This window comes from Isoptericola sp. NPDC056134 (assembly GCF_042264825.1).
Classification (GTDB): domain Bacteria; phylum Actinomycetota; class Actinomycetes; order Actinomycetales; family Cellulomonadaceae; genus Isoptericola; species Isoptericola nanjingensis.
Genome location: NZ_JBHJVM010000005.1, coordinates 155,937 through 211,311 on the forward strand (window position 1 = coordinate 155,937; position 55,375 = coordinate 211,311).

A 55,375-nucleotide genomic window follows, 5' to 3' on the forward strand; every position below is an offset into this window, starting at 1 on the left:
AGGTCCCCTCTCCCCCCCCGACCACCCCCCGACGTGGGAGGGGGGGTTGGCCCCCCGTCTCTTGGGGAGACCCCCCCCCCCCCCCCCCCCACAGCGCTGTCTGCTGGTACAGCACGAGCCGGGGCTCGCCGTCGACGACGACGTAGGTGCTCGCCATGAGCGCGACGAACGGCGGGTCGTCGCCGCGCAGAGCCCGCGCGCGGTAGACGAGCGCGGCGGCGCCGTCCAGGAGACCGACGCGGCGCGCGTCGCGCAGGTCGTAGGAGTCCCACGGCGGCGCACCGTCCAGCGAGGCGACGACGGCGTCGCGGTCGAGCACCGAGCCGTCGACGAGCACCATGAGCGCGGCGGGCGTCATGAGGTCGCCGTAGAACGCGCCCCCGGTGCTCCGGCACAGCGCGTCCCACCCCTGGCGCTCCAGGTCCAGCAGCCGGTCGAGCGTGAGGTCTGCCATCGCGCCAGGCTACGGACCGCGGCGGGCCCACGCACGGACGGCCCCGGATTCATCGGAGGAATCGGTGCACCCGTGCGGGAACTGGGCCATAATCCAGGGCATGTCCCGCACCGATGAGGTCGTCGACGGCGTCCGCCGCATGATCACCGGCGGCGAGCTCGGCCCCGGCGACCGGCTCCCCGTGGAGAAGGATCTCGCCGACCGGCTCGGCGTCTCCCGCGGCTCCCTGCGTGAGGGGGTGCGCGCCCTCACCGTGCTCGGCGTCCTCGACACCCGCCAGGGCGACGGCACGTACGTCACCAGCCTCGACCCCGCACGGCTCATGTCCTCGCTGCAGTTCGTCGTGGACCTGCACGGCGACACCAGCGCGCGCCCTTTCCACGCCGTCCGGCGGGTGCTCGAGACCGAGGCCGCCGGCCTGGCCGCCCACCGCATCACCCCGGCGGCGCTGGAGGAGGCCCGCGTCGTGCTCGAGCAAGCGGCGAGCACCCTCGCGCAGGACGAGATCGACCACGCCGCCTTCATCGAGGCCGACACCGCGTTCCACCGGATCGTCGCCGACCAGGGCGGCAACCCCGTGATCACCGCCCTCGTCGAGGCCATCGCCGGCCGCACCGCTCGGGAGCGGCTCTGGCGGGGGCTGCACGAGGAGGGTGCCGAGGCCCGCACCCAGCGCGACCACGAGGCCGTCTGGCGCGCCCTGGCCGCCGGCGACGCCGAGGCCGCGCGCGTGCGCATGGCCGCGCACCTCCTCGACGTCGAGGAGACCCTCCCCGGCCCGGAGGCCACCGAGGACTGACCCCGCGGGTCAGCCTCCGGTGGCCGCACCTAGACTGGGCGTCGCCTGCGATCAAGCCACCGGTCACCAGCAGGAGACGCGCGCGAGAGGAACGGATCATGGCCACCCACGGTGGTATCAACCTGAGCGACGACGGACTCCGGTGGGAGATGTGGGGCGAGATCGACGTCGCCGTCGCCCACGAGGTCTACGCCACGCTGGAGGCAGCGGGCGAGGGCCGCAAGACCCTCGACATGCGCAGGGTCACGTTCATCGACTCCTCCGGCGTGCGCCTCGTGGTCCTCGCGTGCGAGAACGGCCCGCACCCGCGGGTGGTCGGCGCTCCGCAGCTGGTCCGCGACATCTTCGAGATGATGAGCTTCGACATGCTGGTCGACTTCGTCGACGCCGACCCGGCGGAGCCCCTCGACGACGCTACGTCGCGGGGGGACGAACGCCGATCGTGAGCAGCAGGTTGGCGTAGACGCGCTGGTCGCCCGTGGCGACCAGCAGGGCGACGTCGTCGGACCGGGCGGCGTCGTAGAACGCGAAGCGGTCCAGCTCGTCCCAGCCGACCTCGGCCCCGAGCATCGCCCGGTAACCGGTGTGCGCGGGGATCTCCTCCCCCGCGGCGACGACGTCGCCCGCCACACCGCCGGGCACCATGACGGCAGCGGACTCGACGGGCACGGCGTCGAGCAGCACCTCGAGCACCTGGTCCACGGTCAGCAGGCCGGGCCGCAGGTTGAGGTGCACGCGCGCGGCGCCCGGCCGGGCGCCCGTGGAGTGCGGGTAGTTCGCGTCGGCGAGCAGCACCCGCGACCCGTGCCCCGCCGCGGCGAGCGCCGCGACGAGGCCCGGGTGCAACAACTCGTAGCGGAGCACGTCAGCCCCGCGTGGCCGCGGCCGGGACGCGCGCGTCGGCGAACGCGTGCCGCTGGCGGCCGAGGCCGTCGATCTCGACCTCGACGACGTCGCCGTCGGCCAGGTACGGGAACCGGCCGGACAGCGCGACACCCTCGGGGGTGCCGGTGCAGATCAGGTCGCCCGGCTCGAGCGTCATGTACTGCGACAGGTGGTGCACGATCTCGGCGACGCCGAAGATCATGTCCGTCGTCGACGAGTCCTGGCGAGGCTCGCCGTTGACGGACGAGCGCAGGCGCAGGTCGCTCGTGTCCACCTCGTCGGCGGGCACCAGCGCGGGGCCCGTCGGCAGGAACGCCGGGCCGCACTTGCCCTTCGACCACTGGCCGAGGGAGTCGTCGAGCTGCCAGGCCCGCTCGCTCACGTCGTCCACCACGGTGTACCCGGCGACGTGCGCCAGCGCGGCCTCGGGCGACGGCAGGTAGCTCGCCTGCTTCCCGACGACGATCGCGAGCTCGACCTCCCAGTCGACCTTCTCCGAGCCGGGCGGGATCGGCACCGTGTCGTCCGGGCCGACCACCGTGTTCGGGTGCTTGAAGAAGATGATCGGCAGGCGCGGCGGCTCCGCGCCCGACTCCCGCGCGTGCGCGGCGTAGTTCTGGCCCACGCACACGACGGCGGTGGGCCGCGCGATCGGGGCACCGCGGCGCAGGCCGTCCGCGCCGTCGAGCACGGGCAGCTCGCCGGCGGCGAGGGCGGCGCGCGTGCGCGCGATGCCGTCGGCGGCGAGGAAGCCGCCGTCGACGTCGCCGGTCAGCGGTCGCAGGTCGTAGGTGGCGCCGTCGGTGGTGACGGCGGGGATCTCCTGGCCCACCGGGCCCAGGCGGAGCAGCTGCATCGATGTCCTCTGTTCTCTCTGGGGGGCGCCTCGATCATGCGCCCGGGTCGCGTCCCGGTCACATCCGTCCCGCCATGCGGGCGGCGGGACGGACGGGACGTCACGCGAAGGCGTCGGGGTGGGCCTCGGGGGCGAGGAGCCCCCGGCCCACCAGGTGGGTCCACAGGTCGGCGGGGACGACGGCGGCGTGCCGGTCCACGGCCTGCCGCACCTGGTCGGCGGTGCGCAGCCCGACCACGGTGCTCGTCACCGCGGGGTGGGTGCGGACGTAGGCGAGCGCGGCATGCGGCAGCGTGACGCCGTGCTCGGCGCACGCGGCGGCGATGCGGCGCGTGCGGTCGAGCAGGGCCGCGGGCGCCGGGGCGTAGTCGTAGGTCGCGTCGTCGGGCACGACGTCGCGGGCCAGCAGCCCGGAGTTGTACACGCCGGCCACGACGACGGAGGCGCCGCGCGCGGCGGCCGCCGGCAGCAGGTCGGCCAGCGCGGGCTGCTCCAGCAGCGTGAACCGGCCCGCGCACATCACCACGTCCACGTCCGCCTCGGTGACGAGCCGCGCGAGCATCGCGGACTGGTTCATCCCGGCGCCGATCGCGCCGACGACGCCCTGGTCGCGAAGCTCCACCAGCGCCGGGACGGCCTCGGTGAACGCCTGCTCCTCGTGGTCGTCCGGGTCGTGCAGGTACACGACGTCGACCCGGTCCAGGCCGGTGCGCTCCAGGCTCGCCTCCAGCGACCGCAGCACGCCGTCGCGGGAGAAGTCCCACACCCGCCGCGTCGCGGCGGGCACGTCGAACATGTCCGGGTCCTTCGCGTGCGCCGTCTCCGGGGAGGGCACCAGCAGGCGCCCCACCTTCGTCGACACGACGTACTCGTCCCGCGGGCGGCCGGCCAGGCTCGCGCCGAGCCGCCGCTCCGACAGACCCAGCCCGTAGTGCGGCGCCGTGTCGAAGTAGCGGACGCCCGCGTCCCACGCGGCGTCGACCGCCTCCTGGGTCTCCGCGTCCGTCGTCGCCCGGTAGAGGTTGCCGGCCTGCGCCGCCCCGTAGCCGAGGCCGGTCAGCCGGACCCCGGTCGCCCGGACCTCCCGGGAGGGCAGCGCGCTCACGCCTGCTCCGGCGGGCGCACGCGCAGCTCGTGCATGCCGCCGTCGACGGCGAGCGCGGTGCCGGTGGTGGCGGTCGCGAGCGGGCTCGCGAGGTAGCAGACCGCGTGCGCGACGGCCTCCGGGCTCACCAGCCTCCCGGTGGGCTGGCGGGCCGCGAGCGCGGCGCGCTCGGCGGCCGGGTCGGGGGCGGCATCGAGCAGCCGCCCCACCCACGGCGTGTCCACGGTGCCGGGGTTCACGCAGGTCACGCGGACGCCCTCGCGCACGTGGTCGGCCGCCATCGCGAGGGTGAGCGCCTGCACGGCACCCTTGCTCGCGGAGTACAGGGCGCGCTGCGGCAGCCCGGACCACGACGCGATCGAGGCGGTGTTCACGACGGCGGCGTGCTCCGACGCGCGCAGGTGCGGCAGCGCCGCCCGCGTCACGCGGACGATGCCGAGCACGTTGACGTCGAGCACCCGCAGCCACTCGGCGTCGTCGTTGTCCGCGACCGTGCCCTGCGCGCCGATCCCGGCGTTGTTCACGACGACGTCGATGCCGCCCATCTCGGCGGCCGCGCCCTCGACGGCGGCGCGCACCGCGGCGTCGTCGGTGACGTCGGCGACCTGGGCGCCGGCGCCGTCGGGCACGCCGTCCCGCGTGCGGTCGATCGCGACCACCTGGGCGCCGCGGGCGAGCAGGGCGCGCACGACGGACGCGCCGATGCCGGACGCGCCCCCGGTCACGATCGCGCGGATGCCGGCGAACTCCGGCGGGTTCTCGAGGGGGGCGGTGCTCACGGGTGCTCCTTCGTGCGGGTGGTGAGGTGGTCGACCGCGAGGCCGTAGGTGGCGACGGCGGTGCCGCCGCGCACGGCGGCGCGCTCGTCGTCGGACAGGGACTCCAGCAGCTCGTCGGCGGCGGCCCACCAGCGCCCGTAGCCGGAGGCGAGGAGGCAGACGGGCCAGTCGCTGCCGAGCAGGAGGCGGTCGGGACCGAAGACCTCGAGCGCGTGGTCGGCGGCGGGGCGCAGGTCCGCCGTGGTCCAGGAGTCCCAGCGCGCCTCCGTGACCAGCCCGGACAGCTTCGCGACGACGTTCGGGCGGGCCGCGAGCGCCGCCAGGTCGGCGCGCCAGGCGTCCAGGGCGGCCGGAACGTCGGGCAGCGCCGCGAGCGGCGGCTTGGCGAGGTGGTCGAGCACGAACCGGGTGTCGGGCAGGGCGGCGGCGAGTCGGCCGCACGACGCGAGCTGGTCGGCGCGGACCACGAGGTCGAACGGCAGGCCTGCCGCGCCGACGGCCGCGATGCCGGCGTGCACGTCGGGGCGGTCGAGGTAGCCCGGGTCGGGCTCGGCCTGCACCATCGTGCGGATCCCGACGAGGCGGTCGCCGACCGGGCCCTCGCGCAGCGCGGCGAGGCGGTCCTCGAGCGCAGGATCGAAGAGGTCTGCCCAGCCCACGACGCCGGCGATGCGCGCCGCGCGCCCTTCGGGCGAGGCGGCGACGTCGAGCAGGTCGTCGGTCTCTGCCCAGGTGCTCACGCTCTGCACGACGACGGTCGCGTCGACGTCGTGCGACGCGGCGGGCAGGTCGGCGGCGGTGAAGTCGGCGTCGATCGCCGCCATCGTCGTGGGGTCGATCCAGTCCTGCGGGTGCCGCGCGCGGACCCACAGGTGGTGGTGCGCGTCGACGACGACGTCGGACATCCGGACTCCCTCGGCCTGCGGACTGATTCATCCAATGTATAGGCGCACCATCCGCTTGCGCCAGCCCCGTCGGCCCCGAGTATCCTCAGATCGCACGCGAAGACGTCATATCTCTGTGTGCACGACTCGACCGGCTTCCGAGCCGGCCCCGCCCGCTCGACGAGGAGTGATCCGCATGACCACGGCCGCCCCGCCCCTGCGCCCCGAGCAGGCGTGGTTCACCGAGGCCCGCTTCGGCCTCTTCGTGCACTTCGGCCTCTACTCCGCGGCCGCCCGGCACGAGTGGGTGATGAGCTTCGAGAAGCAGACCGTCGAGCAGTACGCACGCTACGCCGAGGTGTTCGACCCGGACCTGTTCGACGCGCGGGCCCTCGTGCGCGCCGCCAAGGACGCCGGGATGAGGTACGTCGTGCTGACCACCAAGCACCACGACGGCTTCGCCCTGTGGGACTCCGCCGTCAGCGACTACAGCATCGCCCGCACCCGCGGGCGCGACCTCGTGGCGGAGCTGGCCGAGGCCGTCCGTGCCGAGGGCCTGCGGCTGGGGCTCTACCACTCGCTCCTCGACTGGCACCACCCCGACTACACGGTCGACGCCGACCACCCCCGCCGGGACGACCCCGACGCCCACGCCCTCAACGACGGCCGCGACATGGCCCGCTACCGCGAGTACCTGCACGCCCAGGTGCGCGAGCTGCTCACCGGGTACGGGCCGGTCGACTACGTCTTCTTCGACTTCACCGACACCCGCGACCGGCGCGGCTGGCCCGGCAAGCGCCCCGAGGACTGGGACGCCGAGGGCCTGCTCGCCATGGTCCGCGAGCTGCAGCCCCAGGCCGTGGTCAACGACCGCCTCGGCATCCCCGGCGACCTCGTCACCCCCGAGCAGTACCAGCCGGACGCCCCGATGCGCGACGCCGCGGGCGAGCTCGTCGTCTGGGAGGCCTGCCAGACCCTCAACGGCAGCTGGGGGTACGACCGCGACAACACGAGGTTCAAGGACCCGGACCTCCTGGTGCGCATGCTCGTCGACACCGTGTCCAAGGGCGGCAACCTGCTCCTGAACGTCGGTCCCGACGGCCGGGGCGCGGTGCCTGCCCGCGACGCCGCCACGCTCGCCGCGCTCGGGGCGTGGACCCGCCTGCACGGGCGCTCGATCCGGGGCGCCGGCCCGGCCGACCCCGACCTGGCTGCCGCCGTCGCCCCCGGCCTGCCGCCCGGCGCCGTGCTCACGCAGCGCGACGACCGCCTCTACGTCCACCTGTTCGCGTGGCCCTTCGGGCACGTCCACCTGCGCGGGCTCGCCGACCGGGTGCGCTACGCCCAGCTGCTGCACGACGGCTCCGAGCTGCGCACGTCGGTGTCCGACCCGGACCAGAAGGCGTGGAACACCAACCCGGGCGGGCAGCCGCCCGGCACGCTCACGCTGCACCTGCCCACGGCACGGCCCGACGTCGCAGTGCCGGTGATCGAGCTGTTCCTCGACCGGTAGCCGTCAGGCGCCCGCGACCTCCGCCAGGCGTCGCACGTCGGCGGCCCAGCCGTCGGCGCCGCCGACGGCGTCCCGCATCCCCTTCCAGCCGTCCCCGTGCCGTCCGAGGTGGCGGTGCTCGAGGACGACGCGGGTGCGGCGTTCGTCGACCGCGACGAACGAGACGTGCACCTCGCTGCAGCGCGCGGGGTCGGTCTCGACCTCCCAGCGCGGTGACACGTCCCAGGTGAAGGCGAACCGCGCGGGGCGCTCGACGACGAGCACGCGGCCGATCGTGCAGCGGTTCCCCGCGGCGTCGACCTCGGTGATCGAGCCGCCGGCCCGGAGGTCGACCTCCATGTCGACGGTGTCGTCGAGGAGGTGGTGGTCCGGGTCCCACCAGGTCGACGTCTGCCGCGTGAACACGTCGAAGACGTGCGCGCGCGGGGCGGCGACGTCCACCGCCACGGACACGGCGTGGTGGCCGGCGTCCGTCTCAGGTCGGGTCGGGGTGGTCATGGAAGGTCTCCTCTGCGACGGAGGCGAAGCTGTCGAGCGAACGGCGCCAGAACAGGTCCAGGTACTCGCGGAGCATCGCGAGCCCCTCGGGGTCGGCGCGGTAGACGCGGCGGGTGCCGACGGCCTCGTCGGCGACCAGCCGGGCGTCCTTGAGCACGCGCAGGTGCTGCGAGACGGCCGGGCGGCTCACGGGCAACCCGGCGGCGAGCTCCCCGACCGACGACGGCCGGGCCGCGACGCGCTCGTAGATCTCGCGCCGTGTGGGGTCCGCCAGGGCGGCGAATCCCGATATGTCAGTAGCCACTTACGGTAAGTTACGCCTGACGGTACGCCCCCACAAGACCCCGTCGAAGATCGCGCCCGGCCGGTGGATATACTCGCGGCGTCGAGGCGGACCCGCGCCGCCTTGCGCTCGAAAAAGGGGCGCACGGCAGCCCGGTCACCGGCAGTCACGCTGCACAGCCAGCACGTCGGACCCGGCGTCGGGACCGCACGGGACACATACGGACCGCACCACTCATCCGTCACTGTCCCCCTGGAGGCCCCGTGCCCACCGTGTCCGCGCATGTCGCCCGCACCCTCGCCCAGCACGTCGACCACGTCTTCGGCGTCATGGGCAACGGCAACGCCTGGTTCCTCGACGACGTCGAGCGCACCGCGGCCGCCCGGTTCACCGCCGTCCGGCACGAGGCCGGCGGCGTCGTCGCCGCCGACGCCTACTTCCGCGCCTCCGGCCGCATCGCCGCCGCGACCGTCACCTACGGCGCCGGCTTCACCAACACGTTGACGGCGCTCGCCGAGGCCGCGCAGGCCCGCGTGCCGCTCGTGCTCCTCGCGGGCGACGAGCCGACGTCGGGCCCCCGCCCGTGGGACGTGGACCAGATCGCGCTGGCCGCCGCCGTCGGCGCGCGCACCTATACCGTCGGCCGCGCGGACGCCGCGGCGACCACCGTGATCGCCGTCGAGCACTCGCTCACCTACCGCGTACCCGTCGTGCTGGCCATCCCCTACGACGTCGCCGCGCTCGAGGCCGGCCCGGTGCCCGAGGCGCCCGAGCCCGCCCTCCCCGGGCCCCTCGCGCCCGCCGGCCCGTTCGACGCCGCCGCGATCACCGAGCTCGCGCACGCCCTCGCCGGGGCCGAGCGCCCCCTGCTCCTCGCGGGCCGCGGCGCCTGGCTGGCCGGCGCGAGCACGGCGCTGGGCGAGCTCGCGGACGCCACCGGCGCGCTCACGACGACGACGGCGCTGGGCCGCGGCGTCTTCCCCGACGGCCGGTACGACCTCGGCGTCGCCGGCGGGTTCGGCGCCGACGGCGCGATGGCGCTGGTGCGCGAGGCGGACGTCGCCGTCGTCGTGGGCGCGTCGCTCAACCAGTTCACGATGCGGTTCGGCGAGCTCTTCTCCCCCGGCACCCGCGTGGTCCAGGTGGACGTCGCGCAGGCCGCGACGCACCGCCACGTGGGCTCGTTCGTCCGCGGCGACGCCGCGCTCGTCACCGGCGCCCTGCTCGACGAGCTGCGCGCCCTCGGCGCCGCGCCGTCGGGCTGGCGCGACTCCGTGGACGTCGCCGCCGCCCGCACCTACGACACGGGGCCCGCCGACGGCCTCGCCGCCGACGGGCGCCTCGACCCGCGCGGCGTCGCGAGCCGCATCGGCGCGCTGCTCCCCGCCGACCGGGTGGTCGTGTCCGACGGCGGCCACTTCATCGGCTGGGCCAACATGTACTGGCCCGTGGCGTCGCCCGACCGGATGATGATGGTCGGCACCGCCTTCCAGTCCATCGGGCTCGGCTTCCCCAGCGTCGCCGGCGCGGCCGCGGCCCGGCCGGACGCCACCGTCGTGCTCACCACCGGTGACGGCGGCGGGCTCATGGCCCTGGCCGACCTCGAGACCGCCGTGCGCACCGCGGGCGGCCGCGGCGTCGCCGTCGTGTGGAACGACGCCGTCTACGGCGCCGAGGTGCACGTCTACGGGCGCCAGGGCCTCGCCGAGGAGCCCATGCGTATCCCCGAGACCGACTTCGCCGCGCTCGCCGCCGCCGTCGGCGCGGAGGGCGTCGTCGTGCGCAGCCTCGCCGACCTCGACCGCCTCGGCACCTGGGCGCGCGAGCCCGTCGACCGGCGCCGCTTCCTCATGCTCGACTGCCGCGTGTCCCCCACCGTCGTCGCCCCGTACCAGGAGGAGATCCTGCGCGTGAACCGGACCCGCTGACCCACTCGCCGGCATCTAGCCCGGCCCCATGCCGACGATGCGGATCGAGCTGGAGGTCGCCGACCGCGCCGAGGCGCAGCGGATCGTCCACGCCTCCGGGGCGGCTGGCACCGGCCCGAGCGACGACGCTGTGCTGGCCGAGGTCGAGCGGCGCGGCCGGACGGCGTCGGGCGGGCCCGAGTGCGCGGGGATGACGAACGGACGGCCCGTCCTCCTCAAGTTCGACGTCGAGGTATATCCCGAGACCTGACCGCCGGCATGCCAGCCGTCCTCCACAGACTTTCCCGCAGGTCGAACGCCTGTTCGAACGAGTGTCGGTGGCGGCTGGTTGACTTGCTCCATGACGACAGGCCAGGGCATCGCCGCCTCGCGGCTGGACGGTGCCCTGGACGAGGCCGCGGACGCGCAGGTGGTGGCGAACGCGGCGGCTGGACGGCGCACGGCGGCGTTGGCCGAGGTCCTTGCCTCGACGGACGAGGTGGCGATGCTGGACCTCGAGGTGTCGCGGGTGATGGCCGCGCCGACAGGGCGCCGCGGCTCGGTCGCGCACCGCGCGCTGGTGGCGGAGGTGGCGTGCGCGCTCGGGGTGAGCGAGCACGTCGCGCAGGGGTGGCTCGCGGACGCGGATGTCCTGACCTCGAAGGCGACCGCGACGCTAGACGCGCTGTGCGCGGGGGCCATCTCCTATCAGCACGCGTCGAAGCTTGCGGACGCCGTCGCCGACCTGCCTGCCGCGGTGGCCGCGCAGGTCGAGCGGGCGGTCCTGGATCGGGCTCCCGCCCTGACGGCGGCGCGGTTCGGGGCACTGGCCCGCGCGGCCCGGGACCGGCTGCACCCGGTGCCCGCGGAAGTCCGCTACGAGGCCGCGGCCCTGCGCGCGGACGCGTGGGTCGACGACGGCGCCGACGGGATGTCCTGGCTGACCGCGCACCTGCCCACCCCGGTCGCCCACGCGATCCACGACCGGTTGACCCGCACCGCCGCGCGCGCCAAGGACGCCGGGGATCCACGCGGGGTGGGGCAGCTGCGCGCCGCCACGCTGACCGCCCTCCTGCTCGGCGACGAGGGGCGCGGCCCCGCAGGCCGGGCGCCCGATCGGCTCCCTCCAGACCTGCTCCCACCCGAACCACCCCCACCCGGCCCTCCACCGGACCTGCCGCCGGACCCGTTGGCCACGCTGGCGCGCGCGATCCGTCCCGTGGTGCACGTGACGGTGCCGGTCACCACGCTGGCCGGCACCGGCGAGGGATCCGGGTTGCTGGACGGCACGACACCGATCGACGCGGAGACCGCCCGACACCTGGTCGCGCGCGCCCCCACGCTCCGGCGCGTACTGACCGACCCCGTCATGGGCGCCATGCTCACCGTGGACCGGCGCAGCTACGTCGTGCCCGCCGACCTGCGCGCCTTCCTCACCCAGCGCGACCTGACGTGCCGGTTCCCCGGCTGCCGCGTGCCCGCACGCCGCTGCGACGTCGACCACACCACCGCCTGGGCCGACGGCGGCGCCACCGACGCGGGCAACCTCGCCTCGCTGTGCCGCAAGCACCACACGCTCAAGCACGAGTCGCGCTGGCAGGTCGAACAGCTCGACCACGGCGTCCTGGCCTGGACCTCACCCCGCGGCCGCACCTACCTCACCAGCCCCGGCACCGCCGACCACACCCTCGACCACCTGGACGAGTGGGCCACCGCAGCCGAGCATCTCGCACGCGAGTCCGCGACCGAGGCGCCGGTGTCCGACGGGGCGGGGTACTTCCCTCCCTCAGCACCACTGGCACCCGAACCTGGGCTGCCACCCTTCTGACGGTCGGCTCAGTCCGCGCCGGGCGGCCCGTCCAGCACGGTCGGGGCGTACTCGAGCAGCGCGAGGCGGCCGTCGAGGGTCCGGCTGTCGAGGAGCTCGAGGCGGACGTCCGGCCAGCCGTCGTAGAGCCGGTCGTGGCCGGTCGCACCGTTGACGACGGGGAAGACGACGACCCGCACGCGGTCGACGAGTCCCGCCCGCAGCAGGGAACGGCACAGGCTGGGGCTGCCGATGGTCCGGAGCGGGACGTCGGCGTGCTTCATCGCACGCACGGCCTCGACGGCGTCACCCGCGACGAGGGTGGTGTTCGCCCACCCCAGCGGCTCGGTGAGCGTACGGGAGAACACGATCTTGGGACGGGCGGTGACCTCGGCCATCTCCTCCTCGCCGGTCTCCGCGAACTCGGCGAACATCCGGTAGGTCGTGGCGCCCAGCAGGGTCGTGTAATCCTGCCGGCCCTCCTCCTCGAGGAACGCGAAGTAGTCCGGCCCGCCCATCCCCCACAGGCCGGGCCACCCGTCGGCGGATCCGAACCCGTCGAGCGAGGTGATGTAGTCGATCATCAGGTCGGCCATCGTCGGGCCCTCCTCGGCCGCTGGGCACTCCTGGTCGCCCCCCAGTATCGGCGCGACGGCTGGTCGTCGCGCGCCGCCTGACCGGTCAGCCCGGCAACGACGCGCGGAGCGCCGCCATGAACGCGTCGTAGTGGCTGTACCAGACGGAGTGCGCCGCCCCCGGCACGTCGCGCACCACGACCCCGTCCCGCGCCAGGGCCGCCGCGTCCTCGTCGGCGACGAACGCGCTCGGCGACGCCCGGATCACGACGGCACCGTCCGGGAGCGGCCACGCACCGTCGGCGGAGGAGGCGACGGCCGCCCCGGTCTCCGGGTCGAACGCGTCCGCCGCCGCGGCCTCGACGCGCACGTCCTCGTCGCCGTAGTGCGGCCGGGTGCGACGCAGCTCGTCCGCGGTGCGGGCGCGCCGGTCGCGGGCGTAGCCGGCGAGCAGCGCCGCCCGGGCACCACCACCGTGGAACCGGGGCACGGCGTCCACCAGCACGGTCCGCGCGGGCCGCAGCTCCTCGCGCGCGGCGGCCAGCACCACCCCGCCGAAGGAGTGGCCGACGGCGAGCCCGGGGGCGACGACGGTCCTCGCGCGGAGCGTCGCGACGACGGCACGCGCCGCCCGCGGCACGGTGAGCCGCGGGTCGCGCGGGGACCGGCCGTGCCCGGGCAGGTCGGGCGCGAGGACCCGCCAGCCGGCCTCCGCGAGCGCAGGTCCGACCCGCCACCAGGAGTCCGCGGACCCCATGAAGCCGTGCAGCAGCACCGCGGTGCGGTCCCCCTCGCCCCACTCACGCACGCGCAGGAGGTCGGTCATCCGGCCGCGGCGATCCAGTAGCGCCGCTTCGTCTGGTCGCCGCGCGTGCGCACGTCCTCCAGCACGCCGCCGCACGCCTCGATGACGGCGGCGGAGCCGACGTTGTCGACGTCGCAGGTGACGAGAACCCGTTCGACGCCGCCCTCGGCGAGGAGCTCGACGGACTGCCGCAGCATCGCCGTCGCGTACCCCCGACGGCGGTGCTCCGGCGCGACCGCGTACCCGACGTGCCCGCCGATCTCGCGCAGGTAGTCGGTGAGCTCGTGCCGCACGGACACCCGGCCCACGGGGACGCCGTCGACCTCGGCGACGAGGAAGTCGCACCGCACCCGCCCCGGGGCGAGGCCCTCCCCGAGCGACTCGCGACGCACGGCCGCGATCACCTGCTCCCACGTCCCGCCGTGCTGGAGGAACGTGAACCCGTCCGGCGCGAGCTGGTCGTGCATGCGCCGCAGCGCGGCCTCGTCGTCGAGCCGTGGAGGGCGGAGCGTCAGCGTCATGCGGACGATGATCGCCCACGCGTCACCCCGGCAGCACCTCGTCGTCGCGGTGCGCACCATAGAGGTCCGACTGGCGGCGCATCAGCTCGCGCATCGGCACGTCGCGCCCCACGCCGTAGACCGTGCCGGGGAAGTCGAGCTCGCGCTGCACCGCCCAGATGTCGTCGTGCCGGTCGGGCGGCAGGATCTGCGCGGGGTCGCCCACCGCGACCCAGCCGATCGGCACGAGCGCCCCGGGCGGGAGCACGGTGTTGACCTGCACCACCCCGTGGATGCGCACCTCGGCCCCGGTGCCGATCCGGCTGCCGGGGAACAGCGCGGCCCCGGTCGCGACGAACACCTCGTCTTCGACCGCGCTGCCGTTGACGTGGGCGTGCGGGCCCACCAGGACGGCGGCACCGATCCGCGCGTCGTGGCCGGCCCGCCCGCGGACGAGAGCGTGCTCCATGACCACGCTGTCCTCGCCCACGACGACGGCGCCGTCCTCGGCGCTCAGGACGGCGCCGTGCAGCACGCGGGCCCCGGCCGCGACGGTCACGTCCCCGACGAGCACGGCGGTCGGGGCGACCCACGCGGTCGGGTGGACGGACGGGGCGACCCCCCGGTGGCGGACGAGCACGGCCTGCTCCCCTCGATCGCGGTCAGCGTCCTGGGGACGATAGCTCAGCGGCCGACGAACACCCCGGCGAAGAACTCGGCGAGCTCGTCGGTGGCGTCGAGCGGCAGCACGTGCGCCACGTACTGGTCGGGGCGCACGACGACGACCACGCCGTCGCGGGACAGCTCGCGCTCCGCGAAGATGTCGCCCGAGGTCCACACGGTGGGCCCGGCGGCGTACACCTTCTCCCAGTCGGTGAGCCCCAGCGGGCCGGTCCGGGGGCGGAACACGTCGGGCACGGCCGCGAGGTCGACGTCCTGGAAGGCCTGCTGGTAGACGACCTTCACGTCGAGGACGGCGTCGACGTCGGACCCCTCGGGGGTGAACCGGGCCAGGGGCGACCCGGGCGAGGCGAGCCAGGCCGCCCAGGCGTCCAGGGCGGAGCCCTCGCCCGGCGCGGCGGCGTCGGCGAACGCGTAGACCCGCCACCGGCCGTCGGCCTTGGCGTGGTGCCCCAGGTGCACGGCGTTGCCGTCGCAGACGCGCGTCACCTCGGCGGACTTGAACCGCTTGCCGAGCGGGAACCCCGCGGCCAGCTCCTGCCGGGCGGAGCCTCCCACGATCGCCGACGGCTCGTACCGCGTCATGAACCCGGACGGGAACTCGGACGTCGCGAGGTAGTAGTGGGCCAGCTCCTGCGGGTCGGAGATCTCCTCAGGCTTGCGGGCCATGAGGCTGGACCACTCGCGGTCGAAGTCGATGAGCTGCTGCGCCACGGGCTGCCGCTCGGCGGAGTACGTGGCCAGGAGCGACTCGGGGCTGAGGCCCGTGAGCACGGACCCGAGCTTCCAGCCCAGGTTGAACCCGTCCTGCATGGACACGTTCATCCCCTGCCCGGCCTTGGCGCTGTGCGTGTGGCAGGCGTCGCCGGTGAGGAAGACGCGCGGGGTGCGGTGCTCCTCGCCGTCGGGCACGTCGTCGAACTTGTCGGTGACGCGGTGGCCGACCTCGTACACGCTGTGCCAGGCCACCTCCTTCACGTCGAGGGCGTAGGGCGTGAGGATCTCGTTGGCCCGCCCCACGATCTCCTCGATCGGCGTGCTGCGCACCCGGTGGTGGTCGTCCGCGGCGACCTCGCCGAGGTCCACGTAGACACGGCAGAGATACCCGCCCTCGCGGGGGATGAGCAGGATGTTCCCGGCCTCGGAGTTGATCGCGCACTTGGTGCGCCAGTCGGGGAAGTCGGTGTTGACGAGCACGTCCATCACGCCCCAGGCGTGCGCCGCGAGCTCGCCGACGTGCTTGCGCCCGATCGCCTCGCGCACCGCGCTGCGGGCGCCGTCGCACCCGGCGACGTACCTGGCCCGGACGGTCCGCTCCTCCCCCGCGCGAACGCCGCCCACGTACCGGACGCGCACCTCGACGGGGTGCTCGTCCCCCTCGTGCACGGTGAGGCCGAGGAACTCCACGCCGTAGTCGGGCACGATGCGGGCGGGGCCCAGCGCGGCGGCCTCGGCGAAGTAGTCGAGCACGCGGGCCTGGTTGACGATGAGGTGCGGGTACTCGCTGATCTTGAGGCCGTAGTCCTCGGTGCGCGAGGTGCGCACGATGTGCTTCGGGTTCTCGGGGTCGGGGCCCCAGAAGTTCATCCAGCCGATGTTGTAGGCCTCGGCGATGATCCGCTCCGCGAAGCCGAAGGCGTCGAAGGTCTCGACGCTGCGCGGCTGGATGCCGTCGGCCTGGCCGAGCACCAGCCGGCCCTCGCGCCTCTCGATGAGGCGGGTCGTGACGCCGGGGTACCGCGACATCTGCGCGGCGAGCAGCATGCCCGCCGGGCCCGAGCCGACGACGAGCACGTCGACCTCGTCGGGCAGCTCGTCGGGCCGGTCCACGCCGGTGCCTGCGGGCGGCAGCACCCGCGGGTCGCCGGAGACGTAACCGTGGTGGTGGAACTGCACGAGCTCTCCTCATCGTCGTCGATGCGCGACCCGACCTCCGTGTCGGGCGTGGCGTTCGCTGCGATCGCGTTCTATATTCGAACACGACGTTCTACTATTGAATCCAGCGTAACCCACCGGAAGGACGACGATGCCCGACGCCGGCCCACCCCCGTCGCAGACCCTCAGCCGCGGCATCCGCATCCTGGAGGTCCTCGCCGACGCCCGCGCGCCCCTGACCATCGACGACGTCGCCGGGCTGCTCGGGGTGCACCGCTCCATCGCCTACCGGCTGCTGCGCACGCTGGAGCACCACGGGCTCGTGGTGCGCGACGCGAACGGCGGCGTCGCGCTCGGCGCCCGCATGGCGGCGCTCGCCGCGGGCGTGGCCCACGACCTGCAGGCCGAGGCGCTCCCCGAGCTCACCGCCGTCGCGAACGAGCTGGGGATGACCTGCTTCCTCGCCGTCCTCGACCACGACGAGTGCGTGACCCTCGTCAGCGTCGAGCCGCGGCACGCCGTCGCGCCCGTGGCGCAGCGGCCCGGCACCCGGCACCCGGTCACGGTCGGCGCGCCCGGCAAGGCGATCCTCACGCTGCTCCCCCGTGCGCAGTGGCCGGCGGACGCGCCCGAGGGGCTGATCGCCACCGTCGCCCAGGCCGCGGAGCGCGGCTTCGCCACCAGCCACGACGAGGTCATCCCCAGCCTCGAGTCGGTCGCGGTGCCGCTGGCGCTGCGCGGGCGCGGGCCGGCGGCCGTCGCGGTGGTGCACGTCGCCAGCCCGATCGACCACGAGCAGATCGCCGCGCGCCTCACCGCGTCGGCGAGCGCCGTGCGGGAGGCCCTCGGCGGCTGAGGGCCGGACACCGTCGCCTGGCAGAACCGACGCCGGCCATGCATGGTGGCTCAGGGCGACCATGCACCGCGGAGCCCGCCGTCCCACCGAGGAGCGAGGTGTCCATGAGTGCTCGTCCCCCCGTCCACGCCCGGCCCCGCCGGATCCTCGCGGCCGCCGGAGTCTGCGCCGTCCTGCTCGCCCCGGTCGGCGCGGCGCCCGTGGTCGCCGCTCCGCAGGCGCCCGAGCGCTCGGAAGCGGCCGCACGGCCCGCCGAGGGACCGCTGGCCCTGGGCATCGGCCGCCAGAAGAGCTCGTCCACGACGCTCCGGCACTACCTGAGCTGGGCACGGGCCTACGGGTTCCGGGTCTCCGAGCACCCGTTGTACGGCGGCGTGACGCGCGGGGCGCACTCGAAGAGCTCCTGGCACTACGACGGCCTGGCGGCGGACCTCAACTACGGCTCCGCCGGGGCGCCCTCCTCGGAGCGCTCCCGGGCGCGGACCGCGATCAAGGTGGCGGACTCGATGGGCCTGGGCGTGATCTACGCGCGGGACGGGACGGTCGGGTCGGCCGCCAGCCACCGCAACCACGTGCACGTCGACGTCGGCACGACGTCGAACTACGGCCGCGGCACCGTGCTCGCGCCGGCCGGCTCGCGCACCACGCAGCGGCTGCAGGAGGTGGCCCACTTCCCCCTGGCCCAGCGCGACAACCTGTGGGGCGCGAACACCGACCAGCGCCTGCAGGCGATCCGCGCCGCCTCCCGCATGCACGGCACGAAGTTCCCCTACGGCGTGAAGACGGCGCAGCGCGCCGTGGGTGTCACCGCGGACGGCAAGTGGGGCCCGAAGTCCCGTGCCGCGCACGACAAGGCCGTCGCCGCGCTGCAGCGGGTGCTGTCCGTGTCCGCGACCGGGACGTGGGGCCCGGCCACCGAGAGCAAGTACCTGAGCGTGCGCAAGAACCTGCGGTGACCGGGCCGGTCCGGCGGCGCCGGCGTCAGGCCCTCGAGATTCCGTAGACCGGGCTGGCGGCCTGCTCGTCCTCGTGCTCCGGGCCGAGGGGGATGCCGGTGCGGTCGCGCAGCAGCAGCGTGGCGGCGAACGCCACCACCATGACGCCGGCGACGTAGAAGGCGACGGACGTCGCGGTGCCCGTCGTCTGCACGAGCCAGGCCGCGATGGTGGGCGCGAAGGCGCCGCCCAGGATGGCGCCGATCGCGTACGTGATGGACACGCCGGAGTAGCGGATCGACGCGGGGAAGAGCTCCGCGAAGTATGCGGCCTGCTGGCCGTAGGTGAACCCGTTGCCGACGGCGAACAGCGACACACCGAGGAACAGCAGCCAGGGGTTGCCGGTGTCGACCAGCGGGAACAGCAGGAACACGGTGGCGAGGAACGCCAGCCAGCCGATGATGTACGTGTTCCGGCGCCCGATCCGGTCGGAGACCGCGCCGGCGGCGAAGGTGCACGCGAGCCACACGACGGACGCGCCCGCGACGGCGAGGAGCACCGGCGTGCGGTCCATGCCGACCAGGCCGCCCTCGGCGAGCGGCGTCGTCGCGTAGTTCTGCAGGTAGCCGCCGGTGGTCATGTAGCCGGCGGCGTTGTTGCCGGCGAACGTCAGCGCGGCGAGCAGCACGAGCAGCCAGTGCTTGCGGAACAGGGTGAGGATCGGCGTCTTGGCGGCGGCCTTCTTCTCGGCGATCTCGAGGAAGACGGGGCTCTCCTCGACGGACCGCCGCACGACGATCCCGACGACGATGAGCACCACGCTCAGCAGGAACGGGATGCGCCAGCCCCACTCGACGAACGCGTCCCCCGGGGAGATCACGCCGGTCATGAGGGCGAGCATGCCGGAGGCCAGCAGCAGGCCGATGGGCACGCCGATCTGCGGGAACGCGCCCATGCGGCCCCGCCGGCCGTCGGGGGCGTGCTCGACGGCCATGAGGACCGCGCCGCCCCACTCGCCGCCGGTCGACAGCCCCTGCACGATGCGCAGGAGCACGAGCATCGCGGGCGCCGCGATGCCGATGGACTCGTACGTGGGCAGGACGCCGATGAGCGTCGTCGCGCCGCCCATGAGCATGAGCGTGACGACGAGCATCGCCTTGCGACCGATCTTGTCGCCGAAGTGGCCCGCGAGGAACGCGCCGAGGGGTCGGAACAGGAAGCTGATCCCCACGGTCGCGAACGACAGCAGGGTGGCCGCGCCGGGACCGGCGGGCTCGAAGAACAGCGTGCCGAACACGAGGCCGGCGGCGCTGGCGTAGAGGAAGAAGTCGTACCACTCGATGGTGGTGCCGATGACGGTCGCGAAGGCGACGCGTCGGAGCTCGCGACGTGCGGTGTCGCTGGGGACGGCTGCGGTGCCGGTGGTCATGTCCGGAAGACCTCTCTGTCAGTCCGCGGGGGTGGTGCAGTTCGCGAGATCGTATATCATCCGAGATACGACATGACAGCCTCGACCGACAGTGGGGTGCCCGTGGTCACCGACGACCAGCCCAGACCCGGCAAGATCATCGCCGTCCACCTGAACTACCCGTCCCGCGCAGCGCAGCGGGGCCGGACGCCGAGCCAGCCGTCCTACTTCCTCAAGCCCGGCTCGTCGCTCGCCGCGACGGGGGACACGATCGAACGGCCGCTCGGCACGGAGCTCCTCGCCTTCGAGGGCGAGGTCGCGATCCGCATCGGCACCGCCGCGCGCTGGGTCTCCCCCGCCGACGGCTGGTCCCACGTCGACGCCGTCACCGCGGCCAACGACTTCGGCCTCTACGACCTGCGCGCCGCCGACAAGGGCTCCAACCTGCGCAACAAGGGCGGCGACGGCTACACGCCGCTCGGCCCGCGCTGGATCCCCGCGTCCGACGTCGACCCCGCAGGCCTGCGCGTGCGCACCTGGGTGGACGGCGAGCTCGTCCAGGACGACTCCACCGGCACGCTGCTGTTCGACCTCGGCCGCCTCGTCGCGGACCTCTCCCAGCACCTCACCCTGGAGCCCGGCGACGTGATCCTCACCGGCACGCCGGCGGGGTCGTCGGTCGTCGGGCCGGGGCAGGTCGTCGAGGTCGAGGTGGACGCCCCGGAGGCGCCCGGCGCCCCGACCAGCGGCCGCCTCGTCACGACGGTCACCGCCGGCACACGCACGTTCGGCGACTTCGGGTCGAAGCCGGCGGTGGACGACACGCAGCGGGCCGAAGCCTGGGGCACGCCGGCCCCCGCGCCCGAGCCGGCCTTCACGCTCACGGACGCGATGCGCGAGCGGTTCGCCGGCGTCGCCGTGGCCACCCTGTCGGCGGCGCTGCGCAAGCGCGGCTACACCGACGTCTTCGTCGAGGGCGTCTTCGGCAACCACCCCGGCGACCGGTTCGTCGGCACGGCCCGCACGCTGCGGCTGATCCCGTTCCGCCCCGACCTGTTCGCCTCCCACGGCGGCGGCTTCAACGCCCAGAAGCGCGCGTTCGACGCCGTCGGGCCCGGCGAGGTCATCGTCGTCGAGGCCCGCGGCGAGCGCGGCACCGGCACCGTGGGCGACGTGCTCGCGCTGCGAGCCCACGTCCGCGGTGCGGCCGCGATCGTCACCGACGGCGGCGTGCGCGACGCCGACGCCGTGGCCGAGATCGGCATCCCCGTCTTCTCCCAGGGCCCGCACCCGTCCGTCCTCGGCCGCAGGCACGTGCCGTGGGAGACCGACGTGACCGTCGCGTGCGGCGGCGCCGCGGTGCAGCCGGGCGACGTCGTCGTGGGCGACGGCGACGGCGTCCTCGTCATCCCGCCGGCACTCGTCGAGGAGGTGCTCGCCGAGGCCGAGGCCCAGGAGGCCGCCGACGCCTGGGTCGCACAGCAGGTCGCCGCCGGCGCGCCCGTCGACGGGCTGTTCCCGATGAACGCCGAGTGGCGCGCCCGCTACGAGCGCGAGACGGCCGGGGGTGCCGGATGAGCACCCCGGCCACGGTCTCCGTGAGCAAGTCCCAGCGGGCGTACGCCTACCTGCGCGAGCGGATCGAGGACGGGCGCTTCGTGCCCGGCTACCGGCTGGTGCTGGCGCAGCTCGCGGGCGAGCTCGACATGTCCGTCGTCCCGGTGCGCGAGGCGATCCGCCGCCTCGAGGCGGAGGGCCTGGTGACGTTCGAGCGCAACGTCGGCGCGCAGGTCGCCCTCCTCCAGGAGACCGAGTACCAGCACACCATGGAGACGCTCGCGCTGGTCGAGGGCTTCGCCACCGCGCTGTCCGCGCCGCACCTGTCCGCCGCGCAGCTCGACGCCGCGCGCGCGGTCAACGAGCGGATGCGCCGCTGCCTCGCCGACTTCGACCCGCACCGGTTCACCGAGCTCAACCTCGAGTTCCACGCGGTGCTGTTCGAGCCCTGCCCCAACCCGCACGTCCTCGACCTCGTGCACCGAGGCTGGCGGCGCATGACCGTGCTGCGCGACTCGTCGTTCTCGTTCGTGCCCGGCCGCGCGCGCGAGTCGGTCGCCGAGCACGACGGGATCCTCGACCTGATCGGCGGGCTCCGCGAGGGCCGCACGACCGCGCTCGACGTCGAGCTCGCCGCCCGCCACCACCGCACCAACACCCTCGACGCCGTGCTCGCCCGCCAGGCGTCCCACCGGCACGACCCTTCGGAGAAGTGATGACCGAGCAGACCACGCAGCAGACACACCGTCCCGCAGACCTGCCCACCGCGATCCGGCACTACATCGACGGCCGCTTCGTCGACTCCCTCGACGGCGCCACGTTCGACGTCCTGGACCCAGTCTCGAACGAGACGTACCTCCGGGGCGCCGCGGGCAAGAAGGCCGACGTCGACGCCGCCGTCGTCGCCGCCCGACGCGCGTTCACCGAGGGCCCGTGGCCGAAGATGCTCCCCCGGGAGCGCTCGCGGGTGCTGCACAGGATCGCCGACCTCGTGGAGTCGCGCGACGCACGCCTCGCCGAGCTGGAGTCCTTCGACTCCGGCCTGCCGATCACGCAGGCGCTGGGCCAGGCCCGCCGCGCGGCCGAGAACTTCCGCTTCTTCGCGGACCTGATCGTGGCGCAGGCCGACGACACCTACAAGGTGCCCGGCCGCCAGATCAACTACGTCAACCGCAAGCCGATCGGCGTGGCCGGGCTCATCACGCCGTGGAACACGCCGTTCATGCTCGAGTCGTGGAAGCTCGCGCCCGCGCTCGCCACCGGCAACACCGTGGTGCTGAAGCCCGCGGAGTTCACGCCGCTGTCGGCGTCCCTGTGGGCGGGGATCTTCGAGGAGGCCGGGCTGCCCCAGGGCGTGTTCAACCTGGTCAACGGCCTGGGCGAGGAGGCCGGCGACGCGCTGGTCAAGCACCCCGACGTGCCGCTCATCTCCTTCACCGGCGAGAGCAGCACCGGCCGGCTGATCTTCGGCAACGCCGCCCCGTACCTCAAGGGCCTGTCGATGGAGCTCGGCGGCAAGTCCCCCGCCGTCGTCTTCGCCGACGCCGACCTCGACGCCGCGATCGACGCGACGATCTTCGGCGTCTTCTCCCTCAACGGCGAGCGCTGCACGGCCGGCTCGCGCATCCTCGTGGAGCGCGCCGTCTACGACGAGTTCGTCGAGCGGTACGCCGCCCAGGCGAAGCGCGTGCGCGTCGGGTACCCGCACGAGAAGGACACCGAGGTGGGCGCCCTCGTGCACCCGGAGCACTTCGACAAGGTCATGAGCTACGTCGAGCTCGGCAAGACCGAGGGCCGGCTCGTCGCGGGCGGCGGCCGACCAGACGGCTTCGAGACGGGCAACTTCGTGGCCCCCACGGTCTTCGCGGACGTGAAGCCCGACGCCCGGATCTTCCAGGAGGAGATCTTCGGCCCGGTCGTCGCCATCACGCCGTTCGACACGGACGCCGAGGCGCTCGAGCTGGCCAACGACACGAAGTACGGCCTGGCCGCCTACGTCTGGACCGACGACCTCAAGCGGGCCCACAACTTCTCCCAGGCCGTCGAGGCCGGGATGGTCTGGCTGAACTCGAACAACGTGCGCGACCTGCGCACCCCGTTCGGCGGCGTCAAGGCGTCCGGCCTGGGCCACGAGGGCGGCTACCGCTCCATCGACTTCTACACCGACCAGCAGGCCGTGCACATCACGCTCGGCAAGGTCCACAACCCGACCTTCGGCAAGCACTGACCGCCCGAGACGACCAGCAAGAGACCAGCAAGGACGCTGCCATGACGCACCTGAACGACCGCACCCTCACCTCCTCGGGCTTCTACGTGAGCCAGGAGGCGCCGATCACCTGCGACAACCCGACCCCGACGCCGGCGAGCCCCGCGCCCGACATCCTGCGCTGCGCGTACATGGAGCTCGTCGTCACCGACCTCGCCGCGTCGCGCGAGTTCTACGTCGACGTGCTGGGCCTGTACGTCACGGAGGAGGACGAGCAGAGCATCTACCTGCGCTCCACCGAGGAGTTCATCCACCACAACCTGGTGCTGCGCCAGGGCGAGGTCGCCGCCGTCGCCGCGTTCTCCTACCGCGTGCGCACGCCGGAGGACCTCGACAAGGCCATCGCCTTCTACGCCGAGCTCGGCTGCGAGGTGCGCCGCGAGCCGGGCGGCTTCACGAAGGGCATCGGGGAGTCGGTGCGCGTCGTCGACCCGCTCGGCTTCCCGTACGAGTTCTTCTTCCAGACCGAGCACGTCGAGCGGCTGTCGTGGCGCTACGACCTGCACACCCCCGGCGAGCTCGTGCGTCTGGACCACTTCAACCAGGTGACCCCGGACGTGCCGCGGGCCGTGAAGTTCATGCAGGACCTGGGCTTCCGCGTCACCGAGGACATCCAGGACGACGAGGGCACCGTCTACGCCGCGTGGATGCGCCGCAAGCCGACCGTGCACGACACCGCCATGACGGGCGGCGACGGCCCGCGCATGCACCACGTGGCGTTCGCGACGCACGAGAAGCACAACATCCTCGCCATCTGCGACAAGCTCGGGGCGCTGCGCCGCTCCGACGCGATCGAGCGCGGCCCGGGCCGGCACGGCGTCTCGAACGCCTTCTACCTGTACCTGCGCGACCCCGACGGGCACCGCGTCGAGATCTACACGCAGGACTACTACACGGGCGACCCGGACAACCCGGTCGTCACGTGGGACGTGCACGACAACCAGCGCCGCGACTGGTGGGGCAACCCCGTCGTGCCGAGCTGGTACACCGAGGCGTCCCTCGTGCTGGACCTCGACGGCACCCCGCAGCCCGTCGTCGCGCGCACCGACGACTCCGAGATGGAGGTGACCGTCGGCGCCGACGGGTTCTCCTACACCCGCAAGGGGGACACGGAGCAGGGCTTCAAGCTGGGGGCCACGCTGTGACGGGGGCTGTGACGGGGGGCGACGGCGAGCGCACCCTCGACGACGACGCCGTCGTCGCCGTCGCCGACGAGCTCGCGGAGGCGGACCGCACCCGCACCCCCGTGCCGCTGCTCACCGCGCGGCACGAGGGCATGACGGTGGCCGACGCGTACGCCGTGCAGCGCACCTGGCGCGAGCGCGGCGAGGCGCGCGGCCGCCGCGTCGTCGGGCACAAGATCGGCCTGACGTCGAAGGCCATGCAGGCCGCGACCGGCATCACCGAGCCGGACTACGGCGTCATCTTCGACGACATGGTGCTGGAGTCCGGCAGCGTCGTGGAGCACGCCCGGTACTCGAACGTGCGCGTCGAGGTGGAGCTCGCGTTCGTGCTCGCGTCGCCGCTCGAGGGCCCCGGGATCACCGTGACCGACGTGCTGCGCGCCACCGACCGCGTCGTGCCCGCGCTGGAGATCCTCGACGCCCGCGTCGAGATGCCGGGCCGGACCATCGTCGACACCATCAGCGACAACGCCGCGATGGGTGCCATGGTGGTGGGCGGGCGGCCCGTGCGGGTCGACGACGTCGACCTGCGCTGGGTGTCCGCCCTGCTGTACCGCAACGAGACCATCGAGGAGACGGGCGTCGCCGCGGGCGTGCTGGGGCACCCGGCCGCCGGCGTCGCCTGGCTCGCGAACAAGCTGGCGGCGCACGGCGACTCGCTCGCCGCCGGCGAGACCGTCCTGGCCGGGTCGTTCACCCGCCCCACGTGGGTGCACCCCGGCGACACCGTGCACGCCGACTACGGAACCCTGGGGGCCGTGACATGCCGCTTCGTCTGACCACCGACCGCTCGCTCGCCGCGATGCTCGCCGAGGCCGGGGACGAGGGGCGTCCCCTCGTCGGTGCCTGGTCGTCGATGGGCAGCCCCGTGGCGGCGGAGCTCCTCGCCGGCAGCGGGCTGGACGTCGTGCTGGTCGACGGCGAGCACGGGCCGAACGACCTCACGACCGTGCTCGCGCAGCTCCAGGCCACCGCCGTGTACCCGGTCGCGACGCTCGTGCGCGTGCCGTCCGGCGACCCGGTGGGCCTCAAGCGGGTGCTCGACCTCGGCGCCACGAACGTCCTGGTGCCCATGGTCGACTCCGCCGCCGAGGCGGAGGCCGCGGTGCGCGCCGTCCGGTACCCGCCGGCCGGGGTGCGCGGCGTCGGCAGCGCGCTCGCCCGCTCGTCGCGGTGGGCCCGCGTGCCCGGCTACCTCGGCGGGGCGGACGACGGCATCACGCTCGTCGTCCAGCTCGAGACCCGCGCCGCGATCGACGACGCCGCGGCCATCGCCGGCACGGACGGCGTCGGCGCCGTCCTGATCGGCCCCGCGGACCTCGCCGCGTCGCTCGGCCACCTCGGGCAGCAGGACCACCCCGAGGTCGTCGACGCCGTGCTCCGCGCGATCGCCGCGTGCCGCGCGGCGGGCACGCCCGTCGGCGTCAACGCCTTCGACCCGGCCATGGCCGACCGCTACCTCGACTCCGGGGCGGCCTACGTCGTCGTCGGCGCCGACGTCACCCTGATCGCGCGCGGCTCCGAGCAGCTCGCCGCGCGCGTCGCCTCCCGCACCACGACCGCGCACACCAAGGACGGTGGAACCCGATGACGACGACCAGCCCGATGACGACGGTCCCGGCCGGCTCGACCAGCGTGGAGGCCCCGACCGGCCTCCTGATCGGCGGGGCGTGGCGCGACGCGTCCGACGGCGGGTCGTTCGCCGTCGAGAACCCGGCCACGGGCGAGACGCTGACGCACGTCGCGTCCGCGACGAGCGACGACGCCCGCGCCGCCCTGGACGCCGCCGCGGGCGCGCAGGCCTCGTGGGGCGCGACCCCCGCCCGCGAGCGGGCCGAGATCCTGCGGCGCGGGTTCGCCCTCGTGCAGGAGCGCCGCGAGGACCTGGCGCTGCTCATGACGCTCGAGATGGGCAAGCCGCTCGCGGAGGCGCGCGGCGAGGTGACGTACGGCGGCGAATTCCTGCGCTGGTTCGCCGAGCAGGCCACGCACGACGACAGCCGGTACGCGCACACCCCGGAGAACACGCTGCGGATGCTGGTGCAGCGCCGCCCCGTGGGCCCGTGCCTGCTCATCACGCCCTGGAACTTCCCGCTCGCGATGGCCACCCGCAAGGTGGCACCCGCCGTCGCCGCCGGCTGCACCATGGTGCTCAAGCCGGCCCGCCTGACGCCGCTGACGTCGCTGCTGTTCGCGCAGCTCATGGTCGAGGCCGGTCTGCCGGACGGCGTGCTCAACGTGGTGCCGTCGGCGTCCGCGTCGTCGGTCAGCGAGCCGCTGATGGCGGACCCGCGGCTGCGCAAGGTGTCGTTCACCGGCTCCACGCCGGTCGGTCAGAACCTGCTGCGCGCCGCCGCCGGCACCGTGCTGCGGACGTCGATGGAGCTGGGCGGCAACGCCCCGCTCGTCGTCTTCGAGGACGCCGACCTGGACGCCGCCGTCGACGGCGCGATGGCCGCCAAGCTGCGCAACGGCGGCGAGGCCTGCACCGCCGCCAACCGGTTCTACGTGCACGAGTCCGTCGCCGACGAGTTCGTCTCCCGGCTCGCCGACCGCTTCCGCGCCGTCGTCGTCGGGAACGGCCTGGACGACGGCACCACGCTGGGCCCGCTCGTCGAGGCCAAGGCCGTGGACTCGGTCGCGGCCCTCGTGGACGACGCCGTCGCGCGCGGCGCGCAGGTCGTCGTCGGCGGCTCCCGCGTCGACGGGCCGGGCCACTTCTTCCAGCCCACCCTGCTGCGCGACGTCCCCGCCGACGCCCGCTGCATGACGGAGGAGATCTTCGGCCCCGTGGCCCCGGTTGCGACGTTCCGCACCGAGGACGAGGCCGCGGAGCTCGCGAACTCCACCGAGTACGGGCTGGCGTCGTACGTGTTCACGTCCGACGTGCGCCGCGGGCTCGCGTTCGCCGAGCGCCTCGAGTTCGGGCTGCTGGGCCTCAACGCCGGCGTCATCTCCAACGCGGCCGCGCCGTTCGGCGGGATGAAGCAGTCCGGCACCGGCCGCGAGGGCGGGTTCGAGGGCATCGCCGAGTACCAGGAGACGCAGTACGTCGGCATGCCGCTCTGAGCGGGAGGTGGTGCGGGCCCGCGAGGTGGTGCGAGGGGTCCTCCTCGTACCACCTCGCGGAGTCCTGGACTACCTCGCGAGCACGTCCTCGCGCTCAGGCTCGTGCTCGCGCGGCTCCCAGCACTCGATCCCTCGGACACCGGGGAGCCGGTCGCGCGTGAACTGCGGGTCGAGCCCCTGCTTGCGCTGGGCCGTGAAGTCCCGCATGAGGCGGAACGCGATCGTGCTGAGCGGCGCGATCGCCGCCAGGTTCACCAGCGCCATGACCGCCATCGTGGTGTCGGCGAGCGTCCACACGAGCTGCACCGAGCCGATCGACCCCAGGAACGCGATGACGAGGAACACCACCCGGAACGCGGTCATCGCGCCGCGGCGCCTGGTGAGGAACGCGATGTTCGCCTCGCCGTAGTAGTAGTTGCCCAGCACGGACGTGAAGGCGAGCAGCAGCAGGATCACCGTCAGCAGGTGCAGCGACCAGTCACCGAGGCTGGACTGCAGCGCCTGCTGCGTCATCGTCGGGCCGGCGTTCTCGCCGTACGTCGGGTTCGACACCAGCACGATGAACGCGGTGATCGAGCAGACGAACAGGGTGTCGACGTAGACGCCCAGCGTCTGCACCAGGCCCTGCTTCACGGGGTGGCTCACCGTCGCGGTCGCGGCGGCGTTCGGCGCCGAACCGAGCCCGCCCTCGTTGGAGAACATGCCGCGGCGGACGCCCTGCGAGATCGCGGTGCCGACGCCCGCGGCGGCGAACTCCTGGAACCCGAGGGCGCTGCCGACGATGCTCCCGACGACGTCGGGCACCTTCTCGACGTTGAGCGCGACCACCAGCACCCCGAGGCCGAGGTAGAGCACCACCATGAGCGGCACGAGCAGCTGCGCGGTGTTCGCGATGCGGTGCAGGCCGCCGAACACGATCGCGGCGACGACCGCCGTGAGCACCACCCCGACGACGGGGGCCAGCCAGCCGGGCGTCTCGCCGAGGATCTGCTCGGCCGAGGTGCCCACCGCGCCGGAGATCGTGTTCGCCTGCACCGAGTTGAAGACGAAGCTGAACGTCACGATGATCACGACCGAGAACAGCAGGCCCATCCACCGCTTCCCGAGGCCGCGCTCCATGTAATAGGCGGGCCCGCCGCGGAAGTCCTTGCCGTCCTTGACCTTGTAGAGCTGGGCGAGCGTCGACTCGACGAAGCTGGCCGCGCCGACGACGAGGCCCATCACCCACATCCAGAACACGGCGCCCGGGCCGCCGAGGGCGATGGCGGTGGCCACGCCCACGATGTTGCCCGTCCCGATCCGCGCCGCGGCCGAGATCGCGAACGCCTGGAACGACGAGACCGGCTTCTGACCCGGCGCGGGCGCCGACTTCCCGACGACGGAGCGGAACATGTCCGGCAGCAGCCGGATCTGCACCGCCCCCGACCGGACGGTGAAGTACAGGCACAGCGCCGCGAGCACCGGGACCACGAGGTAGAGCCATAACCCGTCGTTGAACGAGGCAAGGGCGGCGTTGAAGCTTTCCATGATCGAACTGGCCTTTCGGTCGCTTCCGGTCCCGACGTCGGCGCGGAACCGGTCGGTTACCCTAGCGAACTATCCAGTTTCGGTCATGCTCCGTCCACGAATGTTCCGGGCACGAGGCGCCCTCAGCCCCAGACGAGCCCCCGCGCCGGGTCCTCCAGCACCTTCGCGACGTCGGCCAGGTAGCGGGCGGCGAGCTCGCCGTCGACCAGGCGGTGGTCGACGGACAGCGCGAGCTGCGTGACCCACCGCGCCTTGATCTTGCCCTTGTGCACCCACGGCTGCTTGCGGATGGCGCCGAACGCGAGGATGCCCGCCTCACCGGGGTTGAGGATCGGCGTGCCCGTGTCGGTGCCGAAGATGCCGACGTTGGTGATGGTGATCGAGCCGTCCGCCATGTCCGCGGGCTGCGTGCGGCCCGCGCGCGCCGTGGACGTGAGGGTCGCGATCGCCTTCGCCAGGCCGAGCAGGTCGAGGGTGTGCGCGTCCTTGATGTTCGGCACGACGAGGCCGCGCGGCGTCGCCGCCGCGATCCCCAGGTTCACGTAGTGCTTGTAGACGATCTCCTGCGCGCCCTCGTCCCAGCTCGCGTTGATCTGCGGGTGCCGGTTGACCGCCAGCAGCATCGCCTTGGCGGCGACGAGCAGCGGCGTGACGCGCACGTCCGCGAAGTCGCGGTCCTCCTTCAGGTGCGCGACGAGCTTCATCGTCTTCGTGACGTCGATCGTCTGGAAGACCGTGACGTGCGGCGCCGTGAACGCGCTGGCCACCATCGCCTCGGCCGTGCGCTTGCGCACCGACTTCACCGGCACGCGCGTCTGGCGGCCGTCCTGGCTGACCGTGCCGGAGGCGAGCCACGGCCTGTCGTCGTCGGGGTAGGTGGCGAGGGACTTCGGGGCGGCACCCTCGTGGTGCGCGACGACGTCCTCCCGCGTGACGATCCCGCCCGGGCCCGTGGGGTGCACGGACGCGAGGTCGACGCCGAGGTCCTTCGCCAGCTTGCGCACCGGCGGCTTGGCGAGCACCCGGGTGCTCTGCGCGCCGGGCGCCGCCGGCACGCTCGCCATCGGCTTCTCGATCGCCGGGGCGGCCGGGGCGGGGGCCGGTACGTCGACGTCGAGGGGAGCGCCCGAGGTCGACGTCCCGGACATCGACGTCGGGCGCTTCGCCTCGACCTCGGCGGCCGGGGCGGCAGCGCGCCGCCGTCGTCGGCCACCGCCCGCGCCGTCGCCGGTGCCGTACCCGACCAGCACGGAGCCCGAGCCCTCGCCCGACGTCTCCTCGGCGGCCGCGGCGGGCGCGTCCGACGACCCGCCCGACGGCGCTCCGGCGGGGGCGTCGGTGGTGATCTCGATGATCGCCGTGCCGACGTCGACGGTCGTGCCCTCCTCGGCGAGCAGCGCCGTGACGGTGCCCGCCCACGGCGACGGCAGCTCGACGAGCGACTTGGCGCTCTCGATCTCCACGAACACCTGGTTGACGGCGACGGTGTCGCCGACGGCGACCTTCCACTCGACGATCTCGGCCTCGGTGAGGCCCTCGCCCACGTCCGGCAGCGGGAAGCGCTGGGTCGTCATCGTTCTCCTCAGGTCCGCTCTCAGTGGGCCAGCACGCGGTCGACGGCGTCCACGACGCGGTCGACGCTCGGCAGGTACTCGTGCTCCAGCTTCGCGACGGGGTACGGCGCGTGGAAGCCGCCCACCCGCAGGACGGGGGCCTCGAGGGAATAGAAGCACTCCTCGCTGACGCGGGCCGCGACCTCGGCGCCGGAGCCGAGGAACGTCGGCGCCTCGTGCACGACGACGCAGCGCCCGGTCCGCTTCACCGACTCCGCGACGGCGGTCACGTCGAGCGGCGAGATGGCGCGCAGGTCGACCACCTCGGCGCTGGTGCCCTCGGCGGCCAGCGTGTCGGCCGCCTTGAGCGCCGTCGCGACCGTCGGCCCGTAGGCGACGAGTGTGACGTCGGTGCCCTGGCGGGCGACGCGCGCCCGGTTGAGCACGTCGGCGCCACCGGCGGCGGCCACCGTCGGGTAGGGGCTGGTCGTGACCTCGCCCTTGGACCAGTAGCGGCCCTTCGGCTCGAAGAACAGCACCGGGTCCGGCGACGCCACGGCGGCGCGGATCATGTCGTACGCGTCCTGCGGGGTGGACGGCGAGACGACGCGCAGGCCCGGCGTGTGCGCGAACAGCGCCTCCGGGCTCTCCGAGTGGTGCTCCACCGCGCCGATGCCGCCGCCGTAGGGGATGCGGATGACGACGGGCACCTGCAGGCGGCCGCGCGAGCGGTAGTGCATCTTCGCGAGCTGCGTCGTGATCTGGTCGTAGGCCGGGAACACGAAGCCGTCGAACTGGATCTCGCACACCGGCCGGTAGCCGCGCAGCGCCATGCCGATCGCGGTGCCGACGATGCCGGACTCCGCGAGCGGGGTGTCGACCACGCGGTCCTCGCCGAAGTCCTTCTGCAGCCCGTCGGTGACACGGAAGACGCCGCCGTTGCGGCCGACGTCCTCGCCCATGACGAGCACCTTGCCGTCCGACTCGAGCGCCGAGCGGAGGCCCTCGGTGATCGCCCGGGCGAACGTCAGGGTCTGCGGGGTTGCTGAGGTCATCGGGCCGCCCCCGTCGTCTCGTTCGTCTCGTTCTCGTACTGCTCGAACCACGCCTTCTCGGCCTGCACCTGCGCGTGCTCGGTGGCGTACACGTGCTCGAACATCGCCGTCGCGGGCGGGGCGCCCAGCTCTCGCACCTCGGTGCGCAGCCGCTCACCGAGGGCGTCGGCCTCGCGCTCGATGCCGGCCGCCCAGCCGTCGTCCCATGCACCCTCGGCGCGCAGGAGCGCGGCGAGGCGGTCGATCGGGTCGCGGCGGGCCCAGTGGTCCTCCTCGGCGCGGGCCCGGTATCGGCTCGGGTCGTCGGAGGTGGTGTGGGCGCCCATGCGGTACGTGTACGCCTCGACGAAGGTGGGGCCGCCGCCGGAGCGGGCGCGCTCCAGCGCCTCCGCGGTCACGGCGTAGCAGGCGAGGACGTCGTTGCCGTCCACCCGCACGCTGGGGATGCCGAACCCCTCGCCGCGCTGGTAGAGCGGGGCGCGCGACTGGCGCGACGTCGGCTCCGAGATGGCCCACTGGTTGTTCTGCAGGAAGAACACGACGGGCGCGTTGTTCACGGCCGCGAAGACGAGCGCCTCGCTGACGTCGCCCTGGCTCGTGGCGCCGTCGCCGAAGTACGTGACGACGGCGGCGTCGCGCGCCGCGTCGCCGGTGCCGACCGCGCCGTCGCGCTGCACGCCCATCGCGTAGCCGGTCGCGTGCAGCACGTGGGAGCCGATGACGAGCGTGTACAGGTGCACGTTGTGCTCGTTCGGGTCCCAGCCGCCGTGGTCCTCGCCGCGGTACAGGCGGAGGCGGTCGACCGGGTCGACGCCGCGCGCCTGGAGCACGCCGTGCTCGCGGTAGGAGGGGAACACGTAGTCCTGCGGCGACAGGGCGTACGCCGACCCGACCTGGGCGGCCTCCTGGCCACGGCCCTGCGCGTACAGCGCGAGCTCGCCCTGCCGCTGCAGGGCCGTGGCCTCGTCGTCGAACCGTCGCGTCAGCACCATGTCGCGGTACAGGGCGCGCAGGTCCTCGGAGGTGAGGTGGTCGACACGCGAGCGGTAGGTCGCGTTGTCGGGTTCGACGACACGCTCGCCGGTGGGCGAGACGAGCTGGACCAGGGGGTCGACGTCAGCAGGCGCGACGTCGGCGGGCACGTCGACAGGCATCTTGTCGGGCTCGCCGGTGGTGTGCTGCGGCACGCGGTCTCCTTCGCTGACGGCCCCTGAACGGGGGCTGGGCTGCTCCGGCACGGAGGAGGTCCCGGCGCACCGATCGGCGCCACCGGAACCTACGCCTTCGTAGCCTACGCCAGCGTAGGTTGCCGTCCAGGGGGCAGACCCCCCGACGGCGGTGCCAATGTCCCCCCGGTCGTTTTGGAGGATTCCTCCAAGCGTGCCGGGCGGTCGACCGCGCCCGCGCAGGTCAGCGCGGGTACCCCTGCCCCGCCCGCAGCGCGTCCCGCTCGCGCAGCACCGGCCACCGCGAGAAGGCGAACACGAGGAACATCACCACGTTGAGGATCGGCACGATCCCGACCAGGACCCACCAGCCCGAGTAGCCGGCCTTCTGGATGATCCGGATGTACGCGATCAGGAAGATGACGGCCACCGCCAGGTAGACGATGATCGCGGCCGTGCCGAACAACCATCCGTAGTCGTCGGCGAGCTGGTCGTAGTCCACGTTCTCCATGGCGGGGAGTCTTCCGCCGCTGGGCGGTACCGCAACCGCAACCGGAGCCGTGTCGGTGGTGCGCGCGATGCTCAGGACACACCTCGACGAAGGGACCCGCCCATGAACGCGCAGTCGACGCCGACGCCGGTCAACCCGCCTTCGCTGCACCAGAACCCCGCCTTCGCGTGGGGCATGATCCTGCCCGCCGGCCGCACGCTCTACGTGGGCGGGCAGAACGGCACCGGCCCCGACGGCGCCCTCGTCGAGGGCGGCCTGGGACCGCAGACCGAGGCTGCCCTGCGCAACGTGATCGCGGTGCTGACCGAGGCCGGCACCGACGTGGAGCACGTCGCGAAGCTGACGATCTACCTCGACCCCGCCGTCGACCCGAACGAGGCCTACGCCGCCTCCGGACGCGTCTGGCGCGCGCGCACCGCCGTCACCGTCCTCGCCATCGCGCCCGCCCGCCCCGGCGCGCTCGTCGAGGTCGAGGCCGTCGCGACCGTCCCCGAGCGCTGACGGGCACGAGCCGCCGCCCTAGGGTGTGCGACGTGCGCAGACACCGGGGCCGCGGGCTCTTCCAGACGGTCGCGGTGCTCGCCGCGTTCTTCGCCGTCGCGGACGGGTTCCGCTGGGGCAACCGCTGGTACGTCTCGACGATGTTCGCGGATGCGGACGACCCGGTGTACTCCCTGGAGATCTTGGCCAAGGCGCACGACGCCCTGGTGCACGGCCTCGTCTGGCTCGTGATCGCGCTGGTCGCCGCCTTCGTGGGCTGGCGGCTGCGGGTGGTGCCGGTCGCCTGAGATCGGTCATCCGCTACGGGATCGGTCCGATGGATGACCGATCGTGTGCCGGATGACCGATCTCGTGGCCGGCGGATGGCAGGCTCAGGGCGTGACTGCCACCACCGGCCGCGCGGACGCCGCCGCCCACGGCTCCGCCGTCGACACCCTCGTCCATCTGCGCGCGGACGGCGTCAGCGTGCTGGTCGACGCCCGCGGCGGCGAGCTGCCCGCCGTCGTGCACTGGGGCGACGACCTCGGCCCGCTGACCGCCGACGATGCGGCCGCCGTCGTCGAGGCCGCGGCCGCCCCGCTCGTGAGCAGCGGCCCCGACGAGCCGACCCGGCTCGCGCTCGTGCCGGAGCCGCGCACGGGCTGGCTCGGGCGCCCGGGCATCGTGGGCGAGCGCGACGGCGGCGCCTGGTCGCCGCGCTTCACGACCACCGTGGCGACGCTGTGCGGCGGCACCCTGGCCGCCGGCCTCACCGAGGGCGGCGCCGGGGCGCTGCGCGTCGAGGCGACGGACCCGGTCGCGGAGCTCACGCTCGTCCTCGACGTCGAGCTCACCGTCGACGGCGTGCTGCGGACGCGAGCCGCCCTCCGCAACGACGGCCGCCCGTACCGGCTGCACGAGCTCGCCGTCGTCCTGCCCGTGCCGCCTCGGGCGCGGGAGGTCCTCGACCTCACGGGCCGGTGAGGCAAGGAGCGGGTGCCGCAGCGGCACGACCTCACGGTGGGGACGCACCTGCGCGAGGGCCGCCGCGGCCGCACGGGCTTCGACGCCGCAACCGTGCTGACCGCGGGCGTCCCGGGCTTCGGCTTCGGCCACGGCGAGGTGTGGGGCCTGCACGTGGGCTGGTCGGGCAACCACCGGCACTGGGCGGAGCGGCTGCCCACGGGCGACCAGGTGCTGGGCGGCAGCGAGCTGCTGCTGCCCGGCGAGGTGACCCTCGGCGCGGGCGAGGAGTACGAGACGCCGTGGATCTACGGCGTGCACGGCCACGGCCTCGACGCGCAGGCCGCGCGGCTGCACCGGATGCTCCGCCGCCGCACGGCGCACCCGCGCAGCCCGCGCCCGGTGACCCTCAACGTGTGGGAGGCGGTCTACTTCGACCACGACCTCGCGAGGCTCACCGCGCTGGCCGACGCCGCGGCGGAGCTGGGCGTCGAGCGGTACGTGCTCGACGACGGCTGGTTCCGCGGCCGCCGGGACGACACCCGCGGCCTGGGGGACTGGTACGTCGACGAGGAGGTGTGGCCCGACGGCCTGGACCCGATCGCGGACCACGTGCACGGTCTCGGCATGCAGTTCGGGCTGTGGTTCGAGCCCGAGATGGTCAACCTCGACTCCGACCTGGCGCGCGCCCACCCCGACTGGGTGCTGACCACCGGCGGCCGGGTGCCGGTGCCGTCGCGGCACCAGCACGTGCTCGACCTGTCGAACCCCGACGCCGCCGCCTTCGTGCTGGAGCGGATGAGCGCGATCATCGGCGCCCACGGCGTGGACTACGTGAAGTGGGACCACAACCGCGACCTCGTCGACCCGGGCTCCGGCCAGGACGGACGGCCCGTCGTGCACGCCCAGACGCTCGCCGCCTACGCGCTCATGGCCGAGCTGCGGCGGCGGCACCCGGGCCTGGAGATCGAGTCGTGCTCGTCGGGCGGCGGCCGGGTGGACCTCGGCGTCACCGAGCACACCCAGCGCGTCTGGGTGTCCGACGTGACCGACCCCTTGGAGCGCCAGCAGATGCAGCCGTGGACGGCGCAGCTGCTGCCGCTGGAGTACCTGGGCGCGCACGTCGCAGCGGACGTCAGCCACCAGACCCGCCGCGCGCACTCCCTCGCCTTCCGCGCGGCGACCGCCCTGTTCGGCCACTTCGGCATCGAGTGGGACCTCACCCGCTCGACGCCCGAGCAGCTCGCCCACCTGGCCGGCTGGATCGAGCTGTACAAGGCGGAGCGCGGCCTGCTGCACACGGGCACGCTGGTGCGCCAGGACCTCCCCGCGGACGACGGCCGGCAGGTGTGGGGCGTCGTCGCGACCGACCGCTCCCGCGCCCTGTTCCAGGTCGCGACCCTGACCCGACCCGCCACCGCGCCGCCCGGCCGCCTGACCCTGCGCGGCCTGGACCCCGCGCGCCGCTACCGCGTCACCCCGCTGCCGCTGAGCGGCGAGGCCTACGACGGCTGGTCGGTCCCGCCGTGGCTCAGGCGCCCGGAGGGCACCGTCCTGACCGGCCGTACGCTCGCCGTCGCCGGGCTCCAGACGCCGGAGTCGGCGCCCGAGACGGCGCTCGTGCTGCGGGTGGAGGCCGTCGGCTGACCGCGCTCCCCCGCTAAGGTCAGACCATGCCGACGCCGCCTGCCGCCCCGCCCACGACGATCCTCACCGCCGTCGGCGAGGAGTGGGCGGGCTCCGTCCTGCCCGCCGCCGTGCGCGACCGGCTCGCCGCCCACGGCACGATCGTCGGCCTCCGCGCCGCCGACGACGAGGCGCTCGCGTCGGCGCGCGTGCTCGTCACCGGCTGGGGCGCCCCGGTGCTGGACGCCGCGATGCTCGACCGCCTGCCGCGCCTGGAGCTCGTGGCGCACGCGGCCGGCTCGGTGCGGGGCCTGGTGACCCCCGAGGTGTGGGCGCGCGGGGTGCGCGTCACGTCGGCGGCGCACGCCAACGCGCGCGCCGTCGCGGACTTCACCGTGTCGATGGTGCACCTGGCCGTGAAGAACGCGCTGCGGCTGGGCCTGACGGCCGCGCGGCAGCGCGCGATGCCGGGGCGCGACGGCATCCGCGGCCTCGACGGCGCCGTGGTCGGCCTGGTCGGCTTCGGGCTCATCGCGCGCCTCGCCGCCGAGGCACTGCGCCCGCTGGACGTGCGCGTGCTGGTGCACGACCCGTACTACGACGCCGACGACGCGCGCCGGGCGGGCGTCGAGCTCGTCGGCCTGCCCGAGCTGCTCGCCGCGAGCGACGTCGTGTCGGTGCACGCGCCGCTCACCGACGGCACGCGCGGCATGCTCGGCGCCGCCGAGCTCGGCCTGCTCGCGCCGTCGGCCACGCTGATCAACACCGCGCGCGGCGGGCTGGTGGACCACGACGCGCTCGCGTGCCTGCTGGCCGACCGCGAGGACCTGTTCGCCGTGCTCGACGTCACCGACCCCGAGCCCCTGCCGGCGGGACACCCGCTGCTCGGCCTGGGCAACGTCTTCCTCACGCCGCACGTCGCGGGGTCGCTGGGCACCGAGGAGGCGCGGCTGGGCCACGCCGCCGCCGACGAGGTCGAACGGTGGGTCGTCGGCGAGCCGCTGCGGCACGAGATGCGCCCCGAGCAGCTGCCCTTCACCGCCTGACGGCCGCATCCGCCCGCCCCGAGGCCGCGGGTCCGACGAAGGTCGGCCCGGCGGCCTCTCGCATGTTCACTGTCGTGTGACGTTGTGTTTGAAATTGTTCCCTGGCGCGACAAGTTGTTACCGCACCGAGATCGCAGGGGTTTGACCAGATCGGCCAAGATCGGCCAGAGTGTGTCACGGACACCAGCTCATCACCCTCGTTGCCGAGGTTGACCCACAGGGACGTGGACATGACGAGTTCACAAACTCACACTCTTGAACACAGAAAGTCACAGACGGCACCACGCCGGCTCAGCGACGGACAGTTCGCCGTCCTGCTGCTCCTGCCGGGCGTCGCGCTGCTCGCCGGCGTCGTGCTCTACCCGCTCGTCGCGGCACTGGTCACGGCGTTCTTCGAGCAGAGCCTCGTGCTGCCCGGACGCACGTTCGTCGGGCTGCAGAACATCGTGGACGTGCTGCAGGGCGACTTCCTGCGCCTGCTGCGCCAGACCCTCGTCTTCACGCTCGGCACCACGATCCTGCCGTTCGTGATCGGCTTCGCCCTCGCGCTGGCGCTGAACACGAGGATCCGCGGCGCCAAGGTGCTGCGCGGCCTCATGCTCATCCCCTGGCTCGTGCCCGGCGTCGTCGTGTCGTTCCTGTGGATGTGGATCTTCAACGCCAACTACGGCGTGATGAACGCACTGCTCCAGGGTCTCGGCCTCGTCGACGACCCGCAGGCCTGGCTCGCGCAGCCGGGCACCGCGATGGGCGCCGTGATCCTGGCGAAGACCTGGCAGTCGTTCCCCTGGATGATGGTCATGCTCCTGGCCGGCCTGCAGACCGTGCCGATCGAGCTGCACGAGGCGGCCGAGATGGACGGCGCGGGCACGGTCCGCCGCTTCTTCGCCATCACGCTGCCCCACCTCAAGGGCATCGTGGGCCTGGTGCTGCTGCTGGAGTTCATCTGGAACTTCCAGCACTTCGACATCATCTACGTCCTCACCGGCGGCGGCCCCGCAGGCGCCACCCAGACGTTCGCCACCGCCGTGTACGAGACGGCCTTCCAGGGCTACGACCTCGGCAAGGCCGGCGCGCTCGGCCTGCTGTGGATGGTCTTGCTCATGGCGCTCGTCGTCGTGTACGTCCGCTTCTCGGAGAAGGGAGAGGAGCGATGAGCGCGACGACGCAGCTCCCCGCCGCGCCCACCCCGCCCTCGGCGTCGTCCCCGGCCGACGACGCGCCCCGGCCGCCCCAGCGCCTCCGCCGCGGCGCCCTGCGCTCCGAGCGCCCCGGCGTCCGGTTCGCCGCCTGGGCCACGGTGGTCGTGTGCGGCGGCTTCGGCCTGCTGCCGGTGTACTGGCTGCTCGCCACGTCCCTCACGCCGCGCGACCAGGTGTTCAGCTACCCGCCGAAGTTCTTCCCGTCGGCGCCCACGCTGGACGCGTTCGCCGCGCTCGCCTCGAACGACCAGCTGTTCGGATACCTGCGCAACAGCGTCATCGTCTCGGTGATCACCGCGGTGCTGTCGGTGCTGGTCTCGGCGTACATGGGGTACTCGTTCTCCAAGTTCCGCTACCGCGGCCGCCGCTCGCTGATGTACCTGGTGCTGGCGTCGCAGATGTTCCCGCAGGCCCTGCTGCTGGTGACGCTGTACAGCGTGTTCAGCGCGTACGGGCTGCTCAACACCTACACCGCGCTGGTGCTGAGCTTCACCACGTTCACGCTGCCGCTGTGCGTGTGGATGCTCAAGGGCTTCTTCGACACCATCCCGGACGAGCTGATCGAGGCGGCGCGGGTCGACGGCGCGTCCCGCCTGCGGATCATCCACTCGATCGTGCTGCCGCTGGCGGCGCCGGGCCTCATCGCCGCGGGGCTGTTCGCCTTCGTCCGCGGCTGGAACGACTTCGTCTTCGCGCTCACGCTCGCCGGACCGGAGAAGCAGACCCTGCCGCCCGGCCTGGTCAACACGTTCATCGGCGAGGCCTCGACGGCGTGGCCGGAGCTCATGGCGGCGTCGCTCGTCGTCTCGCTCCCGGTCGCGATCGCCTTCATCGCGCTGCAGAAGTACCTGGTCGGCGGCCTCACCGCCGGCGCCGTCAAGGGCTGACCGAGCCCGCGACGCCCCTGTCACCACCCCTTCCCCACCCCGAACGACCCTCGATGCGGAGGATCCCCATGTCTCTCACCCTTCCCCAGAGCGCCCTGTCGCGACGTCGCGTGCTCCAGCTGCTCGGCATCGGCGCCGGCACCGCCGCCCTCGCCGCCTGCGCGCCGTCCGCGCCGTCGTCCACGGGCGCCGCCGCCTCGGCCGCCGCGGCAGGCGGCGCGAAGACGGACTTCGCGTTCTCGTCGTGGTCGTTCACCGAGGAGGCCGCGGCCCCGGCCCTCGAGGCGATCGTCAAGGCCTACCAGGACCAGGCCGGCGTCACGGTGGACGACGTCTCGTTCCCCTACAACGAGTACATCAACCAGCTCACGCTGCAGGTGAAGGGCGGCCAGTTCACCGGTGCGGCGCACGTGGACGTCGCGTGGCTCGGCTCCCTCGCCGCGATGGGCAAGCTGCAGGACCTGTCGGCGCTGACCGAGGGGCGCGGGTACACCGACGCGGCGCTGACGGCCGCCCAGTTCGACGGCGTGCAGTACGGCCTGCCGTGGACCATCGGCGCGATCGGGCTCGTCGCGAACTCCGAGATCCTGCAGAAGGCGGACATCGACCCCGACGCGTTCCCGACGACGGTCGACGCGTTCGAGAAGGCGCTCAAGGACCTCAAGGGCCTCGGCGGCGGGCTCATCCCCTACGCCGCGTCCACCAAGGCCGCGCAGCTCAAGGACATCCTCATCTGGATGGAGACGTTCGGCAGCCCGCTGGTCGACGGCGACACCGTCACCATCGGCGACGACGCGTCCGTCGAGGCCGTGACCTGGTACAAGTCGCTGTACGACCAGAAGCTCATCGCCGCCGACGTCGACCGCTTCGATGCCCGCTCCCTGTTCGCGCAGGGCCGCGCGGCGATCTACGACGACGCCCCCGTGGGCCGCAACGCCGTGCAGGAGGAGTCGCCCGACAAGGACCTCGGCAGCAAGCTCGTGCCGCTCTCGCGCCCCGTGCTCAAGGACGGCGAGACCCCGCGCGCACTGGTCTGGGGCGGCGCGATCGCCGTCGTCGACGGCGAGGGCGCCGAGACCGCCGCCGACTTCGCCCAGTTCGCGACGTCGGACCTCGACACCGTGCTGGCCGACTACGAGGTGCGCGGCCTGCCGCCGGTGACGACCGAGGCCCAGCAGTCCGACGTCGTCGCCGCCGACACGTTCGGTTCCCTGTTCAACGACCGCATCACCGCCACGTCGACGAGCAACCCGTTCTGGAAGTTCACCGCGTACTCGCAGATCGAGACGGTCGTCGCCGAGCAGGTGCAGGCCGTGCTGGTCGGCAAGACGGACGCCAAGGCGGCCATGCAGAAGGCCGGCGAGGCCGCGCAGAAGCTGGTCGGCTGACCCGACCGTGCCCACCCCCGGAGTCCTGACCACGGTTCGAGGAGGAACCATGCGACGACGCCCCACCCCGACGCTGCGCACCGCCCTGACCGGCGCCGCGGCCGCCCTCGCGGCGGCCGCGGCGGTCGGGGCCGCCGCCCTGCCCGCGACGGCCTCGGCCCCCGCGGCGCACGCGAAGCACGCCCCGCAGGTCGAGGAGCTGCCGTTCACCGTCGACTCGTCCAACCAGGCGGGCTGGTGGAAGCCGATCGACGTCGTCGACGGCACCACCTACGTCGCGTACAACGCGCCGGGGCCCACGGCCGCGACGCACCAGGTCCACGTGGCCGCGCGCGGCGCCGACGGCGCCTGGACGGACGGCTGCCTGCGGGCGACCGACGGGGAGTGCGCGACGTTCGTCGACGACAACGGCCACAACCAGCCGTCGATCGTCGTGGACGGCGACGGGAACGTGCACGCCTTCGTCTCGATGCACCACGAGCAGTGGAACTACTTCCGCACGACGACGCCCGGCGACGTCACCAGCCTCGTGGACGTGTCGGGCGAGATGCCCGACCAGGACCTGGCCGTCACCTACCCGGTGACCGCCCGCGGCGCCGACGGCGACGTGTACGTCATGGCCCGCGCCGGCGCGGACGAGCGCCAGGCCCGCACGGGCAACCTGTACCGCTTCGACACGGGCGCCGGCACGTGGTCGCGGGTCGCCGTCGTCGCGGACGCGAAGGGCCACTCGTTCTACCCGGACGACCTCGAGGTGGGCACGGACGGACGCGTGCACGTGCTGTGGGAGTGGGGCCCGTGGCCTGCCGACCCGTCGCGGCACCTCGGCTCGTACGCCGTGTACGACCCGGCGGACGGGTCGTTCCGCGACGTCGCCGGGAACGCCCTGGAGACGCCGGTCACGCCCACCACCCCGGGCGCGGTCGTGTACCAGCCGTACGTCGACGGCGAGGACATCGGCTCGTACTGGCCCGCCCTGCAGACGGCGAAGCTGTCCGTGCACGGCGACACGCTCGACGGGATCGCCTACCGGTTCCGGACCGAGGGCGTCACCGCGTTCGACGGCTACGACGTCCGGTTCGCGCGGTGGGACGGCGCCGCCTGGCAGCGCGAGACCGTGCTGGACCTCGGCGGCCTCGGCCCGGGCGTGGAGACCTCCGCGGCCATCGAGACGACGTCGGCCGGCCCGACCACGCGCGTGTACGCGGTGGTGGAGACCACCTCGTGCGTCACGGGCCAGCAGAGCGCCGTCGTCCGCGCCGACCAGGTGCGCGGCGAGGACACCTGGCGCTTCAGCACCGTCGGCGAGGCACGCACCGGCGCCCAGCGGCTCAGCGCCGTGACCACGGGCAGCGGGACGGACCAGCTGTACGTGACGGTGCCGAGCGCCGGCCAGCTCTTCCACGCGACGGTGCCCCGCACGGGCGGCACGCCCGAGGGCTCGACGGCCGCCGAGCTGGTGGCCGGTCTCCGGGGCGAGAGCACCGACGTGAACGTCGCCCGCGGCGCGGACGTCACGGTGTCGTCCACGCTGCGCGCCGACACCGGCGGGGAGCTGGCGGTCGACGGGTCGTGCGTCGACGCGAGCCGCTGGATCTCCGCGGCCGACGACGCCCGGCCGGTCCTCACGGCCGACTGGGGCACCCCGCAGGCGGTGGACACCGTCCGCGTCCGCAGCGGCTACAGCAAGGCGACCGGCACGGCCGACGTCCTGCGCTCGTTCGCGGTCGAGCTGCACACCGCCGACGGCTGGGTGCCGGCCGGCCAGGTCACGAACAACACCTCGGGCACGGTCACCCTGCCCGTGCCCACCACCCAGGCGGACCAGGTCCGCCTGCTGATCACCGACCCGTCGAGCTCGGCGACCGACGTCGCGCGCGTCTACGAGGTCGAGGTGCTGGCCGCCGGCTGACGCCCGCGACCTGCGCCGCACACCCGCCCGCACCACGAGAACCACCACGTTCGACCAGCACAACCACCGGATCGAGGACTGAGAGATCATGCGCACGCAGACCGTCGAGGCGGACGTCGTCGTCGTCGGAGGAGGGCTCGCCGGCGTCAGCGCGGCGGTCGCCGCCGCACGGCTGGGCCGCCAGGTGGTGCTGGTGAACAACCGGCCCGTGCTGGGCGGCAACTCCTCCTCCGAGGTGCGGGTGTGGGTGTGCGGCGCCACCGCGCACGGCAACCAGCGCTGGGCCCGGGAGACCGGGATCGTCGGCGAGATGTACGTGGAGAACCAGTACCGCAACCCCGAGGGCAACCCGGTCTACTGGGACGACGTCGTGCTGGACACCGTCCGCCGCGAGAAGAACATCCGGCTGTTCCTCAACACGGACGTGCGCGAGGTCGTCGCGACCGGCCCCGACGACGCGCGCCGCATCGAGTCCGTTACCGGCTGGACGATGGGCTCGGAGATCCTCACGACGTTCGTCGCGCCGGTGTTCCTCGACTGCACGGGCGACGGACTGGTCGGCCACCTGGCCGGCGCGCGCTACCGGCTCGGCAAGGAGTCGCAGACCGAGTTCGGGGAGGAGTGGGCGCCGCCGGAGCCGGTGCGCGAGTTCCTCGGCTCCACGCTGCTCTTCTACACCAAGGACCTCGGGCACCCGGTGAAGTACGTCGCGCCGGAGACCGCGATCGACATCACCACCACGCCGATCCCGATGAACCGCGTCATCCGCAGCGGCGACTCGGGCGCGCACTACTGGTGGATCGAGTGGGGCGGCGAGCTCGACATCGTCGACGACAACGAGCGCATCCGCGACGAGCTGCGCGGCGTCATCCTCGGCATCTGGGACTACATCAAGAACTCCGGGAAGTTCGACGCCGACAACCTCACGCTCGAGTGGATCGGCAACGTGCCCGGCAAGCGCGAGTACCGCCGCCTGATCGGCGACTACACGCTGCACCAGGGCGACGTCGTCGACCAGACGGTGTTCGACGACGGCGTCGCGTTCGGCGGCTGGTCCATCGACCTCCACCCGGCCCAGGGCATGTACGCGGAGGGCGCGGGCGCGCTGCAGCGCTTCTCCGACGGCGTCTTCGAGATCCCCTACCGCTCGCTGTACTCGGTGAACGTGGAGAACATGCTGTTCGCCGGTCGCGACGTCTCGGCCACGCACATCGCGTTCGGCGCCGCGCGCGTCATGGCGACGTGCGGCGCGATGGGCCAGGCCGCGGGCACCGCGGCCGCGCTGTGCGTGGAGCACGGCACCACCCCGCGCGGCATCTACACCGACCACCTCGACGAGCTGCGCCAGACGCTGCTGCGCTGGGACGCGCCCGCCGTCGGCATCGCGAACTCCGACCCGCACGACGTCGCGCGCCGCGCCCGCGTCACCGCGTCCAGCACGACGACACGGATCGCCGCGCCCGTCGCGGAGCCGGCCGACCTCGATCCGGGCGACATCGGTCCCGACGGCTTCGACGTCTACGACCTCGACGTCGACCTCGGCATCGTGCTGCCCGTGGACCCGCGGCTCGAGACGGTCGAGCTGCTCGTCTCCGCCCGCCGCGACACCACCCTGTCGGTCGAGGTGTTCTCCACCGGCAAGCCGCAGAACGTGGTGCCCGCGCACCTGGAGACCAAGACCGACGTCGTCGTGCCCGCCGGCGACGAGCGCTGGGTCACCGCGCACGTGCCGTTCGCCCCCGACACCCCGCAGAACGCCGTCGTCGTGCTGCGCGCCAACCCCGACGTGGCCGTCCGCCTCACCTCCCCGCTGCCGGCGGGCGTCCTCACGCTGGTGCACCGCGTCGACAACGACGACCAGAACGTGCAGATCAGCTCGGAGGAGCTGCTGGTGCAGTGGCCCACCAAGCCGCTGCGCGGGCGGTCCGTCGTGTTCCGCGCCGGCCCGGACACCCGAGCGCTGGCCCCCGAGCGCGCGACGGGCGGCTACCACCGCAACCACGGCGGCCCGCACCTGTGGGCGTCGTCGCCGATGGTCGCCGGCCGCGACGAGTGGCTGCGCCTCGACTGGGACGAGCCCGTCACCGGGCGCGAGGTGCGCCTGGTCTTCGACGACGACCTCGACGTCGAGCTCAACACGCTGCACCACCACCGCACGCCCGATGAGATCATGCCGACCCTGGTCAAGGACTACCGCGTCGAGGTGCTGCCGGCAGGCGCCCCCGAGTCCGGCGACGCCTGGGTGACCGTCGCCGACGAGACCGACAACCGGTGGCGCCTGCGCACGCACCCGCTGCCCGCCGACCTCGGCCCCCTGGCTGCCGCGCGCCTCGTCGTCGGCGCCACGAACGGCTCGGCGCAGGCCCGCGTGGTCGCGCTGCGCGTGCAGGAGTGAGCGTGCCGCACGCAGGACTCACCCGCGCCGCGCGCGGGATCGCGACGGTGTCCCGGACGGCGGACCGGGCTACGCTGACCGCCGTGCACAGGAAGGAGCGCACCGGCATCGTGGCGCTCGCCGTGCCGGACCTCGAGGAGCCGTACTTCGCCGAGCTCACGGCGCTGCTGGTGCGGCGCGCCGACGAGCGCGGGCTGTCGATCCTCATCCAGCAGACCGCGGGCGACCACGAGCGCGAGGTGGACGTCGCCAACGGCATCGGGCTGCCCCCGACCGACGGCCTCATCCACATCCCGCGCGCGCTGTCCGTGGCCGACCTGACGCGGCGCACCTCCCCCGGGCCCCTGGTGCTGCTCGGCGAGCACATCCTCGTCAGCCCGTTCACGCACGTGACGATCGACAACCGGGCCGCGTCGTACGCGGCCACCGCGCACCTGGCGTCCGTCGGGTGCCGGCGGGTCGCGTTCGTCGGGCCGCGGGACGCGCGCCCCTCGGACGCCGCCGACCGCCGGTACGCCGGCTATCGCGAGGCCGTGGCCGCGCTCGGCATCGCGGACGACCCCGACCTGGTGGCCCAGGTCGAGTCGTTCACACCCGCCGAGGGGCGGCGCGCCGTCCGCGACCTGCTGGCCCGCGGCGTCGAGCTCGACGGCATCGTCTGCTCCAACGACTCCGTCGCGTTCGGGGCGCTGCCCGCCCTGCACGAGGCAGGGCGGCGCGTCCCCCAGGACGTCGCGGTCGTGGGGATCGACGACGTGCGGGGCGCGCAGTTCACGACGCCGTCGCTCACGTCGGTCTCCCCGGACAAGGAGGCCCTCGTCGAGCGCGCGCTGAGCGAGCTGGAGCGGCAGATCGCCACCCCGCCGGGCGGCAACCTGCCGGTGCAGCACGTGGTCGTGGACGCGCGCGTCGTGCCGCGCGCGAGCACCGCCCGCTGACGGGTGGCGCCGCCACCGCGCGGTCAGTCGACCGGCACCACCCAGAGCTCGCCGACGTGCGCCTCGAGCAGCTCGCGCGCGTCGTCGTCCAAGCCGTCGTCCGTGACCAGGTGCTCCACCTCGTGCAGGTCGACGATCGTGGTCAGCCCGACGACGCCCCACTTGGTGTGGTCGGCCAGCACGACGGCGTCCTGGCCGGCGGCCAGCAGCGCGCGGTCGGTCTCCGCCTCGAGGAGGTTGGGCGTCGTGAGGCCCGCGTGCAGGTCCACGCCGTGCACGCCGAGGAACGCGACGTCGAGGTGCAGGTGCTCCAGCGAGCGCACCGCCACCGGGCCCACGAGCGCGTCGGACGGCGTGCGGACCCCGCCGGTGAGCACCACGGACTGCGTGTACGGCTCGTCGGCGCGGTCGGGGCGGCGGAACGCCTCCGCCACCGGCAGCGAGTTCGTCACCACCGTGAGGTCGGGGACGGCGCGCAGCTCCTGGGCGAGCACCCACGCCGTCGTGCCGCCCGAGAGCCCCACGGCCATGCCGGGCTCCACGAGCTGTGCGGCGCGGCGGGCGATGGCCCGCTTGGCCCCGACCTGCTGCTGCACCCGCGACGCGAACCCGTGCTCCTGCACCGCGCCGGCGTCCCCGCGCGTCGTCGCGCCGCCGCGCACCCGGTCGAGCTCGCCCGCGTCCGCGAGCGCCTCGATGTCCCGGCGCACCGTCATCGCGCTGACTCCCAGCTCCTGCGCCAGCTCGGTGACGCTCGCGGCGCCCCGGCGGCGCACCTCGGCCAGGATCCGCGACCTGCGTTCTGCGACGAGCACCCGCTCCCCTTTCGACCCGCGGCACAGTCTGTCACGCAGGCTGCCGCGGGTCGGCCCGGACCTCGAGAGCCTGGAGATCCCGTGACCCTGCCCGCCCCCTATGACGCCTGGTTCCCCGACAGCCCGATCGACGGCACGTACGGCTACGACCGCGCCGGCCTGCTGGCCGTGCCGCCCGCCGCCGAGCCGGACGGTTTCGCCGACCTGTGGCGGTCGTGGCACGACGCCGCGCGCGACGTGCAGGCCGACGTCGTGGCGGAGCCCGTGGGCCGGCAGGGCGCCCACGAGGTGTCGGTCGTGACGTTCACCGCCGACGGTGGCCTGCGCCTGCGCGCCTGGCTGGCGCTGCCCGTGGACGCGCCCGTCCGGGTCGGCATCGTGCACGGGCACGGGTACGGAGGCCGCGAGGCGCCGTCGTTCGAGCGGGTGCCTCGCGACGCGGCGGTGATCTTCCCCGTGGCGCGCGGCCTGGGTGCGCTCAACGCCGGGGTGGGCGCCCCGGACGTGAGCACCGCACACGTGCTCGCCGGCATCGAGGACGTGGAGACGTACGTGCTGGGGCGCTGCGCCGTCGACCTGTGGCACGCGGCCACGGCGCTGCGGGAGGTGCTCGCCGGGGTCGCGGGCGTGCCCGCCGACCTGCCCCTGTACTACGTGGGCACGAGCTTCGGCGGCGGGGTGGGCGCGCTGGCCGTGCCGTGGGACGACCGGTTCGTGGGCGCCACGCTGGAGGTGCCGAGCTTCGGCCAGTACGACGAGCGCCTCGCCGTGCCGTGCACCGGCAGCGGCGAGGCGCAGCGCGCGTACGTGGCCGCGCACCCCGAGGCCCGCGCCGTCCTCGCCCTCACCGACGCGTCCGTGGCGGCGACGTACCTGCGGGTGCCCACCCGCGTCGAGTGCGCCCTCTGGGACGCGCACGTGCCACCGCCCGGCCAGTTCGGCGTCGCCTCCGGCGTCCGCGCCGCCGAGCGCGCCGGCACCGGGGCCGAGCTGGAGCTGGCGGTGCACTCCGCCGGGCACGCGGAGTACCCCGGACAGGCGCGGGAGATGGCGGCGGCGTTCGCGGCCACGCGCGAGCACGTCGCGCACGCCGTCGCACTCACGGCGAGGTAGGGCAGCGTCGTCAGTTCCAGTTGTCGATCTTCACGTCCCGGGGCGACGGCGCGGCGTCGGCGCCCTCGACGAGGGCCTTGAGGCTCTGCAGGAACGTGGCCCACTTGGTGCTGCAGTGGTGCATGAACTCCACGGGCTCGCGCCAGCCGCGGTGCGCGAACAGCAGGACGGTCCAGTCGCCGTCCTGACGCAGGTCCCACTCGACGGTCGTGCCGACCCACTCCTCGGGGCCGTCGACGACGCGCCACACGACGCGCTCGCTCGGCCGCAGCTCCTCGACCTCCATCACGAAGCCGCCCTCGGGGAAGCGGAACTCGACCTTCCCGCCGAGTCCGGCGTCGCCCGTCGTCTCCTGGGTCCACCAGCCGGCGAGGCCGTCCACGGTCGTCAGGGCGTCGTACATCGCCTGGGGCGTCGCGGTCGTCGTCGCGATCCTGTGCAGGATGTCCACCATCGTGATCAGCTCCTTCTCGTGGTCTCGATCGCCTCGGCGATCGCCTTGATGCGCTGCAGGCGCCGGTCCCAGGTGCGGCCGACGGCGGCCAGCTGGTCGGCGGCACGCTCGAGCTGGGCGGCGTCGACCTCGCACCGCTTCTCCCGTCCCGCCGTCGTCGACCGGACGAGGCCGGCGCGGTCGAGCACGTCGAGGTGCTTGGCCACGGCCTGCCGGGTGACCGGCAGCTGCCGGCTCAGCGACGACGCGGTGCCGCCGCCGTCGGCCAGCAGCAGGTCGAGGATGCGGCGTCGCGTGGGGTCGCCGATCGCGGACCAGAGCCCGTCGTCCACGGACGACGACGTCCCGGTCATGGCCGGACCTCCAGCGACCCCGCGTAGGTCACCAGCCGCGGCAGGTAGTAGGCCCAGCCGTCGACGTGCTCGCGGTAGCGCTGCTCGAGGACCGCGACCTCCCAGCCCTGCTCACGGAAGCCGGTCTCGGTCATGCGCAGCAGCGTCCCGTCGCCGGACGGCACGAGCTCGAAGGTGACGAGCAGCGAGTTGCCCGCCGTCGCCTCCTGCCGGGCCGGGTGCGTCCAGCGGAACGAGAACGTCCGCGGCGGCAGCGACTCGACCACCGTGAACGACTCGACCGTCCGGTCCGGGCCCTCGCCGAACGTGATCGACCCCGCCGCGCCGGGCTCCGGGTCGAAGTCCGCGTCGTCGGGCCACCACTGCCGGACGTGCTCCGGGCTGCTCACCACCTCGAAGACGACCTCGGGCGCCGCCTCGACGTAGATCTCCCGCTCGATGCTTCCCAGCTCGCTCGTCGAACCCATGACCCCTCCTGCAACTAGTGGTTGCACATCACGCTAGCCCGCGGGCGAGTGATGTGCAACCACTAGTTGCAGAACGGGTGGGGCGGGCTCTACCGCCGGCGCGTGGCCAGGAACTCCCCGATGCGGCCGATGGCCTCGGTGAGGACCTCCTCGTCGGGCAGCGTCACCAGGCGGAAGTGGTCGGGCTCGAACCAGTTGAAGCCCGTGCCGTGCGTGACGAGGATCTTCTTGGCCCGCAGCAGGTCGATGACGAACGCCTCGTCGTCCTCGATCGGGTACATCTCCGGGTCGAGGCGCGGGAAGCAGTACAGCGCGCCCTTCGGCCGCACGGAGGTGACACCGGGGATCTCGTTGAGCAGCTTGTCGGCCAGCATCGCCTGGTCGTAGAACCGGCCGCCGGGCACGATCAGCTCGTCGATCGACTGGTACCCGCCCAGGGCGGTCTGGATGGCGTGCTGCGCGGGCACGTTGGCGCACATGCGCATGTTCGCCAGCAGGGTGAGGCCCTCGAGGAACTCGGTGGCGTTCTCCTTCGGGCCCGACACCATGACCCACCCGGCCCGGTAGCCGCACACGCGGTACGCCTTGGACAGTCCGCTGAACGTCAGGCACAGCACGTCGTCACCCGCCGCGGCCGCGGCGTGGTGGTGCGTGGCGCCGTCGAACAGGATCTTCTCGTAGATCTCGTCGGTGAGGACGACCAGGTCGTGACGGCGGGCGATGTCGACCATCGCCTCCACCATCTCCTTGCTGTACACGGCGCCGGTGGGGTTGTTCGGGTTGATGATCACCATGGCGTGCGTGTTCTCGGTGATCTTCGACTCGAGGTCCTCGAGGTCCGGCATCCAGCCGTTCTCCTCGTCGCACCGGTAGTGCACGGCGGTGCCCCCGCACAGCGTGACGGCACCCGTCCACAGCGGGTAGTCCGGCGCGGGGACGAGGATCTCGTTCCCCTCGTCGACGAACGCCTGCAGCACCATCGAGATGAGCTCCGAGACACCGTTGCCGATGAACACGTCGTCCACGCTCGTGTCGCGCAGCCCGCGCGACTGGTAGTACTGCGCCACCGCGGTGCGCGCCTCGTAGATGCCGCGCGAGTCGCTGTACCCCTGCGCCTCCGGCAGGTGGTGCACGACGTCGGCCTGGATGGCGGCCGGTGCCTCGAAGCCGAACGGCGCCGTGTTGCCGATGTTCAGCTTGAGGATGCGGTGGCCCTCGGCCTCGAGGCGCTGGGCCTCGACGAGGATGGGACCGCGGACGTCGTAGCGGACGCCGCGGAGCTTGCGGCTCTGTCGGATGGTGCGCACGGGGACCATCATCCCCCTGCGGGGCCGGTGACCGACACGGCCAATCCGCGACCGGCGGCCCCGTCGTCCCGCGACGTCACGGCGGGCGCCGCCCCCACCAGCGCGTCCAGCCGCTCCAGCCGCTGCGCCGTCGCGTCGTCGGCCGGCGTCATGACGATGATCCGGTCGCCACGGGCCCGGTCCAGCCACAGGCTCTGGAAGTGCACGTCGAGGCGACCCGCGCGGGCCGAGCGGTAGTGCCGCAGCTGGGTGCCGTCCCCGGCGACGTCGTACGACTCCCAGTGCCGCACGAAGTCCGCCGACGACGCCCGCAGCCGCGCCAGCAGCGCGGACCAGCGGGGGTCGTCGCGGTGCTCCGGCTCCCGGGCCCGCAGGCGGGCGGCGATGTTGTGCAGGACGACGTCCTCGGCGTCGCCGAGCGCCCCGCGCCAGCGCGGTTCGGTGAACATCAGCCAGGCGCAGTTGCGGTCCTCGGGTGGGCGGGCGTCGAGGTCGTCGAACAGGTACCGGTACGCCCGGTTGGCCGCGAGCAGGTCGTAGGCGTCGGTCTGCACCGCCGCCGGGTACGGGAGCAGCCCGGCCAGCACGGCGAGCTGCTCCGGCCGCACGCCTGGCGGCGGTCCGGGCGCGACGGCGGTCTCGCGGCCCGCGAGCACCATGAGGTGGCGGCGCTCGGCGGCGTCGAGCCGCAGCACCCGGGCGACGGCGTCGAGCACCTGGTCCGAGACGTTCCTCGCCCGCCCCTGCTCCAGCCACGTGTACCAGGTGACCCCCACCCCGGCGAGCTGCGCCACCTCCTCGCGGCGCAGGCCGGGCGTGCGTCGCCGCCCGCCGACGGGCAGCCCGACGTCGCCGGGCGTCACGCGCCCGCGGCGCTCGCGCAAGAAGGCGCCGAGGGCGGCACGGTCGGGGGTCGTCGACGTCATCGCCCCAGTGTCACCCTCGCCCGGGCGCGCAACCAGGTGGTGGTGGTACCACGATCGACAGGCTCCTGGTACCAGGATGGACGCGGGCGCACCGTCGTCGTCATGACCACGACCACCACCCCGCCCGCCGGCCGAGCGGCCGCGCCTGCCGCGACGGCGCCCGCCGCTTCGCTGTCGCACCGGGCGCTCACCGGCCTCGGGCTCGCCGTCCTGCTCGTCGCGTACCTGCCCGTCAACATGACGTTCGGCTCGGTCAACCTGCTCGCGCCGGCGATCACGGCCGACCTCGGCGTCGCGGTGTCGGGCGGCCAGCTCGTCCTGTCCGCGTACACGACGACGTTCGCCGCGACGCTCGTCGTGGCCGGGCGGCTCGGCGACCGCTTCGGACGACGTCGGCTGCTCGCCGCAGGCCTCGCGGCGTTCGCCGCGCTGTCCGTCCTGGCGGCGTCCGCCCCGACCCTGCCCGTGCTCGTGGCGCTGCGCGCGGGGCTCGGCGTCGCCGCGGGGCTGTTCACCCCGCAGGTGCTGTCCACGATCCAGGCCACCGCCCCCGACCGCCTGCGGGCCCTCGGGGTCACCCTGTTCACCGCCGTCAGCGGCGTCGCGACGATCGCCGGGCAGGCGCTCGCGGGCGCGGTGGCCGGCGTCGCGGGCGACCACGTGGGCTGGCGGGCCGTTCAGGCGGCCACCGGCGCGATCGCCGTGGCCGCCCTGCTCGCGCTGCGCACCGTCCCGGAGTCACGCTCGACGGCGCCGCTCGCGCTCGACCTGCGCGGCGCCGCCCTGCTGGCCGCCGGCCTGCTGCTGCTCGTGGTGCCGCTGACGCTCGGCGCGTCCGCCGGCTGGCCGCCCGCGCTGCTCGGGATGCTCGCCGCTTCGGGCGTCGTCCTCACGCTGTTCGCCCGCTCACAGCGCGCGGCCGAGCGGCGCGGCGAGCTGCCGATCGTGCCGCCCAGCGTGCTGCGCACCCGTGTCGTGCGCGACGGGCTGATCATGACGCTGCTGTTCTTCACCGGCTACGGGGCGTTCCTGTACGAGTTCTCGGCGCTCGCGCAGGGCGCGTTGGGCGCCGACGCCTGGGGCACGGTCGTGCTGCTCCTCGGCTTCGGCGGCGCGTTCGTCGCGACGGCCCTCGCCACACCCGCGATCGAGCGCCGCACCGGGCGATGGACGATGACCGGGTCCGCCGTCGCGCAGGCCGCCGTGCTGGGCGGGCTCGCCCTCGTCGTCGGCGGCGGGCACGGCGGGACGACGGCGGCCCTGCAGCCGCTGCTCATGGCCCTCGGCGCCGCGCAGGCGCTCATGTACGGGCCGGTGCTGCGCACCGTCCTGTCGCGCACGCCCACCTGGGCGGCCGGCGTCGCCGGCGGGCTGTTCACCACGCTGCAGCAGCTCGGCCTCGGCCTCGGCGTCGCCGTGCTCGGCGGGCTGTTCCAGGCCGTCGCAGCGCGCACCGGGGTGCCCGCGGCCCCCGGCCTGCCGCGCGGGTTCGTCGTGGCCGTCGGCGTGCAGGCCGTGCTCGCGCTCGTCTTCGCCGCGTTGGCCGCCCGGGTCGCGCGAGCCCGCTGACCGCGGGTGCGCCCGGCCCACGGTGGCGGCCCGCCCGCTGATGCTTACGGTGGGAGTCCGGTTCATCGCCCCGCTCGGAGGTCGTCATGAAGGTCGTCGTCGTCGGCGCGCTCGGCAAGGTCGCGCGCCAGCTCATCCCGCTGCTCGCCGACGGCGGCACGGGGCCGGTGGTCGACGTCGTCGGGGTGGTGCGCAAGCCCGAGCAGGTGGACCGCGTGGCCGACCTCGGTGCGGAGCCCGCGCTGCTGGACGTCGAGCACGCGAGCACCGAGGAGATCGCCGCCGCGCTGGCCGGCGCGGACGCCGTCGTCTGGTCCGCCGGGGCCGGCGGCGGCGACCCGGAGCGCACGTACGCCGTCGACCGGGACGCCGCGATCCGCTCCATGGACGCCGCGGCGAGCGCCGGGGCGCGCCGGTACGTCATGGTGTCGTGGGTGGGCTCGACGCCCGAGCACGGCGTTCCCGAGAGCGCGGGCTTCTTCGCCTACGCGGACGCGAAGCTCGCCGCCGACGACCACCTGCGCACCACCGACCTGGACTGGACGATCCTCGGCCCCGGCACGCTGACGGACGAGCCGCCCACCGGGCGCATCGCCGTCCTGCCCGAGACCGGCGCCGTCCCCGCCGGGACGGACACCAGCGTGCCGCGCGCCGACGTCGCGCAGGTCGTGGCCGCGGCGCTGCGCGAGCCCGCGACCGTCGGCCGCTTCGTCCGCTTCTCCGCCGGGGACACACCGATCCCGACGGCGCTGCGCAACCTGGACTAGCGAGCGCGCCTTCGTCAAGGTTTCGCCGAAACCTTGATGAAGATGACCCTCATGGTCAAGGTCCCCGCCTTCGGGTACGTCGACGAGTACTGGGTTGCCGACTCCGACGGGATGACGAGCCGGTCCGCCCGCGCGCTGCAGCGTCCGGGCCCTACCGTTCGACCGTCCCGCCGGCGATCGGCGGCTGGGTATGGAGCGTCCCCGCGGACCTGTCCGCGAACGTCGAGGAGGCCACCGCTGCCCTCAGCCGCTTCGACGAGTACGCGGCCAAGGTCCTCGGGACGACGAGCCCGACGCTCGGCCCGATGAGCTCGATCCTCCTGCGCACGGAGTCCGCGTCGTCGTCCCAGATCGAAGACCTCACCGTCGGGCCCCGACAGCTGGCCCTCGCCGAGATCGAGCAGTCGACCTCGGCGAACGCCCGTACCGTCGTCGCGAACGTCCGCGCCATGGAGGCGGCACTCGCGCTGGCGGACCGACTCGACACCGACGCGATCCTGGAGATGGACCGTGCGCTCCTGTCGGGACAGCGCGGCTGGGAGGACCACGCGGGGCGCTGGCGCGACCAGCTCGTGTGGATCGGGACCAGCGCGATCAGTCCTCGGGGCGCTTCGCACGTCGCACCCCAGGCGCCGCTCGTCCCAGACGCGATGGAGGACCTGGTCGCCTTCCTCCGTCGCGACGACCTGCCCGTCCTGTTCCAGGCGGCCGTGGCGCACGCACACTTCGAGACCGTCCACCCGTTCGTCGACGGCAGCGGGCGCACGGGCCGCGCCATGGTGCATTCCGTCCTGCGGGCGAAAGGGATCCTGACCGCGACGACCGCACCGGTGTCCGCGGGGCTGCTCACGCAGATCGAGCAGTACTTCGCGGCGCTGACCGCCTACCGCGACGGTGACGCACGACCGATCGTGGAGCGCTTCGCCGACGCCGCCCGCTTCGCGGCCTCGTCGGGCTCCCGGCTCGTCGACGACCTCGCCGCGCAGGTCGACGTCGCCCGCGAACACCTCCGTGGGCTCCGGCGACAGGCCGTGGCATGGCGGGTGGTGCCGCATCTGGTGTCCCACCCCGTCGTGAACGCTCGCTTCCTCTCCGACCACCTGGGCATGAAGGGACAGACCGCGCAGAACGCTCTCGCCCAGCTCGCCGACGCCGGCGTCCTGGTCGAGCGGACCGGGCTGCGCCGCAACCGCGTGTGGGAGCACCCGGGCGTCCTGACCGTCCTCGATCAGTACGCCCAGAGCCTGCTCCGCCGGTGAACCGTCGGTAGGGTCGGGACGTCGAAGGAGACGCCGATGACTCGTCGAGGCTGGCTCGCGCTGCTGCTGGGGGCCATCGTGCCACTGGGCCTGTGCCTCGTGCTCCAGGTGACGGGAAGCCCGTGGGCATCGGTGCCGGCATGGGCCTTCTGGGGCGCGGTGGTCGTCGCGCTGGTCGTACGGGTGGTGCGGTCGCGCAGCCTGCGCGAGGCGCT

Annotated in this window: 55 protein-coding genes and 1 pseudogene (1 of these 56 running past the window's edge); 31 read left to right on the top strand and 25 right to left on the bottom strand. The window is 73.8% G+C overall.

The annotated features are described in order from the left end of the window. The coding region (locus ACFCZN_RS07145) for a nuclear transport factor 2 family protein (protein ID WP_430556300.1) at positions 1-454 on the bottom strand (454 nt) is incomplete at its 3' end. Between the two features lie 100 nt (positions 455-554). On the opposite strand from ACFCZN_RS07145, the gene ACFCZN_RS07150 reads away from it, so the two are divergent. Further along, positions 555-1,253, top strand: coding sequence for a FadR/GntR family transcriptional regulator (locus tag ACFCZN_RS07150; protein WP_430556301.1), 699 nt, complete (start codon positions 555-557; stop codon positions 1,251-1,253). 98 nt (positions 1,254-1,351) lie between these two features. Beyond that, entirely contained in the window at positions 1,352-1,699 is a 348-nt protein-coding gene (locus ACFCZN_RS07155) for an STAS domain-containing protein (RefSeq protein ID WP_430556302.1), read from the top strand. On the opposite strand, the gene ACFCZN_RS07160 is transcribed toward ACFCZN_RS07155, so the two are convergent. From ACFCZN_RS07160 to ACFCZN_RS07180, 5 genes are all read right to left on the bottom strand, one after another. Next, entirely contained in the window at positions 1,668-2,117 is a 450-nt protein-coding gene (locus ACFCZN_RS07160) for an RbsD/FucU domain-containing protein (RefSeq protein WP_430556303.1), read from the bottom strand. The two genes, ACFCZN_RS07155 and ACFCZN_RS07160, sit on opposite strands and share 32 nt — an antisense overlap. Before the next feature lies 1 nt (position 2,118). Continuing rightward, on the bottom strand, positions 2,119-2,994 hold the full coding sequence (locus ACFCZN_RS07165) for a fumarylacetoacetate hydrolase family protein (protein ID WP_430556304.1): 876 nt from the start codon (positions 2,992-2,994) through the stop codon (positions 2,119-2,121). Between the two features lie 100 nt (positions 2,995-3,094). Next, positions 3,095-4,090, bottom strand: a complete 996-nt coding sequence (locus tag ACFCZN_RS07170) for an aldo/keto reductase (protein ID WP_430556380.1) — start codon at positions 4,088-4,090, stop codon at positions 3,095-3,097. 5 nt (positions 4,091-4,095) lie between these two features. Then, positions 4,096-4,878, bottom strand: coding sequence for an SDR family NAD(P)-dependent oxidoreductase (locus ACFCZN_RS07175; protein WP_429765636.1), 783 nt, complete (start codon positions 4,876-4,878; stop codon positions 4,096-4,098). After that, positions 4,875-5,783, bottom strand: coding sequence for an amidohydrolase family protein (locus ACFCZN_RS07180; RefSeq protein ID WP_430556305.1), 909 nt, complete (start codon positions 5,781-5,783; stop codon positions 4,875-4,877). The genes ACFCZN_RS07175 and ACFCZN_RS07180 overlap by 4 nt, the downstream gene beginning before the upstream one ends. Before the next feature lie 175 nt (positions 5,784-5,958). Here ACFCZN_RS07180 and ACFCZN_RS07185 point away from each other — a divergent pair, with 175 nt between their 5' ends. Next, a complete protein-coding gene (locus tag ACFCZN_RS07185) occupies positions 5,959-7,275 on the top strand; it encodes an alpha-L-fucosidase (RefSeq protein WP_430556306.1) in 1,317 nt (438 codons plus the stop codon). Between the two features lie 3 nt (positions 7,276-7,278). Here ACFCZN_RS07185 and ACFCZN_RS07190 read toward each other — a convergent pair whose 3' ends face one another. Together ACFCZN_RS07190 and ACFCZN_RS07195 are read right to left on the bottom strand one after the other, a co-directional pair. Beyond that, complete coding sequence (locus ACFCZN_RS07190) at positions 7,279-7,773, bottom strand: SRPBCC domain-containing protein (RefSeq protein WP_430556307.1); 495 nt, start codon at positions 7,771-7,773, stop codon at positions 7,279-7,281. Beyond that, positions 7,751-8,077 carry an ArsR/SmtB family transcription factor gene (locus tag ACFCZN_RS07195; RefSeq protein WP_429765628.1) on the bottom strand — a complete coding sequence of 109 codons (327 nt, stop codon included), beginning with the start codon at positions 8,075-8,077 and terminating at the stop codon, positions 7,751-7,753. Before ACFCZN_RS07195 ends, ACFCZN_RS07190 begins: the two co-directional genes overlap by 23 nt. A 242-nt stretch (positions 8,078-8,319) precedes the next feature. On the opposite strand from ACFCZN_RS07195, the gene ACFCZN_RS07200 reads away from it, so the two are divergent. From ACFCZN_RS07200 to ACFCZN_RS07210, 3 genes are all read left to right on the top strand, one after another. Continuing rightward, entirely contained in the window at positions 8,320-9,984 is a 1,665-nt protein-coding gene (locus tag ACFCZN_RS07200; RefSeq protein WP_430556308.1) for a thiamine pyrophosphate-binding protein, read from the top strand. 28 nt (positions 9,985-10,012) lie between these two features. Then, positions 10,013-10,234, top strand: coding sequence for a hypothetical protein (locus ACFCZN_RS07205; protein ID WP_429765624.1), 222 nt, complete (start codon positions 10,013-10,015; stop codon positions 10,232-10,234). 90 nt (positions 10,235-10,324) lie between these two features. Beyond that, on the top strand, positions 10,325-11,791 hold the full coding sequence (locus ACFCZN_RS07210) for a DUF222 domain-containing protein (RefSeq protein WP_430556309.1): 1,467 nt from the start codon (positions 10,325-10,327) through the stop codon (positions 11,789-11,791). A gap of 8 nt (positions 11,792-11,799) precedes the next feature. Here the strand turns inward: ACFCZN_RS07210 and ACFCZN_RS07215 are convergent, their stop codons facing one another. The 5 genes from ACFCZN_RS07215 to ACFCZN_RS07235 all read right to left on the bottom strand — a co-directional run bounded on the left by ACFCZN_RS07215 (position 11,800) and on the right by ACFCZN_RS07235 (position 16,227). After that, on the bottom strand, positions 11,800-12,366 hold the full coding sequence (locus tag ACFCZN_RS07215; RefSeq protein ID WP_429765620.1) for a dihydrofolate reductase family protein: 567 nt from the start codon (positions 12,364-12,366) through the stop codon (positions 11,800-11,802). Positions 12,367-12,451: 85 nt separating this feature from the next. Then, positions 12,452-13,171, bottom strand: coding sequence for an alpha/beta hydrolase (locus ACFCZN_RS07220; protein ID WP_430556310.1), 720 nt, complete (start codon positions 13,169-13,171; stop codon positions 12,452-12,454). After that, on the bottom strand, positions 13,168-13,671 hold the full coding sequence (locus ACFCZN_RS07225) for a GNAT family N-acetyltransferase (RefSeq protein WP_430556311.1): 504 nt from the start codon (positions 13,669-13,671) through the stop codon (positions 13,168-13,170). The genes ACFCZN_RS07220 and ACFCZN_RS07225 overlap by 4 nt, the downstream gene beginning before the upstream one ends. Before the next feature lie 22 nt (positions 13,672-13,693). Continuing rightward, positions 13,694-14,290: a gamma carbonic anhydrase family protein gene (locus ACFCZN_RS07230; RefSeq protein WP_430556312.1), complete on the bottom strand. Its 597-nt coding sequence runs from the start codon at positions 14,288-14,290 to the stop codon at positions 13,694-13,696. A 44-nt stretch (positions 14,291-14,334) separates the two neighbouring features. Then, positions 14,335-16,227 carry an FAD-dependent monooxygenase gene (locus ACFCZN_RS07235; RefSeq protein WP_429765613.1) on the bottom strand — a complete coding sequence of 631 codons (1,893 nt, stop codon included), beginning with the start codon at positions 16,225-16,227 and terminating at the stop codon, positions 14,335-14,337. A gap of 130 nt (positions 16,228-16,357) precedes the next feature. On the opposite strand from ACFCZN_RS07235, the gene ACFCZN_RS07240 reads away from it, so the two are divergent. Both ACFCZN_RS07240 and ACFCZN_RS07245 read left to right on the top strand, forming a co-directional pair. Beyond that, complete coding sequence (locus tag ACFCZN_RS07240; RefSeq protein ID WP_429765612.1) at positions 16,358-17,062, top strand: IclR family transcriptional regulator; 705 nt, start codon at positions 16,358-16,360, stop codon at positions 17,060-17,062. A gap of 104 nt (positions 17,063-17,166) precedes the next feature. Continuing rightward, positions 17,167-18,018, top strand: coding sequence for a hypothetical protein (locus tag ACFCZN_RS07245; RefSeq protein WP_430556313.1), 852 nt, complete (start codon positions 17,167-17,169; stop codon positions 18,016-18,018). A 25-nt stretch (positions 18,019-18,043) separates the two neighbouring features. Here the strand turns inward: ACFCZN_RS07245 and ACFCZN_RS07250 are convergent, their stop codons facing one another. Next, positions 18,044-19,426 (bottom strand): MFS transporter, encoded by a 1,383-nt coding sequence (locus tag ACFCZN_RS07250; protein WP_430556314.1) that lies wholly within the window; start codon positions 19,424-19,426, stop codon positions 18,044-18,046. A gap of 72 nt (positions 19,427-19,498) precedes the next feature. On the opposite strand from ACFCZN_RS07250, the gene ACFCZN_RS07255 reads away from it, so the two are divergent. From ACFCZN_RS07255 to ACFCZN_RS07285, 7 genes are read left to right on the top strand one after another with little or no spacing between them, the layout of a single operon-like run. Further along, entirely contained in the window at positions 19,499-20,983 is a 1,485-nt protein-coding gene (locus ACFCZN_RS07255) for a fumarylacetoacetate hydrolase family protein (protein WP_430556315.1), read from the top strand. Next, the gene (locus ACFCZN_RS07260; protein ID WP_429765607.1) at positions 20,980-21,678 is read left to right on the top strand and encodes a GntR family transcriptional regulator; all 699 of its coding nucleotides are present in this window, start codon (positions 20,980-20,982) and stop codon (positions 21,676-21,678) included. The genes ACFCZN_RS07255 and ACFCZN_RS07260 overlap by 4 nt, the downstream gene beginning before the upstream one ends. Beyond that, a complete protein-coding gene (hpaE, locus tag ACFCZN_RS07265; RefSeq protein WP_430556316.1) occupies positions 21,678-23,189 on the top strand; it encodes a 5-carboxymethyl-2-hydroxymuconate semialdehyde dehydrogenase in 1,512 nt (503 codons plus the stop codon). The genes ACFCZN_RS07260 and hpaE overlap by 1 nt, the downstream gene beginning before the upstream one ends. A gap of 41 nt (positions 23,190-23,230) precedes the next feature. Beyond that, positions 23,231-24,373: a 3,4-dihydroxyphenylacetate 2,3-dioxygenase gene (gene hpaD, locus ACFCZN_RS07270; RefSeq protein ID WP_430556317.1), complete on the top strand. Its 1,143-nt coding sequence runs from the start codon at positions 23,231-23,233 to the stop codon at positions 24,371-24,373. An 8-nt stretch (positions 24,374-24,381) separates the two neighbouring features. Further along, positions 24,382-25,191, top strand: coding sequence for a 2-oxo-hept-4-ene-1,7-dioate hydratase (gene hpaH, locus ACFCZN_RS07275; protein ID WP_430556318.1), 810 nt, complete (start codon positions 24,382-24,384; stop codon positions 25,189-25,191). After that, complete coding sequence (locus ACFCZN_RS07280) at positions 25,176-26,003, top strand: aldolase/citrate lyase family protein (RefSeq protein ID WP_430556319.1); 828 nt, start codon at positions 25,176-25,178, stop codon at positions 26,001-26,003. The genes hpaH and ACFCZN_RS07280 overlap by 16 nt, the downstream gene beginning before the upstream one ends. After that, positions 26,000-27,481, top strand: coding sequence for an NAD-dependent succinate-semialdehyde dehydrogenase (locus ACFCZN_RS07285; protein WP_430556320.1), 1,482 nt, complete (start codon positions 26,000-26,002; stop codon positions 27,479-27,481). Before ACFCZN_RS07280 ends, ACFCZN_RS07285 begins: the two co-directional genes overlap by 4 nt. Before the next feature lie 69 nt (positions 27,482-27,550). Here ACFCZN_RS07285 and ACFCZN_RS07290 read toward each other — a convergent pair whose 3' ends face one another. The 5 genes from ACFCZN_RS07290 to ACFCZN_RS07310 all read right to left on the bottom strand — a co-directional run bounded on the left by ACFCZN_RS07290 (position 27,551) and on the right by ACFCZN_RS07310 (position 33,293). Beyond that, entirely contained in the window at positions 27,551-29,008 is a 1,458-nt protein-coding gene (locus tag ACFCZN_RS07290) for an alanine/glycine:cation symporter family protein (protein ID WP_430556321.1), read from the bottom strand. 122 nt (positions 29,009-29,130) lie between these two features. After that, the gene (locus ACFCZN_RS07295) at positions 29,131-30,582 is read right to left on the bottom strand and encodes a dihydrolipoamide acetyltransferase family protein (protein WP_430556322.1); all 1,452 of its coding nucleotides are present in this window, start codon (positions 30,580-30,582) and stop codon (positions 29,131-29,133) included. 20 nt (positions 30,583-30,602) lie between these two features. Then, positions 30,603-31,616, bottom strand: a complete 1,014-nt coding sequence (locus ACFCZN_RS07300) for an alpha-ketoacid dehydrogenase subunit beta (protein WP_429765596.1) — start codon at positions 31,614-31,616, stop codon at positions 30,603-30,605. Further along, positions 31,613-32,770, bottom strand: a complete 1,158-nt coding sequence (gene pdhA / locus ACFCZN_RS07305; protein WP_430556381.1) for a pyruvate dehydrogenase (acetyl-transferring) E1 component subunit alpha — start codon at positions 32,768-32,770, stop codon at positions 31,613-31,615. Before pdhA ends, ACFCZN_RS07300 begins: the two co-directional genes overlap by 4 nt. A gap of 256 nt (positions 32,771-33,026) precedes the next feature. Beyond that, on the bottom strand, positions 33,027-33,293 hold the full coding sequence (locus tag ACFCZN_RS07310) for a DUF805 domain-containing protein (protein WP_429765594.1): 267 nt from the start codon (positions 33,291-33,293) through the stop codon (positions 33,027-33,029). A gap of 102 nt (positions 33,294-33,395) precedes the next feature. On the opposite strand from ACFCZN_RS07310, the gene ACFCZN_RS07315 reads away from it, so the two are divergent. The 11 genes and pseudogenes from ACFCZN_RS07315 to ACFCZN_RS07365 all read left to right on the top strand — a co-directional run bounded on the left by ACFCZN_RS07315 (position 33,396) and on the right by ACFCZN_RS07365 (position 46,130). Then, positions 33,396-33,794, top strand: a complete 399-nt coding sequence (locus tag ACFCZN_RS07315; RefSeq protein ID WP_430556323.1) for a RidA family protein — start codon at positions 33,396-33,398, stop codon at positions 33,792-33,794. 32 nt (positions 33,795-33,826) lie between these two features. Next, positions 33,827-34,081 (top strand): hypothetical protein, encoded by a 255-nt coding sequence (locus tag ACFCZN_RS07320; protein WP_430556324.1) that lies wholly within the window; start codon positions 33,827-33,829, stop codon positions 34,079-34,081. 217 nt (positions 34,082-34,298) lie between these two features. Beyond that, positions 34,299-35,981 (top strand): annotated as a pseudogene (locus ACFCZN_RS07325) (alpha-galactosidase); the annotation flags it as partial. 102 nt (positions 35,982-36,083) lie between these two features. Continuing rightward, a complete protein-coding gene (locus tag ACFCZN_RS07330; protein ID WP_430556382.1) occupies positions 36,084-36,383 on the top strand; it encodes a GH36 C-terminal domain-containing protein in 300 nt (99 codons plus the stop codon). A 26-nt stretch (positions 36,384-36,409) separates the two neighbouring features. Further along, entirely contained in the window at positions 36,410-37,408 is a 999-nt protein-coding gene (locus ACFCZN_RS07335) for a hydroxyacid dehydrogenase (protein ID WP_430556325.1), read from the top strand. Between the two features lie 230 nt (positions 37,409-37,638). Then, entirely contained in the window at positions 37,639-38,565 is a 927-nt protein-coding gene (locus tag ACFCZN_RS07340) for a carbohydrate ABC transporter permease (protein WP_430556326.1), read from the top strand. Then, positions 38,562-39,497 carry a carbohydrate ABC transporter permease gene (locus ACFCZN_RS07345; RefSeq protein ID WP_429765587.1) on the top strand — a complete coding sequence of 312 codons (936 nt, stop codon included), beginning with the start codon at positions 38,562-38,564 and terminating at the stop codon, positions 39,495-39,497. The genes ACFCZN_RS07340 and ACFCZN_RS07345 overlap by 4 nt, the downstream gene beginning before the upstream one ends. A gap of 68 nt (positions 39,498-39,565) precedes the next feature. After that, positions 39,566-40,885, top strand: coding sequence for an extracellular solute-binding protein (locus tag ACFCZN_RS07350; RefSeq protein WP_430556327.1), 1,320 nt, complete (start codon positions 39,566-39,568; stop codon positions 40,883-40,885). 49 nt (positions 40,886-40,934) lie between these two features. Next, positions 40,935-42,797, top strand: a complete 1,863-nt coding sequence (locus tag ACFCZN_RS07355; protein WP_430556328.1) for a BNR-4 repeat-containing protein — start codon at positions 40,935-40,937, stop codon at positions 42,795-42,797. An 88-nt stretch (positions 42,798-42,885) separates the two neighbouring features. Next, positions 42,886-45,192: an FAD-dependent oxidoreductase gene (locus ACFCZN_RS07360; RefSeq protein ID WP_430556329.1), complete on the top strand. Its 2,307-nt coding sequence runs from the start codon at positions 42,886-42,888 to the stop codon at positions 45,190-45,192. 2 nt (positions 45,193-45,194) lie between these two features. After that, entirely contained in the window at positions 45,195-46,130 is a 936-nt protein-coding gene (locus ACFCZN_RS07365; protein ID WP_430556330.1) for a LacI family DNA-binding transcriptional regulator, read from the top strand. 23 nt (positions 46,131-46,153) lie between these two features. Here ACFCZN_RS07365 and ACFCZN_RS07370 read toward each other — a convergent pair whose 3' ends face one another. Continuing rightward, positions 46,154-46,945 (bottom strand): DeoR/GlpR family DNA-binding transcription regulator, encoded by a 792-nt coding sequence (locus ACFCZN_RS07370; protein ID WP_430556331.1) that lies wholly within the window; start codon positions 46,943-46,945, stop codon positions 46,154-46,156. Positions 46,946-47,026: 81 nt separating this feature from the next. Here ACFCZN_RS07370 and ACFCZN_RS07375 point away from each other — a divergent pair, with 81 nt between their 5' ends. Continuing rightward, positions 47,027-48,058 carry an acetylxylan esterase gene (locus tag ACFCZN_RS07375; protein ID WP_430556332.1) on the top strand — a complete coding sequence of 344 codons (1,032 nt, stop codon included), beginning with the start codon at positions 47,027-47,029 and terminating at the stop codon, positions 48,056-48,058. 10 nt (positions 48,059-48,068) lie between these two features. Here ACFCZN_RS07375 and ACFCZN_RS07380 read toward each other — a convergent pair whose 3' ends face one another. The 5 genes from ACFCZN_RS07380 to ACFCZN_RS07400 all read right to left on the bottom strand — a co-directional run bounded on the left by ACFCZN_RS07380 (position 48,069) and on the right by ACFCZN_RS07400 (position 51,565). Next, positions 48,069-48,512 carry an SRPBCC family protein gene (locus ACFCZN_RS07380; protein ID WP_429765574.1) on the bottom strand — a complete coding sequence of 148 codons (444 nt, stop codon included), beginning with the start codon at positions 48,510-48,512 and terminating at the stop codon, positions 48,069-48,071. A gap of 5 nt (positions 48,513-48,517) precedes the next feature. Then, positions 48,518-48,865 carry an ArsR/SmtB family transcription factor gene (locus ACFCZN_RS07385; protein WP_429765573.1) on the bottom strand — a complete coding sequence of 116 codons (348 nt, stop codon included), beginning with the start codon at positions 48,863-48,865 and terminating at the stop codon, positions 48,518-48,520. Further along, positions 48,862-49,332, bottom strand: coding sequence for an SRPBCC family protein (locus ACFCZN_RS07390; RefSeq protein WP_429765572.1), 471 nt, complete (start codon positions 49,330-49,332; stop codon positions 48,862-48,864). The genes ACFCZN_RS07385 and ACFCZN_RS07390 overlap by 4 nt, the downstream gene beginning before the upstream one ends. Before the next feature lie 89 nt (positions 49,333-49,421). Beyond that, a complete protein-coding gene (locus ACFCZN_RS07395; RefSeq protein ID WP_429734439.1) occupies positions 49,422-50,639 on the bottom strand; it encodes a pyridoxal phosphate-dependent aminotransferase in 1,218 nt (405 codons plus the stop codon). Positions 50,640-50,647: 8 nt separating this feature from the next. After that, positions 50,648-51,565, bottom strand: a complete 918-nt coding sequence (locus ACFCZN_RS07400; RefSeq protein WP_430556333.1) for a helix-turn-helix transcriptional regulator — start codon at positions 51,563-51,565, stop codon at positions 50,648-50,650. Between the two features lie 102 nt (positions 51,566-51,667). On the opposite strand from ACFCZN_RS07400, the gene ACFCZN_RS07405 reads away from it, so the two are divergent. The 4 genes from ACFCZN_RS07405 to ACFCZN_RS07420 all read left to right on the top strand — a co-directional run. Further along, positions 51,668-53,134, top strand: coding sequence for an MFS transporter (locus ACFCZN_RS07405; protein ID WP_430556334.1), 1,467 nt, complete (start codon positions 51,668-51,670; stop codon positions 53,132-53,134). Positions 53,135-53,220: 86 nt separating this feature from the next. Continuing rightward, complete coding sequence (locus tag ACFCZN_RS07410; protein WP_430556335.1) at positions 53,221-53,901, top strand: NAD(P)H-binding protein; 681 nt, start codon at positions 53,221-53,223, stop codon at positions 53,899-53,901. A gap of 305 nt (positions 53,902-54,206) precedes the next feature. Next, positions 54,207-55,160: a Fic family protein gene (locus ACFCZN_RS07415; protein ID WP_430556336.1), complete on the top strand. Its 954-nt coding sequence runs from the start codon at positions 54,207-54,209 to the stop codon at positions 55,158-55,160. Between the two features lie 36 nt (positions 55,161-55,196). Next, positions 55,197-55,375, top strand: partial view of a hypothetical protein gene (locus tag ACFCZN_RS07420; RefSeq protein WP_429765563.1) — the 5' portion only. The gene runs 178 nt beyond the window's last position; the window shows 179 of its 357 coding nt (coding positions 1-179); it begins with the start codon at positions 55,197-55,199; the stop codon falls past the right edge of the window.

Excerpts from the sequence above, each read along its gene's own strand:
- ACFCZN_RS07225 (WP_430556311.1), bottom strand. The coding sequence starts at position 13,671 with ATGACGCTGACGCTCCGCCCTCCACGGCTCGACGACGAGGCCGCGCTG.
- ACFCZN_RS07205 (WP_429765624.1), top strand. The coding sequence starts at position 10,013 with ATGCCGACGATGCGGATCGAGCTGGAGGTCGCCGACCGCGCCGAGGCG.
- ACFCZN_RS07410 (WP_430556335.1), top strand. The coding sequence starts at position 53,221 with ATGAAGGTCGTCGTCGTCGGCGCGCTCGGCAAGGTCGCGCGCCAGCTC.
- ACFCZN_RS07240 (WP_429765612.1), top strand. The coding sequence starts at position 16,358 with ATGCCCGACGCCGGCCCACCCCCGTCGCAGACCCTCAGCCGCGGCATC.
- ACFCZN_RS07335 (WP_430556325.1), top strand. The coding sequence starts at position 36,410 with ATGCCGACGCCGCCTGCCGCCCCGCCCACGACGATCCTCACCGCCGTC.
- ACFCZN_RS07315 (WP_430556323.1), top strand. The coding sequence starts at position 33,396 with ATGAACGCGCAGTCGACGCCGACGCCGGTCAACCCGCCTTCGCTGCAC.
- ACFCZN_RS07155 (WP_430556302.1), top strand. The coding sequence starts at position 1,352 with ATGGCCACCCACGGTGGTATCAACCTGAGCGACGACGGACTCCGGTGG.
- ACFCZN_RS07190 (WP_430556307.1), bottom strand. The coding sequence starts at position 7,773 with ATGACCACCCCGACCCGACCTGAGACGGACGCCGGCCACCACGCCGTG.
- ACFCZN_RS07350 (WP_430556327.1), top strand. The coding sequence starts at position 39,566 with ATGTCTCTCACCCTTCCCCAGAGCGCCCTGTCGCGACGTCGCGTGCTC.
- hpaD (WP_430556317.1), top strand. The coding sequence starts at position 23,231 with ATGACGCACCTGAACGACCGCACCCTCACCTCCTCGGGCTTCTACGTG.
- ACFCZN_RS07310 (WP_429765594.1), bottom strand. The coding sequence starts at position 33,293 with ATGGAGAACGTGGACTACGACCAGCTCGCCGACGACTACGGATGGTTG.
- ACFCZN_RS07260 (WP_429765607.1), top strand. The coding sequence starts at position 20,980 with ATGAGCACCCCGGCCACGGTCTCCGTGAGCAAGTCCCAGCGGGCGTAC.
- ACFCZN_RS07255 (WP_430556315.1), top strand. The coding sequence starts at position 19,499 with ATGACAGCCTCGACCGACAGTGGGGTGCCCGTGGTCACCGACGACCAG.
- ACFCZN_RS07405 (WP_430556334.1), top strand. The coding sequence starts at position 51,668 with ATGACCACGACCACCACCCCGCCCGCCGGCCGAGCGGCCGCGCCTGCC.
- pdhA (WP_430556381.1), bottom strand. The coding sequence starts at position 32,770 with ATGCCTGTCGACGTGCCCGCCGACGTCGCGCCTGCTGACGTCGACCCC.
- ACFCZN_RS07245 (WP_430556313.1), top strand. The coding sequence starts at position 17,167 with ATGAGTGCTCGTCCCCCCGTCCACGCCCGGCCCCGCCGGATCCTCGCG.
- ACFCZN_RS07185 (WP_430556306.1), top strand. The coding sequence starts at position 5,959 with ATGACCACGGCCGCCCCGCCCCTGCGCCCCGAGCAGGCGTGGTTCACC.
- ACFCZN_RS07180 (WP_430556305.1), bottom strand. The coding sequence starts at position 5,783 with ATGTCCGACGTCGTCGTCGACGCGCACCACCACCTGTGGGTCCGCGCG.
- ACFCZN_RS07285 (WP_430556320.1), top strand. The coding sequence starts at position 26,000 with ATGACGACGACCAGCCCGATGACGACGGTCCCGGCCGGCTCGACCAGC.
- ACFCZN_RS07215 (WP_429765620.1), bottom strand. The coding sequence starts at position 12,366 with ATGGCCGACCTGATGATCGACTACATCACCTCGCTCGACGGGTTCGGA.
- hpaE (WP_430556316.1), top strand. The coding sequence starts at position 21,678 with ATGACCGAGCAGACCACGCAGCAGACACACCGTCCCGCAGACCTGCCC.
- ACFCZN_RS07380 (WP_429765574.1), bottom strand. The coding sequence starts at position 48,512 with ATGGTGGACATCCTGCACAGGATCGCGACGACGACCGCGACGCCCCAG.
- ACFCZN_RS07400 (WP_430556333.1), bottom strand. The coding sequence starts at position 51,565 with ATGACGTCGACGACCCCCGACCGTGCCGCCCTCGGCGCCTTCTTGCGC.
- ACFCZN_RS07415 (WP_430556336.1), top strand. The coding sequence starts at position 54,207 with ATGAGCTCGATCCTCCTGCGCACGGAGTCCGCGTCGTCGTCCCAGATC.
- ACFCZN_RS07280 (WP_430556319.1), top strand. The coding sequence starts at position 25,176 with ATGCCGCTTCGTCTGACCACCGACCGCTCGCTCGCCGCGATGCTCGCC.
- ACFCZN_RS07340 (WP_430556326.1), top strand. The coding sequence starts at position 37,639 with ATGACGAGTTCACAAACTCACACTCTTGAACACAGAAAGTCACAGACG.
- ACFCZN_RS07290 (WP_430556321.1), bottom strand. The coding sequence starts at position 29,008 with ATGGAAAGCTTCAACGCCGCCCTTGCCTCGTTCAACGACGGGTTATGG.
- ACFCZN_RS07295 (WP_430556322.1), bottom strand. The coding sequence starts at position 30,582 with ATGACGACCCAGCGCTTCCCGCTGCCGGACGTGGGCGAGGGCCTCACC.
- ACFCZN_RS07165 (WP_430556304.1), bottom strand. The coding sequence starts at position 2,994 with ATGCAGCTGCTCCGCCTGGGCCCGGTGGGCCAGGAGATCCCCGCCGTC.
- ACFCZN_RS07360 (WP_430556329.1), top strand. The coding sequence starts at position 42,886 with ATGCGCACGCAGACCGTCGAGGCGGACGTCGTCGTCGTCGGAGGAGGG.
- ACFCZN_RS07150 (WP_430556301.1), top strand. The coding sequence starts at position 555 with ATGTCCCGCACCGATGAGGTCGTCGACGGCGTCCGCCGCATGATCACC.
- ACFCZN_RS07300 (WP_429765596.1), bottom strand. The coding sequence starts at position 31,616 with ATGACCTCAGCAACCCCGCAGACCCTGACGTTCGCCCGGGCGATCACC.
- ACFCZN_RS07385 (WP_429765573.1), bottom strand. The coding sequence starts at position 48,865 with ATGACCGGGACGTCGTCGTCCGTGGACGACGGGCTCTGGTCCGCGATC.
- ACFCZN_RS07345 (WP_429765587.1), top strand. The coding sequence starts at position 38,562 with ATGAGCGCGACGACGCAGCTCCCCGCCGCGCCCACCCCGCCCTCGGCG.
- ACFCZN_RS07220 (WP_430556310.1), bottom strand. The coding sequence starts at position 13,171 with ATGACCGACCTCCTGCGCGTGCGTGAGTGGGGCGAGGGGGACCGCACC.
- ACFCZN_RS07250 (WP_430556314.1), bottom strand. The coding sequence starts at position 19,426 with ATGACCACCGGCACCGCAGCCGTCCCCAGCGACACCGCACGTCGCGAG.
- ACFCZN_RS07355 (WP_430556328.1), top strand. The coding sequence starts at position 40,935 with ATGCGACGACGCCCCACCCCGACGCTGCGCACCGCCCTGACCGGCGCC.
- ACFCZN_RS07390 (WP_429765572.1), bottom strand. The coding sequence starts at position 49,332 with ATGGGTTCGACGAGCGAGCTGGGAAGCATCGAGCGGGAGATCTACGTC.
- ACFCZN_RS07210 (WP_430556309.1), top strand. The coding sequence starts at position 10,325 with ATGACGACAGGCCAGGGCATCGCCGCCTCGCGGCTGGACGGTGCCCTG.